Raw genomic sequence first — 56,319 nt, 5'->3', positions numbered from 1 at the left:
CGACGCCCTGGTCTATCTCAAGGATCCCGACCTGTTCCCGCTGCAGATCGTGTTGCGCAACATTCTCATTCTCAACACACCCAGAACCGGCGCCGTGGATCTGGCCCAGCAGATGCATCAGATTCAGCTTGCGAATGTCCTCAGGTATGCGCTCATTGTTGTCTCGAGCCTGCCCGTATTGATTATGTACCCGTTTATCGCGCGGCACTTCACCAAGGGTGCAATGGTGGGCGCGGTCAAGGGGTGAGGAAACCCAAGGAAAAGGAACAAGGCCATGAAGCCGCATTATTCCAGAACCAGAATCGCCGCAGTCGTGGCCACCGCGGCGTTGGTCGCGGCGGGCTGCACCTCCGGCGGCAGCAGCAACAGCAACAGCACGGACAGCGCCCCCAAGGCGAAGATGGAGGGCGACAAGGTCGTCATCTCGGTGATGGCGCCGGCCAATCCCGAGATGAAGCTCGACACGAACACGGTCACGGGTCTGCTCAGTGACAAGTTCAAGATCAAGTTCGAGTTCCAGGCCACCACGATGGACGGCGGGCCGGCCAAGGAGAAGCGCCAGATCGCGATCTCGAGCGGCGACTACCCGGACATGTTCCTGCTGATCCCCTACGTCGACGCGTTCACCAAGACCGACCTCCAGAAGCTTGGCAAGCAGGGCGTCGCGGTGCCGCTGGAGGGCCTGATCAAGGAGCACGCGCCGAACATCCAGAAGGCGCTGGACTCCAACAGCGTGCTCAAGGCGATGTCGACCGCGCCGGACGGTCACATCTACGCGCTGCCGCAGTGGTCCGACTGCTACCACTGCACCTACCCCAACAAGCTGTGGATCAACTCCGAGTGGTTGAAGAAGCTCAACCTGGAGATGCCGAAGACGACCGAGGAACTGCGCACGGTCCTGCGGGCGTTCAAGACCCAGGATCCGAACGGCAACGGCAAGGCCGACGAGATCCCGATGACCACCGACACGCAGGACGGCACGCTGATCGGCTACCTGATGGGAGCGTTCGCCTACGCGCCGTACGGCGCCAGCAACGGCATCCCGTCACTGCTCAAGCTCGACGGCGGCAAGGTGACCACGCCCGTCGACAAGCCCGAGTGGCGTGAGGGCCTGAAGTACATCAAGTCGCTCTATGAGGAAGGCCTGATCGACCAGGCCTCCTTCACCCAGAACGCCGAGGCGCTGCAGGCCGTCGGCAACGACCCGGCCGCGGTCCGGCTCGGCTCCGTGCCCGTGCTGTGGCCCGGCATCTTCGTCCAGCTCTCCTCCAAGGACGGCCGGGACAAGCAGTACGACGCCGCGCCGCCGCTGACCGGCCCCACGGGCAAGAGCTACACCGGGTACAACAACCCGACCTCGATCGGCTACACCTTCATGCTGACCAACAAGTCGAGCATGGAGGCGCGTATCGCGGCGATCAAGATGCTCGACTCCATCTACACCGATGAGGGACAGCTCGTCGCCAACTCCGGGCCCGAAGGGGTCGGCTGGGTCAAGCCCGGCCCCGACGACATCGCCCTCGACACGACGGTGAGCCCCACCTGGAAGCCGAAGCCCGCCAGCGAGGTCCCGCAGAACCTCTCCTGGTCGTCCATGGGGCAGTACTACGTCACGCTCGCGCTGCGCAACGCTCAGGCGGTGCCGAAGGACATCTACTCCGAGGCCGGCCTGGAGCGGCGGTTGTTCGAGGCGACGAAGCTGTACGAGCCGCACGTGGACAAGGCTCAGGTCTTCCCGGAGGCGCAGGTCTGGGCCGACCCGAGCGTGGTCTCCGAGCTGGCCACCTTGAAGACCAACCTCGACAGCTACGTCAGCCAGGGCCAGCTGGCCTTCATCACCGGGTCGAAGGACATCGACACCGAGTGGGACGCCTGGGTCCAGGGCCTGGACGGGCTCGGCATGAAGCGCTACCTCGAGCTCTACCAGCAGGCGTACGACAAGACTCGGCCCGGCAACTGACGTGAGGAGTCCCAGCCGGTCGGTAAAACGACCGGCTGGGACTCTTTCGGTCAGTCCTCGATCACCGACGGGTTCAGGCCCGGGTCGTAGTGGTTGCCGGCGATCACGATGCCGGAGCCGCCGTGGAAGACGAACAGCGGCGAGGCGTACGGCGGCCGGTCCTGCCCGTCCAGGCGGCGCACGACGTTGCCGGTGAAGCGGAATCCGCTGACGCTCCTGACGTCGGCCACGGTCACGTCGCCGACCTCGAACGTGTTGTCCTTGACCGAGATGTCGTGATGCACCGGGCGGGACGAATCGGCGACCTCGTTGGTCGGCTCCACGAAGATGACCGGACCGGCGGGCCTGGTGAACGTGTTCCCGCTGATGGTCACGTCGGTGACCGCGCCGGACTCGTACCACGAGGAGGCGTCGGCGGAGATGGAGATGTCGGCCATCGACATGCCGTCGAACCGGTTGCCGGTGATCAGTACGGGCTTCGGCGTGGTCACCAGCACGCCGCGGGTCGGTACGTTGCGGAAGACGTTGCCGGAGATGAGCACCTCCGGCGCCCACGTGAGGTTCTCCGTGACCGTGCCGCCGACTGCGACGCCGTCGGGCACCGGACGGTCGAACGTCACCGTCATCGTGGTCAGCGGCCGGCTGTGGTCCGTGCCGTTCGGCCCGTCCACCGCGGTGACGGCCGCGGGCGGGCCGGCGAGCGGAGTCATCGTGCGCTTGTCGATGAACCGCACCTGGTCACCGGGATGGAACTGCGGGAATCCGGCCGTCTCACGGTGCATGTAGGCGAGGCTGAGGGTGGCCGGCTCCGGCTTGCCGATCACCTCGAGGTAGGTCCCGTGGACGTTGATCGGATCGTCGTGCGGTCCGTCGAAGGCGCAGCCGGTGATCGTGACTCTGCCCCTGACGCCCGACAAGTTGACATGGTCCGCGAATGACGACGACGTCCGGCCGGACGCGGGGTCCGGTGCGAAGTTCACCCGGTCGATCGTGATGTTCTCGCTGAACTGCCCCACGACGCCGAACTCCTGAAGGTAGTGGACGTTCATCGAGCGCATCGTGACATTCCGGGACTCCCAGATGAACGCGCCCGGGTGCACGCGCTCGATGAGCCGCATCTGGTAGACGAGGCCCGCGTCGGCGGGTGGCGTCGCGCTCGTGTAGTCGATGCGGATCCTGCCCGCACCCAGGTCGACGACCGCGGCGACGTCGGTGAACAGCGGGTTGTCCCCACGCCATGTCCGCTGCGCCGCGGGGTCGTGGATCTGCGTGTACTCCAGGCCGTCCACGCCCGACCAGTAGGGCTGCCCGCTCGCCGGGCTGGTCTCGCCGAGCCAGGTGATGTGGGCGCCGTCGACGCGGTAGCGGGTGCCGGCGGGGAGGGACAGGCGGCGCCATGCCCGGCCGCCGGTGACGCCGGCCGCGGCGACCGTCGCGTCGATCACCTTCGGGGCGGCGTAGTCGATGGAGAGATTCGTGAACGTCACGTTCGCGGAACGGATCACCGCGAACGCCGTCTGCGGTCCGTGACAGACCAGCCTGGCGCCGCGGCCGTCGACCGTGACGTCGCGCATGTCCTCGACGAGCAGCCCGATCCGCTTGTCCCGGTAGCGCTGATCGGCGCCGACGGTGTTGGACACGTACAGCTCACGGAGCTCGGCACGCTCGGGATAGAGCCGATACGTGCCACTGGAGAAAACGATCTCGACGGGACGGTGGAGGGTTCTGGCGTACCGCAGCGCCGCGGCGACCGCAGGGGCCGAGTCGGCCCGGCCGGTCGGGTCGGCGCCGAACGCGGTCACGTCCACCACCACCGGTTCAGGTCGTGAAGTGGCGCTCCTCAAGGATGAGTCCTTCCGCCGGATGGCAGGCGACCTCGATGGTGGCCTCGCGATAGCGGACGCGGGTGCGCGCCGCCCTGTCGCACTGGATCCGTGCCTGGCGCAGTCGCCCGTCCCGCCAGGCCAGGTCGACCGTGAAGCCGCCGCGGGCGCGCAGCCCGCGGACCGAGCCGTCGCGCCAGGCGGACGGCAGCGCCGGCAGCAGCTCGACCTCCTCACCGTCGGACTGCAGCAGCATCTCGGCGATCGCGGCGGTGCCGCCGGCGTTGCCGTCGAAGGAGTAGATGTTCTGCTCGGCGCCGGCGACACCGCCGACGGAGTAGCTGAGCAGGTTCGCCTCGCTGGCGTCGGTGATCAACCTGGTGAGGTGGGCCAGCGCCTTCTCGCCGTCGAGCAGACGGGCGTAGTAGGCGGCGAAGCTCGCCTCCACCCACTCGGTCTGCTCCCAGCCCGGCGCCGCCTGCCGGCGTTCCAGGACGACCTCGGCGGCACGGGCGAGCTCAGGCGTGCGCCGCGGCGTGATCTGCCGCTCGGGAAACACCGCGCACAGGTGTGAGGTGTGCCGGTGTTCGGGAACCGCCTCCTCGGCGTCGTCCAGCCACTCCCGCAGCTGACCGTGCCGGCCGATCCGGAACGGCGACAGCCTTTCCCGGGCGGCGGCGACGCGCTCGCGAAGGTCAGGGTCGAGGTCCAGGACGGTGGCGGCCTGGTGGCAGATCCGCAGGATCGCCTCGGCGAAGACGCGGTCGACGGTGTTGCCCATCGCGATCGAGCACGGTGTGCCGTCCGGCGCCAGGTACCAGTTCTCCGGTGAGTCGGAGGGGCCGGCCACGAGCCAGCCGTGGGCCGGATGAGGCACCAGGTAGGAGAGCAGGAACAGCGCGGCGTCGCGGAGAACGGGGTAGGCCTCCTCGCGGAGGAACTCGTCGTCGGGCTGGTACTCGTAGTGCTCCCACAGTTGCAGGGCGAGCCAGAAGCCGCCGGTGACGTTCATGCCCCAGCCCATGCCGCCACCCGGTGCGGTGTAGCCCCAGGCGTTGGTGACCGTGTGCGCGACCCAGCCGTCCGCGCCGTACATCCGCTCGGCGGTGTCCCGGCCGTGCTCGGCGAGCCGCTGGAGGAACCGGACCAGCGGGGTGTGGCATTCGGCGAGGTTGGCCGGTTCGGCGGCCCAGTAGTTCTGCTGGGTGTTGATGTCGAGGTGGAAGTCGTCGCTCCAGCCCGAGGTGCTGGCGAGCCCGTCGTTCCACACTCCCTGCAAGGCGAGCGGCAGGGGTGAGTCCTCCCGGGAGCCGGCGATGGTGAGGTAGCGGCCGTACTGGAAGTACAGGGCGATCAGGTCGTCGTCGCGCTCGCCGCGGGCGAGGCGTTCCCGGCGCAGGTCGGTGGGCAGGTCGACCGGCTCGCCGAGGTCGATCGACACCCGGCCCATCAGGCGGCGGTGGTCCTCGACGTGCGCGGCGCGCACCACGTCGTAGCCGGCCCCGGCGGCCGAGGCGATCAGCCTCTCCGCCCGGTCGGCCGGGTCGTCGCCGGCCCAGTCCGTGCCGACCGCGACCAGCACGACGGCCGCGTCCGCGCCGGTGACGGCGACCGTGCCGGTGCCGGTGCCGGTGCCGGTGCCGGTGTCGCGGCGCAGCGTTCCGCCCTCGGCCTCGATCCGGACGCGGACCTCGACGGCGGCGCCCCGGTTTCCGTCGCTGTGCAGCGATTCGACCGCGTGGCCGCTGAACGCGACGCCGGACGCGGTGGTCGTCACCTCGCCGGGCAGCACGCTGTCGTCCAGGCCGGCCGTGAAGCTGACCGCGCCGGGACGGTCAGCCGTGAGGCGCAGCGCGATGACCCCGTGGGGATGGGAGGCGAGGACCTCCCGCAGGTGATGGATGCCGTCCTGTTCGAACTCGACCCGGACGACACCGTCGCCGAGGTCCAGCCGGCGACGGTAGTCGCGGCACACGCCGCCGCCGAAATCCAGCCGCAGCCGAGGGAGCGGCAGGTTGGTGCCGAACGATGTCGGCCGGCCGAGCAGGTGCTCCTCGGCCAGCCGCTGGGCCTCGGCTTGCCGGCCTTCGAACAGCAGCCGCCGCACGGCCGGCAACATGCTGAGCGCCGTGGGGCTCACGTCGGTGGCCGAGGGCGCCCCCGACCACGCGGTCGACTCGGACAGCCGGACGCTCTCGGTGCCCACGCCCCCGTAGACCATGCCGCCGAGCCGGCCGTTGCCGATCGGCAACGCTTCGAACCAGCGCTCGGCGGGCCGGTCGTAGCAGAGAACGGTGGAAGGCATCGGACTCCTCAGGCCAGCTGATCGCGAAGCCACGGCAGCTGGACCGGCGTCTGGAACGACCCGCCGCCCTCGTGCCGGTTGTACGGCCAGACCTGCATCCGCTTCGGCCCCGCGTAGTGGTTGTAGGCGGCGAAGACCGTGGACGGCGGGCACACGTCGTCCATGAGACCGACGGAGTACAACGCCGGCGCGGTGGCCCGGGCGGCGAAGTGCCCGCCGTCGAAGTACCCCAGAGTGTGGAAGACCTGCTCGACGCGGTCGCGGTTGGCCGCGCAGAAGTTCGACAGCTCCTGGTACGGGTACGAGTCGGTGATCTCGGTGGCCCGCCGGAAGCAGGTCAGGAACGGCACGTCGATCAGCGCGGCCCGGACCTGGCGGTGCAGGCCGGCCACCGCCTGCGCGATGCCGCCGCCCTGGCTCGCGCCGGCCACCACGATGCGGCCGGGGTCCACAGCGGGGAGGGTGGACGCCAGGTCCACCGCCCGTACCGCGTCGGTGAACAGCCGGCGGTAGTAGTACGTCTCGGGGTCGAGCACGCCGCGCGTCATCAGGCCGTTATGGTGTGGCGTGTTGTCGCCGGGCAGGTCGGGGGTGTCGCCGTCGCCCTGGCCGCGCGAGTCCACCACGAGCACGGCATAGCCCGCGGCCGGCCACAGCAGCCATTCGTGCGGCCGCCCGCGCCCGCCGCCGTACCCGATGAACTGCACGACGCACGGCAGCGGCCGGTCGCCGATGGCGGGCTCGACGAGCCAGGCGGCCACCCGCTGCCCGTCGTACCCGCTGAACCGCACGTCGGAGACGCGCACCCCGGGCAGCAGCGCGTCGTAGGGCGTCACCTCGGCCGCCAGGTCGTGCTTGCGGGCGGCGGTGAGCGTGCGCGACCAGAAGGCGTCGAAGTCGTCCGGCTGGTCGAGGGCCGGGCGGTAGTCGCGCAGCTGGGCGAGGGGAAGGTCGAAGAAGGCCATGGGTCAGTCCTCGATGCGGATGAGCTGGACGAGGGCGCTGGCATGGTCGCCCTCGGGCAGGTGGAGGGGAAGGCCGGACTGCAGCAGGACGGCTCCGGAGTAGGTGGCGCCGGTGTCCGGATCCCGGTAGGTGGCGCCGGGGTCGAGCGCGGTCAGCCGCAGCGGGGCGGGTTGACGGCCGTACGGGCGCGACGGGCACCAGGCGAGCACCACGAACTGGTTCTCGTGCGCGAATCCCACCGCCGTCAGGGCGCCCTCCCCGGTAAGCCGGTACGCCGTGCCGTGCTGGACCGCCGGCCGGATGCGCTTGTAGGTGGCGATCAGCCCGGCGGCCTCCTTGAGCTCGTCCTCGGTCCACGTGGTGAGGTCGCCGCCGACACCCAGCGCCCCGGCCATGGCGACATGGAACCGGAAACGCAACGGGGTCTTCCTGCCGGTGGCCACGTTTGGGCTGTCGGTCACCCACGCGCCCATGACCTGGGCCGGGAAGAGCTGGCTGAAGCCGTGCTGGATGGCGATCCGGTCGACGGGGTCGGTGTTGTCCGAGGTCCAGATCTGGTCGGTGCGGGCGAGGATGCCCAGATCGGCACGCCCGCCGCCGCCGGCGCACGCCTCGATCCGCAGACCGGGGTGATCGGCGCGCAGCCGATCCATGATCCGGTAGACCGACCGCGTGTGCTCGATCCACAATCGGTCGGGGTCGGCGTCGCCAGGCCAGCCGGCCTCGGTGAACGGCCGGTTGGCGTCCCATTTGAGAAAGTCGATGTCGTGTTCCGCCACCAGCCGGTCGAGCCAGGCGTGGGCCCAGGCGGCGGTGTCCGGCCGGGCGAGGTTGAGCACGAGCTGGTGCCGCATCTCGGTACGTTCGCGGTTGGCCATGTGCAGCACCCAGTCCGGATGCGCCCGGTAGAGGTCGCTGTCGGGGTTGACCATCTCCGGCTCGACCCACAGCCCGAATCGCATACCGAGCCGGTGCACCTCGGCGGAGAGCGGCCGCAGGCCGCGGGGGAAGCGGTCCGGGTTGGGCGTCCAGTCGCCGAGGCCGGCGTGGTCGCTGACGCGGCCGCCGAACCAGCCGTCATCCACCACGAACAGCTCGACGCCGATCCGCGCGGCCAGCGCGGCCAGCGCCCGCTGGCCCGCCTCGTCGACGTCGAAACCCGTCGCCTCCCACGAGTTGTAGAGCACCGGCCGCAGCTCCTCGGGGTGCGGGAGCACGTGCCTGGCGACGTACGCGTGCCAGGCCCGGCTGGCCGCGCCGAACCCGCCGGCGGTGAACAGGCCGGCGAAGACCGGCGTGCTGAGGGTCTCGCCGGGCGCGAGCGACCAGGTGAGCCCCTCGTGACCGTGGCCGCCGGTCCACGTCGTACGGCCGGCCGGGTCGCGGTGCAGGGTGATCCGCCAGCTGCCGCTCCAGGCCAGCGCGGTGCTCCACACCTCACCGTGCTCCTCGCCGGCCGTGCCGTCGTCGAAGGCCAGCCAGGGGTTGGCCTGGTGGCTGGTCATGCCGCGCCGGCTGGTGAAAACCGTCTCGGCGGTGGCGACCTCGGCCCGGCGCAGCCGGAACTCGCTGTTCCAGCCGCCGACCAGGTGGCTCACCCGGTAGCCGCCCCGGCACGGCAGGGTCCACGCCGCGCTGTCGCAGCGCTGCACGGTGATCGGGAGCCGCTCGTCGCGGTTCTCGACGGTGGTCCACCGCTCGATCATGTCGCTGTCCTCGTGCACCCGGTAATGCAGGGTGACACGCAGCGGGTAGTGCCGGTCGTCCAGGTGGATGCTCAGCCGGCCGTCCGCGGCGTCGTGGCCGGCGTAGCGCCACTCGACGGCGCGAGTGCCGTCGGCGAAGCGCACCTGAAGGCCGGGCGGCCCGAAGCGCGCGCCGCCCTCCACGGCCAGCTCCTCCGCCCCGCCCACGGCGTCGAAGCTGCTGCCCGCCGCCGGGGTGCGCTCGGCCAGCTCCCGAGCCTGCGCCAGGGTCAGGGCCCCGCCCCAGTGCACGTGCCGCACGGTGTCGTCCTCGTCGATCCGTACGGCGTACGACGTGGACGGGGTACGCAGCAGCCACAGGCGCCGGCGGGGATCGAACAGCAGGGGGGACATCTGGTTCCTCGGTCGTGATCGTGAGAGCGTGGGCGGTGAGTGCAGCGAGCGTAGGTCCGCGCTCGCGGCCAAATCAATACTTGACGAAGGAAATTATTGAGCTTAGATTTCGGTCATGTTTCCCGAGGCTGACGCCGTAGCGCCCGCAGTCACGGCGGTGTTCACCACCGTGTTGACCGAGGGCCCGATCAGCCGCGTCGCCCTCGCCCGTCGGCTCGGCCTGTCCTCCGCCGCCGTCACCAAAGCGGCGCGTCCGCTCATCGAGATGGGCTACCTGGAGGAGCTGGCCGCGACCGAGCGGACCGGGCCGGGCGCCGGGCGGCCGGCCAGCCCGCTGGCCATCCGGGCCGACCGCGAGTTCTTCGTGGGCGTGAAGATCACCGGTGACGAGCTGATCGGCGTGGTCTGCGACCTTCGCGCCGGGGTCCGCACCGCGGCCCACCGGCGACTCTCGGCGCCCGACGTCGACCACGTCCTCACCCAGCTGGGCGAGCTCGTCGACGAATTACTTGACAGTCCCAGCGATTACCGGGCCCGCACCCGCCGGCTTGGGCTGGCCGTCTCCGGCGACGTCGACCGCTCCACCGGTCTGGTGCGGTACTCGCCGTTCCTGCGCTGGCACGACCTGCCCCTGCGGGAACGGGCGGAGAAGATCACCGGCCTCGCCGTCACCGTGGAGAACGACGTGAAGGCACTGACCACCGCCGAGCACTGGTTCGGCGAGGGCGTCGGCGCTGAGTCGTTCGCCCTCGTGACCGTCGGCGCGGGCATCGGCTGCGGCCTGGTCGTCGGCGGCAGCCTCGTCTCCGGCTCACACGGCGTGGCCGGCGAGATCGGCCATATCGGCATCGACGTGAACGGCCCGGCCTGCCACTGCGGGAGCCGCGGCTGCGTCGAGGCGATCGCCGGCGCCGACGCCATCGTCCGGCAGGCCCGGGCGGCCGCCGGACGGCCGGAGCTTACTTTCGAGGACGCGGTGACGCTGGCCCGAGCTGGCGACGCCCCGGTCGGCGCCGTCTTCGCTCGGGCTGGCGACGCGATCGGCTCCGGCATCGCCGCGGTCGCGAACCTGGTCGGCCCGGCCCGGATAGTGGTCTCCGGCGAGGGCTTGGCGGCCTACGACCTGTTCGAGCCGCACATCCGGGCCGGCTTCCAGCGGCAGGCGTTCGGCGCCGCCGCCGACTGCCCGCTCTCCATCCGCCCCCTGCCCTTCGAGGAGTGGGCGCGCGGGGCGGCCACCGTCAGCATCCAGGCTCTCGTAGCCTCCTGACAGAGACGACGTTCATGAGCACGCCCCGCCGGGGTCTCACCGGGGCTGCCGGCTGACTTCCGGTCCTCAAGAAGGATCACTTCGCTGAGCGTGCCTTCGAGGCGGCGTCGTCGCGGGTGGAGTGGCTCAGGTGCGGATCAGCTTCTCGACGCAAGGCCAAGGAGAACCGAGAAACCCCAGGTCAGGCCGAGTGTGGCGGAGTAGGGCGGGTGGGACTTGAACCCACGACCCACGGATTATGAGTCCGATGCTCTGACCGGCTGAGCTACCGCCCCGCAAAACAGGCTATTGGCCTGCCATTACTTAAAACCTGTGCGACCGTACCACAAGCGCACACCTAGGCGACAGCGTAGGATTATGGCCGTGGCAAAGCGCAACCAGAGTAGATCACCACGCGTGGCCGCGCTGCTGGATTCGTACGTTCTTGACCTGGATTCAGCGAACAGATCGGCCGGCACCATCGACTCCTACCTCCTCACGCTCCGCAAGTTCTGCTTGTTCCTCACCGAGCATGGCATGCCGGACACGATCAACGAAGTGAGCGGCGAAGAGTTTCGCGCCTTCCTTCTCGCCGCCCGCCTCGGATGCGATATCAACGGCTGCGACTGCGGCCTTCAGTCCTCCAGCGCCGGCAACGTCCACAAGCACTACCGCAACCTGCGCGCCTACTTCGGCTGGCTGATCCGCGAGGAAGTTCGTACCCCTCCCCACCCGATGGCCAACGTCGCCGAGCCCACCGTGCCCGACGAGGCCGAGGAGACCTTCAGTGCCGACGAGCTCGCCCGCCTGCTCAAGGATGCCTCGGGGAGGACCTTTACCGACCTGCGGGACACGGCGATAATGCGGATCTTCATGGACACGGGAATGCGCGCCTCGTCCCTGTCTGGGCTCTGCTACAGCACCGACCCCGAGAGATCCGACATCCAGCTCGGCAAGAAACTACTGCGAATACGACAGAAGGGCGGTGACACGCTCTTGGTGCCGATCGGCAAGAAGGCCGCCCGAGACCTGGATCGCTATCTGCGTGCGCGGGCAGAGCACCCCGAATCCGACTCCGACTGGCTGTGGCTCGGCCCCAAGGGCCGACTCACCCAGTCGGGCGTGCGCCAGATGCTGGAGCGGCGCGGCAAGCGGGCCGGCGTGCTGAATGTGCACGCCCACCGGTTCCGGCACACATTCGCCGACGACTGGCTCGACGCCGGAGGTTCGGCTCACGACCTGATGCGGATCGCAGGCTGGTCCTCCCTGCAGATGGTGGGGAGATACGGCAGGTCGGCCGCCGACCGCCGAGCCTGGCAAGCCCATGCGCGCCTCTCCCCCGGCGATCGAATATAGATCTTGATCCGCTGGTGTCCGCACGTGGATGGCATCTATGGCGACTCACCACGCCACACGCGAACGTTACGTGTGCAACGTCTCCTTGTTCCTGAGCAAGAAGTCGAGGACCAGGGAAAGGAACTCGACCGGACGCTCGAACGCCAGGGCGTGGCTGGATCCGGGGCCGTCCAGGATTTCGAGCTCGGCGCCGGGAATCGCGTCGGCCACGGCCTTCGCCTGCCAAGGCGGCGTCAGCAAATCCTGTTCACCGGCGATGACCAGCGTCGGGGCGGTGATGGAGCCAAGGCGATCATGGGTGTCATGGCGCAGATCCGCGTCCCACTGCTCGATCGTGGTGGCCATCTGCAGTTCGGTCGCAGGCATGGCGGGAAGCACCTGCTCAATGAGCGAAGACAGCGCGGGAGAGTTGATCAGCTCCGGCGAGAAGACGACGGCCATGGCGGTCATGATCTCGTTCATGTCACGCGTCGCCCAGGTATGGCGCAAAGACGTGAACACCGCTCGCTGGAAAGCGTCGGCGCGCGCCCACGTCCCGTACAGGACGAGCGAGCCGACACGATCGGGACGAGCGAGGGCCAGTTCCTGGGCGACCGCGGAGCCGAGGGACCAGCCGACGACATGAGCGCGTTGGACGCCCAGCGCGTCCAGGAGGGAAGCGGCGTCCCGGGCCAGGCCTGTCGTGGAGATCTCCGCCCGGCCTCGCGGCGACTCGCCGATCCCTCGGTGGTCGTAGCAGATCATGCGGTAGCCGGCGTCGCGGAGAGCAGGCGTCAGCGCGGTCCAGACGAGTTGGTTCTGCGCGGTGGGGTTGATGAGCAGCAGCGGCCAACCGGCCTCGTCCCCGTGAACGTGGACGTCAAGCACGGTGTCGGCACTGACATTGATCATGTACATATGATCGCCAATCGGGATGAAGGTTACGTTCTGCGGCGCAAGACGGCGGCTTTCACCGCTGCCAGAAGGCCGTGCCGAACCAGGAGATCGAGATCCGGCACGGGTGCGGAGTTCGCCGGCCTGATCAGGCGAGTCTGGCCGTCAGGGTGATCGTCGTGCCGGCCAGCGCCTGGCTGACCGGGCAGTTCTTCTTGGCGTCCTCGGCGGCGGCGGCGAACGTGTCGTTGTCGATGCCGGGGACGATGCCCTCGACGGTCAGATGGATGCCCGTGATGCCCTCACCAGGCTGGAAGGTCACCTCAGCCCCGCTGATGAGCTGGGCGGGAGGGGTGCCCGCGCCGGACAGGCCGTGCGTCAGTGCCATGGAAAAGCAGCTGGAGTGCGCGGCGGCGATCAGTTCCTCCGGGCTGGTCTTGCCGTTCGCCTCCTCGGCGCGCGACGGCCACGACACCGGCTGCTCATGGATGCCGGAGGAGTCGAACGCGACGACGCCGCTGCCCTCGACCAGATTGCCGGCCCAGATGGTGTGCGCGGTACGGACTGTGGACATGCTGTGCTCCTTCGATACTTGGCGTGATTAGGCGGGAACCCGTGTTCGCGACCGCCGCGTGTCCCGATCGATCCCTGCGACCGCCTGGTCGGGGTGCGGCGGGGTCTGCTGACGCTGCGCGAAACAGAGCCGCCAACAGTGGCCAGGCAGGCATGAGGAGGGAATTCCATCGGGCTCGCCTGATGGCGGTCGCGGCCCCTCTACGCGCGGTTCCGATGTCCGCTGGGGCACCCCACGCCCCCGCGGAACGCCGCCCAACGTACACCGATCTGTTTCCTGTGTCTAACGGCGCTCGCCCTACACCGATCTGTTTCCGGCTGTTCACCCTCGCCGGTACATTGATGGTCATGAAGACCGACGTGAGGGTGGACGCGGTGCGCGAGCGGGTGCTCGAGGCCGCGTGCAAGCTGTTCGCCGGCCGGGGGATCAACGCCACCGGCGTGGACCTGGTGTCGGAGACGGCCGGGGTGTCCAAGCGCAGCCTCTATCAGCGCTTCCCCAGTAAGGACCACCTCATCGCGGCCTATCTGCCGCGGGCCACCGACCGGTTCCTGGCAGACCTGATCCCGTCGGAGGACCAGGGTCTGTCACCGGTCGAGAGCATCCTGGAGGTCTTCTCCGCCACGTGCCGCAAGTCGGCCGAACCCGACTTCCGCGGCTGCCCGGTGCTCAACGCCGCCGCCGAGATCACCGACACCGGCCACCCCATGCGTGAGATCGCCACCTCGTACAAGGAGCGCATGGAGGGCTACTTCACCCGGCAGGCCGAAGCCGCCGGGGCAGCCGATCCGGCGCTGCTCGCCGTTCAGCTGACCATGCTCTTCGACGGCGCGATGAGCTACGCCGCCGTCCGGAACGAGCCTCTCCCGGACACCGTCGACGTCACCGTCCGCACCCTTCTGGCAGCCCAGGCCGTCGCCGTTCCCGCGCAGGTGAACGAGCACTGACGAACGCCGGTATTCGCCGCTGAACAAAGGCATCGAAGTTGCCTGCCGGCCAGGCCGAAAAGATCGGCTTGGCATAGGAAACAGATCGGTGTACGGTAGTCCTGCCTCGGGGGTCGGGAGTGCCGTCTAAATGACTGTGATGTCATCTCAGATGTCGGCCGGGCAATCCGCTTTCGCTGTTCCCGCTTACTCATCTGTGTTCTCCCGCTCTCGCCATTGAGGTGTTTCCACCATTCCTTCAGACCGGAGGGCTTGACGTGAGCGCGTACCTGATCAATCACCTGCGTATACCCGGTGATGTCCCGAACGACCAGTTGCGGTCCTATCTGCAGCAGGTGGAGGGCATCGTCACGAGTTACGGGGGCAAGTGGCTCGCCAACGGCGAGGGCACCGCCGTGGAAGGGGTCTGGCCAGGGCGGGTCGTCCTGCTGGAGTTCCCCGACCTCGCCGCCATCGACCGGTGGGCCGCCTCTCCCGAGTACCAGCGCGTCGTGTCGCTGCGCCTGGAGAACGCAATCTCCGACGTGGTGGTCGTCGACGGCCTGCCGGCGGCTTAGGGCACCGGCACCTTTTCCTCTTATTCAACTGCATCGCGCAGGACAAGGAAACGTTTCCATGAGTCTCCCCCCTCAGATTTCCGGCCAGGACGACCCGCAGTATGTCCAGCGTGGCGCGATCCATGTGCCCGCTGGCGAGGGCATCACCAAATGGATGTCCGGAGACGTCTACACAATGAAATTGACCGCGACCCAAGGCTCCGGCGCGCTCGGTTTCATCGAGGCTTCGATCCCGGTGGGCGCCGGACCGGTGCCGCATATGCACAACAACTCCGACGAGGCGTTCTATCTGCTCGCCGGAGAGCTGGAATTCCTCGACGGCGACCGCACGTTCATCGGCCGGACAGGGGATTTCATCTACATTCCGCGTGGGCACCGGCACCGTTTCAGGAACGTCGGCGTGCACCCCGCCCGGATGATCTTCATGTTCACCCCGGGCGGCCCGGAGCAGACCTTCATCGAGGGTGGGGACGAGCCGCTCCCCGGTGAGCAGCCGGCCCCGTGGGGCCCCGAGCGGTTCGGGACGCTGATCGAACTGGCCACCCGATACGACTCCGTCCTGCTCGTCGAGACCGACTCTTAGGATCACCGGCCGCCCGCGGCCGTCGCATTCCCGGCGGGCCGTCTCGGGTGGCTCCCAACCGTTTGGAGAGACGACCATGACGACGCGTCCCGAGCCCATGGCCGACGTTCGTGACATGTATATGGCCCACACCATGTTCCGGCGGGAGTTCGGCCTGGTCCCGGGACTCGTCCGCAGAGTGGCCGAAGGCGACGGGGAACGCTCGGAGATCGTGGGCGCCCACCTCGACCTGCTGTGCCGGATACTCCACGCCCACCACGAGGGCGAGGACATCATCGTGTGGCCCAAGCTCCATGAGCGAGGCGGCCATGCGGCTGCCGAGATCGTCCTCACGATGGAGTGGCAGCACCACGCCGTCGAAAAGACACTCGAGCGCCTGGGCGTGGTGTTGCCCGGCTGGCGGGCGACGGCACGGGGCGGAGCGCAGGTCGCCGAAACGTGCGACGACCTGAATATCCTCCTCGCCGAACACATGGCGCTGGAAGAGAAGGAGATCCTTCCGCTCGCCGCGAGGTTCATCACCGCCGCCGAATGGAAGGGTCTCGGCGAACACGGCATGAACTCCTTCTCGAAGAAGGAACTCGCCCTGGCGTTCGGTCTCGTGATGTACGAGGCCGATCCCGACGTCATCAAGGGAGTGCTGGCGCACGCGCCCTTCCCGGCCCGCCTCCTGATACCGCGTATCGCGCCGCGTATCTTCGCCGCGCACGCCGAACGGGTGCACGGCACCGCGACCCCGCCGCGGTGGAACCGATAGGTCCCGCTCGCACGGCGCGCGGTCTTCGACCGAGGCACCGGACGCCTCCGTTCAAAGCGTCCGTATGCCCGGACCCCCCATCACAACATCCAGACAGGAAGAAACATGCTCACTATCTTGGTCGCGGCTGTGATCACCGGTGTCATCGTCGGCGGACTCGGCCGGCTTCTGCTGCCCGGGCGCCAGGACATCGGCTTGCCCGCCACCATCCTCGCGGGCGTGGTAGCCGCCCTCCTCGGCTCCGGGATCGCCTACCTGCTGGACCTGTCCAGCAACACCTTTCTGGCACTCGTCCTCCAGCTCGCTCTCGCCGTCGGCTGCGTGGCGGTCGTCAGCCGGATGAAGGCCAGGAAGAGCCAGCACTGAGGCACGGCGAGCCAGGAGCCGGAAAGCGGACGCCGCCGCCCTCGGGGGAGGGCGGCGGCGTGGTGATGGCCGGTTGTCAGGGGCGAGTGGAGCCGACCGAGTAGGCGCCGGAGCCGCTGTACGCGTGGACGCGGAGGCGGTAGTAACCCGCGGTGCCGTTGTAGGTGACGGTCTCGTCGGGGCCTGAGCTGGTGCCGCTGGCGACGTTCGCCCAGGCGCTGCCGTTCCAGCGCTGGAGGTAGAGGTCGAAGTCGGTGCCGTTCGGGCCGTCGAGGCAGGCGCGGTGGGTGCCGGAGACGGTGGACTGGTAGTAGGAGTTGTTGGGGAGGTAGACGTTGGCGCCGCTGGTCAGGGAGCCGGTGTAGGTGTTGGCGTAGCCGGAGCAGGTGGTGCCGCCGCCTCCGCCGCCCTGGGTGACGAGGGTCAGTCCGTACGTGGAGAGGATCTCGTTGACGGGCTGGAAGTAGGTGGTTCCGCCGGTGGTGCAGTTGCCGGAGCCGCCGGAGGTGACGCCCTGGGCCTGGTCGCCGGAGATCCAGGAGCCGCCGGAGTCGCCGGGTTCGGCGCAGGCGTTGGTGCGGGTCAGGCCGGTGACGGTGCCCTGCGGGTAGGTGACGGTGGCGTTGAGCTGCTGGACGACGCCGCAGCGCCAGCCGGTGGTGGAGCCGGAGCGGCAGATGGAGCCGCCGACGACCTGGGCGCTGGAGCCGGCCACGTTCACGGTGCTGCCGCCGGAGCCGATGACGACGGGGCGCGGGGTCCAGTTGGCGTTGACGGCTACCCAGGCGTAGTCGTTGCCGGGGAACGAGGAACCCTGGAAGGTGCCCTGGGCGACCCGGTTGAAGCCCTGGGTGGAGGCTCCGGCGGTGCCGCAGTGGCCGGCGGTGACGAAGCCGTTGGTGCTGCCGCGGGTGATGGAGAACCCGATGGAGCAGCGGCCGCTGTTGTTGATGTAGTACGCCTCGCCGCCGCGCAGGTCGTAGTACGGCTGCGGCTGCTCCTGCGACGCCTCGACGCGTACGGCTCCCGCGTCGACGCCGGCGGACGCGACGAAGGCGTCGGCGGCGGCCTGGTCGCGGGCGAGCACGACGACCGCGTTGGCGCGGACGTCGACGTAGTACCCGGGCACGGTGGCGGGCGCGGCGACCGCGTCGAGGCGGGCCTTCACGGCGTCGAGGTCGGCCAGCGTACGGGTGACGACCTGCGCTTTGGCGCCGGACGCGGTGACGTCGGAGGCCGCGGCGGCGTCGGTCACGGCGACCGTGAGGGTGGCGGCGTCGCCGCTGAGCCAGGAGCCGGCGAACCGGTCCCCGAGGGTGTTGCGGATCTTGCCTTCCACTTTGCCGAGCCGCTTCTCGTTCAGCAGCCGGGTCTCCGCCTGTTCCGCGGTCAGGTTCAGGTCCCGCTGGAGGGCCTGGAGCATGGTGGGCGCGGGTTTCTCCGAGGTGGCGGAGGCGGGGGCGGAGGTGAGGATGAGGGCGAGGCCGAGGGTGAGGGCTGTCGCCGCGCTCAGGATGTGCCTGCTGCGCATCGGGTCTCCTTGGGGGGTTGGAGTGCCGTCAACGTAACGGCGTGCGCCCCCCGCGAGGACCTACCAGTTGTCCCCCACCACGGTGTTATGGCACCGTGCCATAACCCTGGTTCCGGTCCAGCCAATGGGAGTAGGCCGGGCTCTGGCGGGCCGCGTCCAGGTGGGCGGCCTTGGCGTGGCCGACGATCTGCGCGGCGTTCTCACCGGCGGGTGTCTCGGGGTGCCAGCCGAGCAGTTGCCGCCAGCGCAGGGGTGTGCCGGCGATCGGCAGGGCGACCAGTCCTTCGCTGAGCCGGAACGTGCCCTGGCAGAGTGCCACGGCGCGGCCCACTCTGACCAGATGCACGCAGGTCGCCACATCCGTCTCGTAGATGGTGGCGGGCGTGAATCCGGCCTTGGCGGCGGCGACCGCGAAGCATTCGCCGAAGCAGCCGTCCCCGGGCGTGACCGCCCACTGCTCCTCGGCCAGTTCCCCCAGCTCGACCTCGCGTTCCCCGGCCAGCGGGTGCTCGGCGGAGACCAGCACGAAGACGGGGTCCATGGCTACCAGCGTCCACGCCACGGCCTCGTCGCCGGGGGCGCGGGTGTCGCCGCAGACGCCGATGAGGGCGTAGTCGAGGCGTCCGAGCATCACCTTGGTGGCCAGTTCGCCGGTGGACCACGAGGTGGAGGTGGTGATCACCGCGTCCGGCTCGGCCTGCGCCAGCCGGTCCACCAGGCCGCCCAGGATCGGCCCGTTGGCCGCCCCGATCCGGTAGCGCCGCCCGGGCTCGCCGCCGCCGTTGGCCAGCCGCGCCGCCTCTTCCTGCAGTTGCCGTACGGCCGGCAGCAGCACCTGCGCGCGGGCCAGCACGAGTTCGCCCAGGGGGGTGGGCCGCGACCCGGTGTGGTCGCGCTGGAACAGGGCGCCCCCGAGGGTCCTTTCGATGCGTTTGAGCTGCGCGGTCAGCGCGGGCTGCGCGAGCCCGAGCACGGTGGCCGCTTTGCTGACGCTGCCGGTCTCGGCGATCGCGCGCACAATGCGGAGGTGGCGGAGCTCCAAGTCCATACCGGAGACCGTATGACTACGGCATAACTCCAGCAATGATGATTTGTCACACATTCTGACTAGTCAAGTCGGAAACTGGCGGTCAAGACTCGGCCGCAGGGGGTACAACCTGGGAATTCTCCGGGTATGGGCGGGGCACGGGCGTGCTGCCGTTCGAGGGGATCGATGTGAAACTATGGCGGAGGGTGACAGTCGCCTTTCTGATCGCGACCGTCACCGGCTGCGCCACCGAACCTCGTGACTCCGCCGGCGGATACGACGTGATCCGGAAGAGCACGCCGCCGCCCGTCGTCGAGGACGGCTTCAAGATCGGCCTCCTGCTCCCCGAGTCCGGCACCGCCCGGTACGAGAAGTTCGACCGCCCCTACGTCAGCAAGTACGTCAAGGAGCTCTGCCCCGCCTGCACGCTCCTCTACGCCAACGCCCAGCAGGACCCCGCCCGCCAGCGGCAGCAGATCGACGCCATGCTCGCGCAGGGCGTCCAGGTGCTCATCCTCGACGCCGTGGACGCCAAGGCCGTCGCGCCCTCGGTCGAGAAGGCCGCGGGCAAGGGCGTGAAGATCGTCGCGTACGACCGGCTGGCCGAGGGCCCGATCCACGCCTACAGCTCCATCGACAACATCGAGGTCGGCAAGATGCAGGGCCAAGCCCTGATCGACGCCCTGAAGATGGGCGGGAACCCGGCGCGCGGCCCCATCGTCATGGTCAACGGCCCGCCGGCCGACCCCAACGCGGGCGAGTTCAAGAAGGGCGCCCACCAGGTCCTGGACAGCCGGGTGGTGATCGGCAAGGAGTTCGACATCCCCGACTGGAGCGCCGAGCAGGCCCGGATCCAGGCGCTCGCCGCGTTCACCGCCCTCGGCGCGGGCAACGTCATCGGGGTGTACTCCGCCAACGACGGCATGGCGGGAGGCATCGCGAAGGCCATGCGGAGCGCGGGCATCCCGAAGGGCACCCCCCTGACCGGCCAGGACGCCGACCTGGCCGCGATCCAGCGCATCCTGCTCGGCACCCAGACCATGACCATCTACAAGCCCATCGAACCGGAGGCCGAGAGCGCCGTCCGCATGGCCATCGACCTCGCGAGCGGCAGGACGCCCACCGCGCCGAGCACCGTGCGCAACACCACGGTCCACGCCATCCCGGCGATGATCACCGCACCCATGGTGGTGACCAGGGACAACATCAAGGACACGGTGGTCCGGGACGGCTTCTGGACGGTCCGCGAGATCTGCGCCCCGAAGGAGGTACGCCCGGCCTGCAAGTCCACCGGACTGACCTGAGTGAAGCCCGCGAGATCCAGGCTCGAGGAACGCCGACCTGAACCCGGACAGACCGTGCTGATCTTGCTATCCTCGGCGTGTAGTCGAATCCTCGTCGATGGCCCGGGCGTGCCGCTGAAACGCCTTCCACATGAGTCTTCTCGCGGGAGCGTGCCGCGGCCGCGTATGAGCGCCGTCCGCGTCCGTACGCCGAAAGACCTGCGCCGCCAGCGCCGCACCCGGCCGCCGCAGTGTCTCGATCATCTGTACGTGGCTCCGCTGTGGCCACTGCACGGGGTCAATCTGGGCACCTTGCTCCGCACCTGCGACGCGGTCGGGGCCTGCCTGGCCGTGCCCCGCTACCCGTGGATTCCCGAGGCGCTCGCTCGGGGGAACACGCTGCGGCGGCCGGCCTGCGTGCACTGGGTGCGCGATCCGGCGCACTGGCTGGCCGGACGGCGGGAGGCGGGCGCCGCGGTGCTCGGCGTGGAACTGGCCGAGAACGCGATCCGGCTGGCCGACCTGCCGATGGCCCGGCGGCCGACCGTGGCGGTGCTGGGTCATGAGCGCGAGGGCATCCCGCCGGAGTGCCTCGACTTGCTCGACGCCGTCGTGGAGATCCCCATGATCGGTGTCGGGGCCAGTCTCAACGTCGCCGTCGCCGGGTCGCTGGTGCTCTACAAGCTGGCGGGGTTCGTGTAGGTCAGCCGTTCCTGAGGTAGGCGAGGGCCGCGAGCACGCGACGGTTGTCCGCGGGCGTCTTCGGCAGGTCCAGCTTGCGGAAGACGCTCTGCACGTGGGTGACGACCGTGTGCACCGAGATGACCAGCCGTTCGGCGATTCCCCGGTCGGTGAGTCCCTCGGTGACGAGGGCCAGGATCTCCAGTTCCCGCTCCGACAGGGGCGACAGCACGGCGCGCCGGGCCGCGGCCCGGGTGACCATGGCGGCCAGTTCCGTGTCGATCACGGTGCCGCCCGCCGCGACCCGGTCGAGCGCGCCCATGAACTGGGCGACGCCGGCCACGCGCTCCTTGAGCAGGTAGCCCCGGCCGCGGGGGTCGGCGCCCAGCAGGCTGATCGCGTACTCGGGCACGGCGTACTGGGAGAGCACGAGGACGGGCACCTCGTGGGAGCGGAGCAGGGCGGCCAGGCGGAGTCCCTCGTCGGAGTGGGTGGGCGGCAGCTTGATGTCGACGACGGCGACGTCGGGCCGCCGCTCGCCGAGGAGCTTCTCCGCCTGGTACGGCTCCCCCGCGGTCACCACCTCGTGCCCGTGCCCGGTCAGGGCGGTGACGAGCCCGAGGAGGAAGAAGGCGTGGTCTTCGACGACGAGCACGCGCATGGCAGCTCCACTCGGAGGTCGGTGCCCTGGCGGGGCGGGCTGGCGAGGGTGAACGTCCCGTCGATGGCGGCGACCCGGTCGGCCAGGCCGCGCAGCCCGGAGCCCCGGCCGGGGTCGGCTCCCCCGACGCCGTCGTCGCGTACCCGCAGGAGGAGGGAGCCGCCGGCGCAGGACAGTTCGACGCGTACGGTGCCGGCGCGGGCGTGTTTGATGGCGTTGGTGAGGGCTTCGCTGGCGGCGAAGTAGGCGGCCGACTCGATCGGCGGGGGCGGCCGGTGGGTGAGGTCGTCGGCGACCAGGACGCGTACCTGGGCGCGGTCGCCGAGCAGCCGGATGGCCGCGCCGAGGCCGTGGTCGGTGAGCACGACCGGGTGGATGCCGCCGGCCAGCCGCCGGAGCTCGTCGATGGCGGCCTGGAGCTCCGCGTGGATCTCGTCGAGCAGCCGGTGCTCCCCCGCGGGCAGCCGTTCGGCGAGCAGCCGCAGCGCCAGGCCGAGGCCGACGAGGCGCTGCTGGGCGCCGTCGTGCAGGTCGCGTTCGAGCTTGCGCCGCGCGGTGTCCCCGGCTTCGACCAGGCGCGCCCTGGACGCCTTGACCTGGGCGAGCTGTTCGACGACCTGGGCCTGGAGCCGGAGGTTGTCCCGGGCCAGCGCGGCGGCCGTCTGGGCGAGGTCGAGACGCTCCCTGAGCAGGCCGACCGCGTACGAGATCGGGAGCGCGACCGCGAGGGTCACGTGCAGGAGGGGGAACATCGGGGAGAAGGCGAAGACCGCGGTGGTCAGCGGAGTGAGCACCGACTGCAGCAGGACGGCGGAGCCGAACACGCCCGCGAGGACGGACAGGCCGATGGGCAGGGCGTGCAGGCGGCGCTCGCGCGGGCCCGCGCGCAGGAGGCGGCGCACGAGGAGGACGGCGCCGGCCGCAAGCAGCAGGGTCCAGCCGTAGCCGCCGAAGGTCCGTACGGCCTCCCGGACCGCGGGGTCGTCGACCAGGTAGACGATCATCCGCGTGCAGCGGTCGCAGTCGCGCGGCCTGACCGTGGACACGATGCCGGCCGCGTAGAGGGAGCCGAGCAGCCAGCCGGCGCGGATGAGCCATCGGGCCGGGCGATCCGCGATCCGGCCGGTGGGGTAGGTCAGGCCCAGGTGGAACACGAACGGGACCTGGAGGTTGGTGATCAGGCCGGCGAGCGTGTGCAGGGCCTCGAAGGCGAAGCCGGTGCCGTACCAGATGTTGCCCGCCGTGCCGAGCATGTCGGCCAGGGCGAAGATCATCATCAGGTAGCCGAACCTGACCCGGCGCGCCAGCCAGCCCGACACCAGCCAGAGCACGCTCCACGCGATCGAGTACACGAGCCACGTGCTGAACGGCGGGCCCCACGCGAAGGTGCCCAGCGTCAGCAGCACCGCCTCTGCCAGGCCGAGGCCGAGCAGGACGGGCGCCCAATCCCGATCACGCCTGAGCGCGCCGACGTCCACAAGCCCGATGGTCCATCAGTTCCGGCGGGCACGACAGAAGTCGCCCGCGAATTCATGACTTTCCATGAGGCGGCCGCCGCCTTGATGAATACGTGACCCTGCGACCATCATGGGCCTGGTGAACGTGCTCCGGGCGTCGCTTCTGGCGGTGCTCCTGCTCGCGACCGGATCCGGCGCGGTGGTGGCCGCCCGTGAGGTGGTGAGCGCGCGCGACGGCGTGGAGTCGGTGCGGCTGGCCGCGCAGAGCGAGAGCGTCGCCACGATCGATCCCGCGATGTCCCGGCTGCTGGCCGTGGCCGCCTGGCGCGCCGCGCCGACCCCGGAGGCCCGGCGCGGCCTGATCGCGACCCTCACCCGGCCGCTCACGGCCGTGCTGCGCGGCCATCGCAACGGCGTGAACGCGGTGGCGTACGACCGGGAGGGGACCAGGCTGGCCACCGGCGGCGTGGACGGCACGCTGCGGATCTGGGACGCGCGCTCGTACCGGCCGATCGGGCTGCCGATCAAGGGGCATCGGGGGGCGATCACGCAGGTGACGTTCGCCAAGAACGGCTGGGTGATCACCGCGGGCCAGGACCGGACGATCCGGGTCTGGGAGATCGCCGACGAGGAGGAGACCGGTAAGCAGGTCGGCCGGCCGATCCCGGGGACGGTGTTCGCGGCGGACCCGCCCGGCCGGTTCCTCGCGCTGGGCGACCAGAACGGGGTGCCGCGCCTGGTCAACCTGCTCACCCGCCGCCCGTCCGGCCAGCCGTTCCCGCGCCATCCGGCCGGCCTGCGCCACCTGAGCTTCGACGGCACGACCCTGACCACGTACGACGGCGCGGGCGTGCTGCGCCGGTGGGACGCGCGCACCCGCCGCCCCGCCGGCCGGATCGCGGGCGGGCCGGGCCCGGTCACGCTGAACCGGGAGCGGGTGGCGCTGACGCTGCGGGGGACGCTGCGCCGGCTGGATCTGGCCACCCGGCGGCAGAGCAACCGGCCCGTCACGGGCGACTTCGTCGCGCTGACGTACGCGGCGGAGGGTGACCTGCTGGCGACCGCCCAGCGCAACGGCGCGGTTCACGTGCTGGAGAACGGCGTGCCGCTGACCGAGCCGTTCCAGGCCGGCGCCGTACGGGCCATGGCCTTCAGCCCGGACGGGAACTGGCTGGCCACCGCGGGCGACGACGAGATCGTCCGCGTGTGGGACATCGCGCTCACCCGGCGGCTGAGCGGCGAGCCAACGTCCGGCACGCCGGGGCCGTGGACGGCGCTCGCGGGCACCCCGCCGTGCCGGGCCGCGACCGTCGACGCGGTCGCGACCAGCCCGGACGGCCGCCAGTTCGCCACCGCGAGCGCGGGCGCCATCTGCCTCTGGGACGCCGCCACCCGCCGCCGGCTGCGCGAACCGCTCACCGGCCACACGGGCAGGGTGAACACCCTCGTCTACAGCCCGGACGGCAGGCGGCTGCTGTCCGGCGGCGACGACCACACGATCCGCTCGTGGGACACCGCCACCGGAGAGCCGGGCGATCTCAACCTGGCCCAGGCGAGCGGCATCTCCGCCCTCGCCTTCGACCCCCGCGACCCGAACCGCCTGGCCACGGGCACCGAGAACGGCACGGTGCGCCTCTGGGACCTCACCGAGCGGCTCCCGGTCGGCCCGCCCTTCCTCGGCCACACGGCCGCGGTGACCTCGATCGCGTTCAGCGGCTCCCTCCTCGCGACCGCCGCCGGAAATATCCGCCTATGGGATCTGGATACGCACCGGCAACTGGGCTCCCCACTCGGCCGCAACCTGAGTACGGTCGAGTTCGCCAACGGCGGCCGCGAACTGGTCGGCGGCGGCCCGGCCGGGACCAGGCGGCTGTGGAACCCCGCGCTGACCCCCGACCCGGCCGCCGAGGCCTGCGCCCTGGCCAGGCGTTTCCCGCCGCCGCCCGATCTGAGGTCCTACCTGCCGGACCGGGACTACCCCGACATCTGCCCCTGATGCCGCTGATACCCCTGAGCGGCCACGAAGTCGTTGCACTGCGGCAGCCCCAGCTCCCGGATGATGTTGTTCAGCTCGAAGAAGTTGAGCTCGCCGATCCGGGGCAGCAGGTCGATGATGGGCGTGCCGTACTTGCGGGCCATGTACCGGTAGTTCTCGGCCGCCTGGTCGTTGTTGCCGTCGAAGCTCTTCGGGTGCGGCACGTGGATGGCGGCGGCGTCCCGGTTGAGCACGAAGCGGGCGCCGTCGCGGTGCAGGCGGTAGCCGAGGTCGAGGTCCTCACCGCCCCAGCGCCGGAAGTTCTCGTCGAACATGCCGACCGCGCGCAGCTGCTCGGTCCGCGCCGAGACGTTGCAGGTCCAGTAGTTGAGCCAGGGCGCGGGCAGGTCGGCGAAGTCGTCGCCGTACAGGCCGTAGAAGATCTCGCGGACGTCCAGGTACTGGCCGGTGCGCTTGAGCTTGGCGATGGTGCCGTCCGGGTCGTCGAAGTCGATGGCCTTCATGATGAGGATCGCGTCCTCGTTGTCGAGGTTGAAGCAGTAGACGTAGCCGCAGACGGCGAGCGGCACGTCCGCGGACGCGTGGGTGGCCAGGTGCTCGGTCAGGAAGCGGGAGTGGGCCAGCACGCCGGCGTCCATCAGCACGGTGATCTCGGCGGACGCCTTGGCGATGCCCAGGTTGCGGGCCTGGGCCGCCCGGTGGCCGAGGTCCTCCTGGAAGAAGTAGCGGAGGTTGAGCCGGTCGCGGAAGCCGTCCACCATGGCCTTGGTGCCGTCGCTGGATCCGTCGTCGCCGATCAGCACCTCGAACTGGTCGGCGGGCAGGGTCTGCCGGGCGAGCGAGTCGAGGGTGTGCCGGAGCAGATCCTCCCGGTTGTAGGTCGGGATCACCACGCTGCATCTCATCGGGAACTCCCCAGGTCGGTACGGAACCAGCTGATCGTTGCGGCGATGCCCTCCGGGATGCCGGTGGCCGGAGACCAGCCGAGCAGCCGTTGGGCCAGACGGGTGTCGGGGCGGCGTCTCTCCGGGTCGTCCTGGCCGAGCGGCGCGTACGTGAACCGGAGCGGGTTGCCGGTCTGGTCGGCGATCAGCCCGGCGATGTCCAGGACGGCCATCTCGTCGGTGCTGCCCAGGTTGACGGGGCCGCGGTGCGGCGAGCGCATGAGCAGCACCAGGGCGTCCACCATGTCGTCGACGTAGCAGAGGGAGCGGGTCTGCTTGCCGGTCCCGTTGATCGAGAACGGCCTGCCGTCGAGGGCCTGCGCGATGAAGTTGGGCACCACCCGGCCGTCGTTGAGCCGCATCCTCGGGCCGAAGGTGTTGAAGATCCGGGCGATCGCGACGTCGGTCCCGTACGCGCGGTGGTAGGCGAAGGTGACGGCCTCCGCGTACCGCTTCGCCTCGTCGTAGACCGAACGCGGGCCGACCGTGTTGACGTTGCCCAGGTACGTCTCCGGCTGGGGGTGTTCCAGCGGGTCGCCGTACACCTCGGAGGTGGAGGCGAGCAGGAAGCGGGCGTTCTTGGCGCGGGCCAGGGCGAGCACGTTGTCGGTGCCGGCCGAGCCGGTGCGCAGCGTCTCCAGCGGCAGGCGCTGGTAGTCCACCGGGGAGGCCGGGGAGGCCAGGTGGAAGATCTGGTCGAGCGGTCCCGGCACGTCGAACGGCTCGACGACGTCCTGGGTGAGCAGCTGGAAGCCGGGCTCGGTCAGCAGGTGCGCGATGTTCGCCTGGCGGCCGGTCGAGAAGTTGTCGGCGCAGACGACGCGGTGGCCGTCCCCGAGCAGGCGCTCGCAGAGGGCCGATCCGATGAAACCGGCGCCGCCGGTGACGAGCACGCGGGTCGAGTCCAAGCGCATATAACGGAGTCCTCTCGTGAAAACCCGTCGGCGCTCGGGTGTGAGATCAGGCGTTACCTGGAGTTCGCGGGCCTGGGCGCCCTGGGTGCCCACGCGGTCCTGGCGACCGCGTCGTTGGCGGCCAGGTAGTCCGCGCAGTCGGGCATGCCGCGCAGCGTGATGATGTCGTTGAGGTTGAAGAAGTGCACGTCCGGGATGGACAGCAGCAGCCGGGTGATGGGCGTGCGGTACTTGTCGGCCATCCGGCGGTAGTTGGCGTCCGCCTCGGAGTTGTTGACCTGCTCGCTCTTCGGGTGCGGGCAGTGGATGGCCACCGCCTCCCGGTTGAGCACGAACCTGGCGCCGTCGCGGTACAGGCGGTAGCCGAGGTCGATGTCCTCGCCGCCCCACGCGACGAAGTCCTCGTCGAACCCGCCGACCGCGCGCAGCTGGTCGGTCCTGGCCGAGACGTTGCAGGTCCAGTAGTTCATCCAGGGCGCGGGGAGGACGTCGTAGTCCTCGCCGTACTTGGTGTAGAAGTCCTCGCGCATGTCGACCCACTGGCGGTTGGCGTCCAGCATGGCGATCGTGGCGTCGGGGTCGGCGACGTCGATCGTCTCGCGCATCAGGTCGGCGTCGCCGCCGTCGAAGTTGTAGCAGAACACGTAGCCGGTCACCGCGACCGGCCGGTCGCCGCCGGCGGCGTGGCTGTCCAGGTGGGCGCGCAGGCAGCCGGAGCCGGGCAGCACGCCGCAGTCGAACAGCACGCACACCTCGGCCTCGGCCTTGAAGATCCCCACGTTGCGGGTCTTGGCGGCCCGGTAGCCCTCGCGCTCCCGGAAGAAGTACCGCAGGTTCAGCCGGTCCTGGAAGGAACGCGCGACCGCGTCGGTGCCGTCGTCGGAGCCGTCGTCCACGACGATGACCTCGAACTCCTCACGCGGCAGCGTCTGCCGGGTGAGGGCGTGGAGGGTGTGGCCCAGGAGTTCGGCCCGGTTGTAGGTCGGGATGACGACACTGCACTTGAGCATGGGTGCCTCACAGGTAGCTCACAGGTAGTACGTGTTCGGGTCGAGCCCGCACAGGACCCGGCCGTAGAGCTCCAGGTTCGTGTTGGGATGCATGAGCGCGTGCAGGTTGATCGCCAGCACGTCCCGCTCGATCTGCTGGATCGGCACGGTGTCGTAGATGGAGGTGCCGCCGCTGGCCGTGTTCAGGATGTCCACGGCCTCCTTCACGAGCTGACAGACCGCCCCCATGTCGGCGCGGGCGCGGGCCCGCTCCTCCGTCGTCCACTCCGCCTTGGCCATGGCCTTGGCGTCCACCTGCGTGGCCAGCCGCTCGGCGTGGAACTCGGCCTCGTCGATCTTCATGGCGGCGGCGGCGACCTGCAGGTGGGTGACCGGGGCCTCACGCTGGCTGGTGTAGCCGGTGTAGGTGATGCCGCGGTTGGGCAGCCGGTGCAGGAACGCGCCCATCGCCCCTCTGGCCAGGCCGAGCAGGGTGCCGACCGACGAGGCGGACGCGGTGGGCAGCAGCGGGGAACGGTAGACGGGATTGTCGGCGTTGAGCACGGACGCGTACTGCTCGTTCAGGACCGCGCCGAGGGAGAGCACGCGGGTGGCCGGGACGTACACGCCGGTGGCGATCGTGGTGACGCTGCCGGAGCCCTTGAGCCCGGTCGTGTACCAGTCGTCCATGACGCCCAGCTCGGCCATCGGGACCAGCGCCAGGATCGGCCCCGCGTTCTCGGTGGCGGCCACGGCCACCTGCCACTGGCTGTGCAGGGCGCCGCTCATGAAGGCCCACTGGCCGGTGATCGAGTAGCCCGAGTCCTTCGGCGTGGCGACCGCCGTGGGGCTGAGCGTGGCGCAGATCCGTACGTCCGGGGTGGCGAACACCTCGTCCTGCACCTCGTCGGGGAACAGGCAGGTCATCCAGGCCGCGATCGACCACACGGCGGTCGTCCAGGCGGCCGAGCCGTCGCCCTGCCCCAGCACCCCGAGCACCTTGGTGAGGGTACGGCTGTCGCACGCGAATCCCCCGTACCGTTCGGGGACCCTGAGCTTGAAGACGCCCGCGTCGGCCATCGCCTCGATGGACAGCGGATGCAGGCGGCGGTGCCCCTCGGACCAGTACGCGTTTCCGCGCAACAACGGCACGATTCTTCCGGCACGCTCCGCCAATTCCGGTTTCTGTAGAGTTTCCATGACCCTCCTCGAATGGAACGGTAGGTCCCGTCCCCGAGGAGTCGCATCTCCTGAATTGCCGGGTCTTTCGAAATCAATCGATATTGCGTAGCCGGTAAATAAACCAAACGCCCGATCAGCCGGTCAGATGCTCATGCCGCCGTCCACCCGTACCGGGCTGCCGGTCATGAACGAGCTGTCGTCGCTGGCCAGGAAGAGCACCACCCGGGCCACCTCGTCCGGGTCCGCGTGCCGGGCCAGCGGGATGTGCGCGTCGAACAGCCGGGCCGCCTCCTCGGGGGGCGCGCCGGTGACCGCGGTCTCGATGGCGCGCTGGAAGTCGTTGGCGACCGGGCCGGGATGCACGGTGTTGACCCGGATGCGGCGCGGCGCGACCTCCTTGGCGAGCGTGCGCATCAGCCCGACCAGCGCGTGCTTGGCCGTCGCGTACGCGCTGACCCCCGCGTCCGAGGTCAGCCCCACCACGCTGGAGGTGATGATCACGCTGCCGCCGTCCGACATGACCGGCAGCGCGTGCTTGCAGACCAGGAACGACCCCCGCACGTGTACGGCCAGCACCCGGTCGAACACCTCGTCCGGATAGTGGACCACCGGGGCGACCACGCCGGGGATGCCGGCGTTGCTGAAGACGACGTCCAGCCCGCCGTACCGGCCGATGACGGCGTCGACGGCGGCGCGGACCTGCGCGGCGTCGGAGACGTCGGCCAGGTGGTGGGCGCAGCCGAGTTCGGCGGCGCCCGCGGCCAGCGCGGGCTCGTCCACCCCCACGAGCATGACCGCGGCGCCCTCGGCGGTGAAGAGCCGGGCCGTGGCCATGCCCAGGCTGCCCTCGCCGCCGGTGATCAGAGCGACCTTGCCGTCCAGACGTCCCATGGGGTCATGGTCGGGGCAGCGGGGAATCCCCGTCTTGCCCGCGAGCGCACAGCGCTTGACCGTGACGGTACTCCCGGGGCGACAGCCCGAAGGCGGCCTTGAAGGCCCGGCTGAAGTGCGAGGCGTCGGGGTAGCCCCATTTGAGGCCGATGGCGCTGACGGGACGGCCGCCCAGCAGCGGGTCGCGCAGGTCCCGCCCGCACCGGTCCAGGCGGCGTTCCCGGATCCAGGCGAGCACGGTGGTGCCCTCGGACTGGAAGAGTTTGTGCAGGTAACGGGTGGAGATGTGGTGGGCCAGCGCGATCTCGGCGGGCCCGAGCCCGGGATCGCCGAGGTGGGCCTCGATGTAGGAGGTGATGCGCGGGAACAGCGCGTTGCGGGCGGGGTCGGCGGGCAGGTCCAGCCGCCCGGCCAGCGTGGTGGCGACCAGGTCGATGACGTTCCCGGCCAGCCTGGCCCCGCCGTGCGCCTCCACCTCGTCCAGCAGCGTGCCGATCCGCAGCAGGAACGGGCCGATCAGCGCGCCCAGCCCGGAGTCGCCGGAGATGGCCGTCGCCGTGAGCCCGGAGATCCGGTCCGGCGGCAGGCCCAGCATGGCTCTCGGGAAGATCAGCACCAGCAGCCGGGAGTGCTCCTCGAAGACCAGCGTGTACGGCCGGTCGGTGTCGTACACGGCGAACTCGCCCGGGTCCAGCACGGCCTGGCGGCCGTCCTGGCAGAGCAGCCCGCGCCCGCTGACGACCAGGCCGAGCTTGTAGCACTCGGCGGGCGCGGCCGTGGTCAGCTTGGCGGTGCGGTGGGCGACGTGCGCGCCGGTGTCCACGTCGTAGACGCCGAGCGCGCCCAGCCTGGCCCCGCGCAGGCGCCCCTCGAACCCGTCCTCCGCGCGCGGGAACGACGCGTCGAGCGGGACGAACGCGTGGGAGACCACATGGCGCCAGTAGTCGCGGCGTTCCGCGCTGGACACGCTCCCGGTGTCGGCCAGGTACGGCATGCAGCCAGACTGCGAGCCCATGCACTGGCAGTCAAGGGATGTTCCCTGTCAGACAAGACCTGGTGAACAGGAACTTTGACAATGGCCAGCACACAGGTGCCGGGGGCCGATCGCCTGTCCCGAGCGGAGGCGCCACATTGTCCACCTACCCGACGTCCACCTACCCGACCCGAAGGACCTTCCTGGGCGCGCTCGGCACGGCCGCCGTCGCGGGCTGCTCGTCCGGTCTGCGCGAGAGCTCCGGCGGCACGGGCCGGAGCCTGAAGATCGGCTATGTCAGCCCGCGGACCGGCCCGCTCGCGGTGTTCGGCGAATCCGACGACTACGTGCTCGGCAGGGTCAGGGCGGCCCTGGCCAAGGGCCTGTCGATCGGCGGGCGCGGCTACCCGGTGGAGATCGTCGTCAAGGACACCCAGTCCAGCGCGGCCCGCGCCGCCGAGGTGGCGGGCGAGCTGATCCAGCGGGACCGGGTGGACATCGTGCTGGCCACCTCGACGCCGGACACCACCAACCCGGTCTCCGACCAGTGCGAGGCGGCCCGGGTGCCGTGCGTGGCGACCGTCTGCCCGTGGGAGATCTGGGCGGCGGGCCGGCCCGCGCCGACCTACTCCTACCTGCACTTCATCGGCACCGAGCAGGAGGTGGGGGTGTTCGCGGGCCTCTGGTCGAAGGCGGACACCAACAAGGTCGTCGGCGGGCTGTGGCCGAACGACACCGACGGCGAGCTGTACCGGCGCTTCGTCACCGCCGAGCCCGGGTGGCGGGTGAGCGATCCCGGCGCGTACGAGGACGGCACCCAGGACTACACCTCGATCCTGGCCGCGTTCGCCCGCGACGACGTGGAGATCCTGCAGGCCGCCCCGATCCCGCCGGACTGGGTCACCTTCTGGCGGCAGGCCGCGCAGCACGGGTTCCGGCCGAAGATCGTGTCGGTGGCCAAGGCCATGCTCTTCCCGACCGTCGCGAAGACCCTCGGCGAGCTGGCCGAAGGGCTGGTCGCGCCGGTCTGGTGGTCGGCCGCGTTCCCGTACCGGTCGTCGCTGGACGGGACCACCGCCAAGGCCTTCGCCGACGGGTACGGCCGGCCCTGGACGCCCCCGATGGGCTTCAACCACGCCCTGTTCGAGATCGCCGTCGCCGCCTTCAGGGCCGCCGCCGACCCCAAGGACCACGCCGCCGTCGCGGCCGCCATCGGCACCCTCAAAGGGGAGGCCATCAGCGGCCGGTACGACTTCACCGCCGGCCCCAGCAAGAACGTGTCGATGGCGCCCGACCTGCTCGGCCAGTGGCGCAGGAACCCCGCCGGCGAGTACGACCTGGTCATCGTGGACAACACGCTCGACCCCGCCATCCCCCTGCAGGGCGAGTTCACCCCGCTCCGATGATCGCGGCCATCGTGCAGGGTGTCCTGGTCGGCGGCACGTACGCGCTGGTGGCCTGCGGGCTCTCGCTCGCGTTCGGGGTGATGCGGCTGGTCAACATCGCGCACGGCGACCTGGCCGTGTGCGGGGCCTACCTGGCATTGATGGCGGCGGCCGGGTTCGGGGCGCCGCCGGTCCTGGCGCTGGTCCTGGTCCTGCCGCTGGCGTTCGGGGTGGGCGCGCTGCTGCAGCTGACCCTGTTCGAGCGGGCGCTGCGCGGCGGGGAACTGGCGCCGGTGCTGGTCACCTTCGGCCTGTCGGTGGTGATCCAGAACCTGCTGGTGACGGGCGCCTCGGCGAATCCGCGGTCGCTGGACGGGGGCGCGTTCGCGCTGGCCGGGTTCGAGGTCGGCGGGCTGACGCTGTCGTGGCTGCGGACGGCGGGGTTCGCCACCGCCGTCGTGGTGCTGGGGTCGCTGCACCTGCTGCTGGCGAGGACGGGGTTCGGGCGGCGGGTGCGGGCCACGGCGGACGATCCGGAGGCGGCGCGGCTGTCCGGCGTCCGGGTGCGGCCGGTGTTCGCGTGCGTGGCGGGGATCTCCGTGGCGACGGCGGCGCTGGCCGGGATGTTCCTCGGGCTGATGTCGACGTTCGATCCGTACTCGGGCGGGCTGATACTGATCTTCGCGTTCGAGGCGGTGGTGATCGGCGGGCTCGGGTCCCTGTGGGGCACGCTCGCCGGGGGGATCGTGCTGGGGGTCACGCAGCAGCTGGTCGCGCTCTGGGATGTGCGGTTCGCGGTGCTCGCGGTGCACGTGCTGTTCTTCGGGGTGCTGGTGGTCCGGCCGGTGCGCGCATGAGGTATTTCGCCGTGTTCGTCCTGGTGCTGCTGGCGAGCGTGCCGTACACGCTGGGGCCCGGGGTGGAGCAGTCGCTGGTGACGCTGTTCTCGCTGGTGGCCATGGCGACCTGGTGGAACCTGCTGGCGGGGTTCGCGGGGCTGACCTCGTTCGGGCAGCAGGCGTACCTGGGGGTGGGGGCGTACGGGCTGTATGTCCTGGCCCTGGCCGGGGTCGATCCGTTCGCCGCGATCCCGCTCGCGGCGGCGCTGGCGGGGGTCGTGGCGCTGCCGGTGTCGGTCGCGGTGCTGCGGCTGTCGGGGGGACAGTTCGCGGTCGCGACCTGGGTGCTGGCCGAGATCTTCCGGCTCGCGGTGACCCTCTCCCCCGGGGGCGACACCGGCGTCTCCCTCCCCGGCATTTCCGGATATATGCCGCTATTGCGGCAGGCACTGGTCTACTGGTGCGCGCTCGGGCTCGCGGCCGGCTCGGTGCTCGCCGTCTGGCTCCTGGCCCGCGGCCGGTACGGCCTGGCCGCCCGCGCGGTGAGCGCGGACCCGGACGCGGCGGCGGCCTCCGGGGTCCGGGTGGCGAGGATCCGGCGCGTGGCGTACTGCCTGGCCGCCGCGGGCGCCGGCGCGGTCGGCGCGCTGCTGTTCACCCACACGCTGTACGTGCAGCCGGGATCGATCTTCAACGTGCAGTACAGCGTGCTGATGATGTTCATGGTCCTGACCGGCGGCCTCGGCACGGTCGAGGGCCCGGTGGCCGGAGCGCTGATCTTCTTCGTCCTGCAGCAGGCACTCTCCGCCCACGGCCCCTGGTATCTGGTCCTGCTCGGCGCCGTCGGCGTCGCCGTCACGCTCTTCGCCCCGCGCGGCCTCTGGGGCCACCTGGGACGCCCCCTCTTCCCCATCGCCCACCTCCGGGAGACCTAGATGCGACGCCGAACGTTACTGAAGGGCCTGGGCCTGTCCGCCCTGGCCGCCACCGGGTGCGGCACCTCGATCCGCGGGTCCGGGCCGACCGGCGAGGACAGGATCGTGATCGGGTTCGTCAGCCCGCGGACCGGGCCGCTGGCCGGTTTCGCCTCCGGCGACTCGTTCATCGTGGACACCGTCCGCCGCACTCAGGCGTTCGCGGGAGGCATCACCTCCGGCGGCCGGAAGTACCCGGTGGAGATCGTGGTGAAGGACACCCAGTCCGATCCGAACCGGGCCTCCCAGGTCGCCCGCGAGCTGATCCTGCAGGACCGCGCCGACCTGATCGTCACCAGCTCCACCCCGGAGACGACCAACCCGGTCGCCACCGTGTGCGAGACGCAGGGGGTGCCGTGCGTGTCGGCGGTGGTGCCCTGGCAGGCCTGGTACTTCGCCCGGCAGGCCGATCCGGCGAAGCCGCAGCCGTTCACGTACACGACGATGTTCTTCTTCGGGGTGGAGCAGTTCGGCGGGTGCTTCGTCCCGATGTGGGAGCGCGTGCCCAGCAGCAAGGCCGTGGCGGGGATGTTCCCCAACGACGCGGACGGCAACGCCTTCCGGAGCGCCTGGCCGGACATCATCGAGGACGCCGGGTACCGCTGGGTGGACGGCGGCTCCTACACCAACGGCACCACCGACTACAGCTCGATGATCTCGGCGTTCAGGGAGGCGGACTGCGAGATCTTCATCAACGCGCCCATCCCGCCGGACTTCAACACCATGTGGAAGCAGGCCGCGCAGCAGGGCTTCCGGCCGAAGCTGGCCACGGTCGCCAAGGTGCTGCTGTTCCCGGCCGACACCGAGGCCCTGGGCGATCTGGTGAACAACATCGCCACGGATTCGTGGTGGGGGCCGTACATGCCGTACACGTCCTCGCTGGACGGGAGTACGGCGAAGGCGCTGGCGGAGGCGTACCAGGCGGCCAGCGGGAAGCAGTGGCTGCAGACGCTGGGCTCGACGTACTCGCTGTTCGAGGTGGCGCACCAGGCGTTCACGGCCGTGGACGCGCCGCACGACCGCAAGGCCGTGGCGGCGCAGCTGCGGCGGCTGAGCTACACGGGCATCTCGGGGCCGCTGGACTGGACGAAGGGCCCGGTGCCCGGGGTGGCGATCCAGCAGCCGGTCGGGGTGCAGTGGAAGAAGGGCAAGGACTTCCCGTACGAGATGGTGGTGGTCGACAACACCCTCAACCCCGCCGTCCCGGTCGGCGCCGACCTCACCCCGACGAACCCGTGAACATGCTCGAACTCGACCGGATCAGCAAACGGTTCGGCCGGGTCACGGTGGCCGAGGAGCTCTCCCTGTCGGTACGGCACGGCGACGCGGTCGGCGTGGTCGGCCCCAACGGCGCCGGCAAGACCAGCCTGTTCGGGATGATCTCCGGGGATCTGGCGCCGGACGCGGGCGAGGTGCGCTTCGACGGGCGTCGGGTCACGGCGCTGGACGCGTCGGTCCGGTGCCGGCTGGGCATCGGCCGTACCTATCAGGTGCCCAGGCCCTTCACCGGGCTGAGCGTCTTCGAGAACGTCCTGGTCGCCGCGCAGCAGGGGGCCGGGACGCGGGGGCGGGCCAGTTACGCGCTGGCCGCCGAGGTGCTGGCCGGGACCGGCCTCGCCGATCTGGCGGGGCGGCCGGCGGGGCGGCTCGGCCTGCTCCAGCGCAAACGGCTGGAACTGGCCCGCGCGCTGGCCACCCGGCCCCGGCTGCTGCTGCTCGACGAGGTCGCGGGCGGGCTCACCGATCCGGAGGTGGCCGAACTGGTCGCCCTGATCACCGCCGCCCGCGCGCGGGACGGGCTGGCCGTCATCTGGATCGAGCACGTCGTCCGCGCGCTGACCGCCACGGTGGACCGGCTGATCTGCCTGGCCGGCGGCCGCGTCGTCGGCGACGGACGGCCGCTGGAGGTGCTCGCCACTCCGGCGGTCAGGGAGGTCTTCCTGGGGACCGAAGCGAGCGCCGACGCGCTCACGGAGGTGGAACGGGATGCTTGAGGTCAGGAGGCTGAGCGCCGATCACGGTCAGCTGCGCGCGGTGCACGAGCTCAGCCTGTCGCTGGAAGCCGGCCGGGCGCACGCCGTCATCGGCGCGAACGGCGCGGGCAAGTCCACCCTGCTGCGGGCCATCGCCGGGCTGCACCCGCCCTCCTCCGGCTCGGTCCTGCTGGACGGCGAGGACATCACCCGGGAGCCGCCGGAGCTGCGGGTGACCCGCGGGATCTGCCTGGTCCCGGAGGGCCGCCGGCTGTTCGCCTCGCTCACGGTGGAGGAGAACCTGCTGGTCGGGCGGCATCGGGCGGCGAAGGGGCCGTGGGAGCCCGGCAGGGTCTACGAGCTGTTCCCGTGGCTGCGGGAGCGCCGCCGCCAGCCGGCCTCCCAGCTGTCCGGCGGGGAGCAGCAGGCGGTCGCCATCGGGCGCGCGCTGGTGGCCAACCCGCGCGTGCTGCTCCTGGACGAACTGTCGCTCGGGCTCGCGCCGAAGATCGTCCGCCAGCTGTACGAGCTGCTGCCGCGCCTGCTCGAAACCGGGATGGCGGTGCTGCTGGTGGAGCAGGACGTCAGCCAGGCGATGCGGGTCGCGTCGCGGGTGCAGTGCCTGCTGGAGGGGCGGACCACGCTGGAGGGACGGCCGCGCGACTTCACCCCGGCCCAGATCGAGGCCGCCTATTTCGGATTACGGACGGAAAAGGAATGAGCTGGGGTATCGGTGAACTGGGTTAACGCGATTGTGCAGGGCATTCTGCTGGGCGGGCTTTACGCGCTGTTCGCGTGCGGGCTTTCCCTGATGTTCGGCGTGATGCGCGTAATAAACCTCGCCCATGGCGATTTAGCGGTCGCCGCCGCATATATCGTCATCGCGATGGGGCCGGCGCCCTGGTCATTCGCCGTCGTCATTCCGCTTTTCGGGGCATTGGGATATCTGCTCCAGCGGTCGCTCATCCAGGCGGGCATCGACCGGGGGCCGCTGACCACGCTGCTGGTCACGTTCGGGCTCTCCGTCGTGATCGCCAACGCGCTGCTCGAGGTGTTCACGGCGGACAGCCACTCCTTCGGCACGGGCGCGTTCGGCTCCGGTTCCGTCGAGATCGTGCCCGGGCTCTCCGTCGGGTACCTGTCGGTCGCGGTGTTCGCGGCCGCGGTGGCCGTGCTGGCCGGGTTGCAGGGGTTCCTGCGGCGGACGGGGACCGGACGGCTGATCAGAGCGGTCGCCGACGATCCGGAGGCGGCCCGCCTGTCGGGGGTGCGGCACCGGCACGTGTTCGGGATCGCGGCGGCGATCGCCTTCGCGTCGGTCGCGCTGGCGGGGCTGGCGTTCGGGATGTATTCCTCGTTCGCGCCGTCGTCGGGGACTTCGCGGTTGTTGTTCGCGTTCGAGGCCGTGGTAATCGGCGGGCTCGGATCGCTCTGGGGGACGCTGCTCGGCGGGGTGGTGCTCGGGCTTTCTCAGGCGATCGGGGCGCAGATCAATCTGAGTTATGCGGTTATCGCCGGACATTTGGCCTTTCTGGTGGTTCTGGCGCTGCGGCCGCAGGGCCTCACCGGCGCCGGCGTGCCTCGCGCGCGGTTTTCCCCTCTGCGGCGGGCGCGCCGGTTTCTCGACGTATGGCGGGCGAGGCCGGCTCCGCCCGCTCCCCGGGGACGCCTCCTGGAGAGTACGGCCCGGCCGCCCGTCACGGGCCTGGCGGTCGCCGCCGCAGTCGTGGCGGGGCTGGCCTGCCTGCCGTACGTCGTGTATTCGGGGACCACGGACACGCTGGTGAACCTGTTCATCCTGCTGACCATGGCCAGCGCGTGGAATCTGCTGGCCGGGTACGGCGGGCTGGTGTCCGTGGGGCAGCAGGCGTTCGTCGGGCTGGGGGCGTACGGCACGCTGATGCTGGCGCAGCGGGGGGCCGATCCGTTCGCCGCCCTGCCGCTGGTGGTGCTCGGGTGCGGGGCGGCGGCCCTGCTGATCTCGCTGCTGGTGTTCCGGCTGCGCGGGGGGTATTTCGCCATCGCCACCTGGGTGGTGGCGGATGTCTGCCAGCTGGTCGTCAGCCGGTTCCCCGAGCTGGGCGGCGGGACGGGGGCGAGCGTGCCCGGTCTCGGCGGGATCGGTCCGGCGCTGCTCGGGGCGATGACGTACTGGGCGGCGCTGGCCGTCGCGGTGGTCACGGTCGGCGGGATCTGGCTGGCGCTGCGGACCCGGCTGGGCCTGGCGCTGACCGCCATCAGGGACGACGAGATCGGGGCCCGGAGCCTGGGCGTGCGGGTCGCGCGGACGCGGCGGATCGTGTACGTGCTGGCCGCCTTCGGCTGCGGGGCGGCGGGGGCGCTGCTGGCGGTGAGTCAGCTCCACGTGGAGCCGGCCTCGGCCTTCGCGGTGCAGTGGACGGCACAAATGATCTTCGTGACGGTGATCGGCGGGCTCGGGTCGGTGGAGGGGCCGATCATCGGGACGGCGCTCTACTTCGTGCTCCAGCAGGCGCTGGCCGGGTACGGCGCCTGGTATCTGATCATTCTGGGCGTCCTCGCGACGGCGGTGGCCATCTGGGCGCCGCGGGGACTGCGGGGCCTGGTCCTCGACCGCTGGGCGGGCTTGCCCGGCTGACACGCCTTCGTCACCTCCGTGACCGCTTCGGTAAATCGATGGACATCGCGTGCTAGCGTAAATTCATCAGCTGTTGATTTACTCTTGGCCTGGTCATAACCTGGCCGCAAGGAGGCGGTCGTATGTCGTACATCCTGAAATTTCAGGACATCGGGTTAGAGGATCTCGGGCTCGCCGGCGGGAAGGCGCTCAACCTGGGGATTCTCACCGCCGCGGGGCTGCCGGTGCCGCCGGGCGTGGTGGTGACCACCGAGGCGTACGACCGGGTGGCGGGCTCGCTCGACCTGGCCGCCGCCGCGTCCGACCCGGCCCGGGCCAGGGCGATGGTGATGAGCGCCCCGATCCCGGACGACATCGCCAAGGCCGTACGGCAGTTCGGGGACGTGCCGGTGGCGGTGCGTTCCTCGGCCACGGCGGAGGACCTGCCGTACGCGAGCTTCGCCGGGCAGCAGGACACCTACCTCAATGTCGTCGGCGGCGACGCCGTGCTCGACGCCGTGCACCGCTGCTGGGCGTCGCTGTGGACGGACCGGGCGGTCGCGTACCGGACGGCCAACGGGATCGACCACCGGGCGGTCAGCCTGGCGGTCGTCATCCAGGAGATGGTGCAGTCCGAGGTCGCGGGGGTCATGTTCACGGCCAACCCGGTGACCGGGCGCCGCCGCGAGGCGGTCATCGACGCCAGCCCGGGCCTCGGCGAGGCCGTCGTGTCCGGCGCGGTCAACCCCGACCACTTCACCGTGCGGGACGGGCGGATCCTGGAGCGGCGACTGGGCGACAAACGCCTGGCCGTACGGTCCCTGGCCGGAGGCGGGGTCGAGCATGTCACGACCGCGCAGGACGCGGCGTGCCTCACGGACGCGCAGGTCCTGGCGCTGGCCGCGCTCGGGAACCGGGTGGAGGACCACTACGGCGCGCCGCAGGACACCGAGTGGGCGATCGACGCCGGCGGGGAGCTGTGGCTGACCCAGGCGCGGCCGATCACCACGCTCCACCCGGTGCCGGACGGGCCGCCCGGACTGCGGGCCTACTTCTGCTTCAGCCTGGCGCAGGGCCTGACCCGCCCGATCACGCCGATGGGCCTGTCGGCGTTCCGCGTGCTGTCGGCGTCGATCTCCGCGACCGTGTTCGGCGCGCCGGTCGCCGACCCGCGCGCCGGCGGCACCGCGTTCCACGAGGCGGGCGGCCGGGTGTTCATCGACCTGACGCCGGTCCTGCGCAGCAGCCTCGGGCGGGCGATCGTGCCACGCGTCTTCGACGTGATGGAGGCGCGTTCGGCGACCGTCATGCGCGGCCTGTTCGGCGAGCCGGAGTTCAGCCTCACCCAGCGCTCCAAGTGGCCCGCGATCAGGCGTGGGCTGCGGCTGGCGCGGAGGTACCGCATCCCGGTGCTCGCCGTGCAGGCCGTCGCCAACCCGGAGAAGGCCCGCAAGCGGGTCGACCAGGTCGGCGCGAGCCTGCGGGCCCGGCTCCCGCTGCCCGCCGGCGTCAGCCCGCTCGACCATGTCGAACGGCTGCTGGCCACGCAGATGATCCCGGTCCTCCCGTTGATCCTGCCCGCCGCCGCGCCCGGCTTCATCCTGCTCGGCCTGGCCACCAAGCTGCTCGGCGGGAAGGCCGGGCCCGGTGAGGTGCAGACCGTGCTCCGCGGCCTCCCGCACAACGTCACCACCGAGATGGACCTGGAGCTCTGGCACCTCGCCGAGCGCATCAGGAAGGATCCGGCCGCGGCCCGGGCCCTGCGCGACGACCGCTCCGGTGCCCGCCCGCCCGGCCTCGACGACTTCCTCGCCCGGTACGGCGACCGCGCCGTCGCCGAGATCGACCTCGGCCTGCCGCGCTGGCGTGAGGATCCGTCGCATGTGGTGGGCGTGCTCGCCAACTACCTGCGGCTGGAGGACGCGTCCATGGCTCCGGACGCCCTGTTCGCGAAGGGCGCGGCCGAGGCCGAGGCGATGATCGCCGAGCTGGGCCGCCGGGCGGGGGGTCTGCGCGGGCGCTTCGTACGGTTCGCCCTCGGGCGTGCGCGGGCACTGGCCGGGCTGCGCGAACTTCCCAAGTACTACCTGGTGGTGGCCTTGGCGACCATCCGCGAGCTGCTGTGGCAGGTCGGCGCGGAACTGGCGGAGCGCGGTTCGATCGAGAAGGCCGAGGACGTCTTCTTCATCACACTGCCCGAGGCGCGCGACGCCGGCGACCTGCGCGCGACCGTCGCCCGCCGCCGCGACGAGTACGACCGCGAGATGCGCCGCCGCCACATCCCGCGCGTCCTGCTCTCCGACGGCACGGAACCCGAGGCCGTCGCCACCGCTGCTCCCGCCGCCGACGGCGCGCTGACCGGCACGCCCGCCTCCTCCGGCGTGGTCACCGGCGTCGCCCGCGTCGTCCTGGACCCGGTCGGCGCGCATCTGGAGCCGGGCGAGATCCTCGTCTGCCCCTCCACCGACCCCGGCTGGACGCCGCTCTTCCTGACCGCCGCCGGGCTGGTCATGGAGATGGGCGGCGCCAACTCCCACGGCGCCGTCGTCGCCCGCGAGTACGGCATCCCGGCCGTCGTGGGCGTCCCCCGGGCCACCGAGTCCATCGAGACCGGTCAGCGGATCACGGTGGACGGAACGTCGGGAGCGGTGACCTTCGCCGAGTGAACCTTCCGGGGCCCGGCGGTGAATACGAGCCATGAGACGTGCATGCGCCGTATTCGCCGCCGGGTTCCGGTCCTCGCCCCGCGAACCGTCGACCTGCTCGTCCGCGAAGACCGGGAGATTCCGCTCACCGTGAGGGCGTCCGGCGACCGGGCGCGCTCGTTCTGGTGATCGATTGATTACCGTAGGTTCGATATCTACGATCACGCTCATGGGAATTCCGACTGAACCAATCGGTAGTATCCCCCGACCCCCCGAACTGCTCGCCGCACTCTCCGATCATGCGGCGGGCCGGATCAGCGCAGGTGAGCTGGCCGAACGGCAGGACGTGGCCGTCGCCGACACGATCGGGCGGCTGGCCGAGCTGGGCTGTCCCGTGCTGGTCGACGGGGAGCAGTCCAAGCCGAGCTTCGCCACCTACCCGATCAGCGGCTTCGCCGGGCTCAGCCCGGACGGCGCGGTCATCCCGTTCGCGGACGGCCACACCCGGCAGCTGCCCCATCTGACCAGCGGTCCCTTCAGTTACCAGACGCACGCGGACACCTATCTCAAGGCCGCCCAGCGCCACACGAGCCTGCCGGTCAAGCAGGCCGTGATCGCGCCCTCCGCGCTGAGCCTGCTGTATCCGGCGGACGGCATTCCCGGCTACCCGCGTGAACGTTTCATCGCGGACCTGGTGGACGCGGCGGAGGCCGACATCCGCGGCTGCCTGGACGCGGGCGCGCACGTGGTGCAGCTCGACTTCACCGAGGGCCGCCTGTCACTCAAGCTCGACCCCAGCGGGGGCGTGCTCGACGCCTTCATCGGCCTGAACAACCAGGTCCTCGAACGTTTCACCGCCGAGGAGCGGGCCAGGATCGGGGTGCACACCTGTCCGGGTGGCGACCAGGACTCCACCCACAGCCTGGACATCGACTACGCGGGCTTGCTCCCGAAGCTGTTCCAGCTGAAGGCGGGCAACTTCTACGTGCAGCTGGCCAGCGAACCCGACCCGGACCGCGTCCTGGCCATCGTCGCCACCCACCTCCCGCCGGACGCCCGCGTCTTCGTCGGCGTGACCGACCCGATCGACCCCGTCCTCGAAACCCCCGAACAGGTACGCGACCGAGTCCTGGCCGCCGCCCGCCACATCCCCCCGGCCCAGCTGGGCACCTGCGACGACTGCGGCTTCTCCCCCTTCGCCGACGACACCTCCACCTCCCGCGACCTGGCCTTCGCCAAAATCAGCGCCCGCCTGGAAGGAACCGCCCTGGCCTCCGCCGCTCTCGGCACCTGAACACTCGTCGCCGGCCCCGCCGCGGGTCATTCTGTCAGGCGCTCCAGTTTCAGCGGCTGACCAGCCGGAGCAGCTCCTTGTGCCCGTCGGGCATCCCGGCGGGCAACTCATCCGGGGCGAACAGGCGCGCCTCCAGGACCTCACGCGGGTCGAGCCGCAGCCCTTCGAGCCCGCCCACCAGGGTGGCTTCGTAGTACACCTCGATGCGCAGTTTGAAGCCGCTGTTCACCTTGAGCAGCCGTCCGACTTCGACGGTCAGCCCGGTCTCCTCCCGGACCTCCCGCGCGATCGTGTCCTCGTGGCGTTCGCCTTTGTGCGCGTACCCGGTCGGGAACCCCCACGGCCGCTCGGTGGGCCACAGCCGGTGCCGCAGCAGCAGCACCTGCCCGTCCTCGGTCCGTACGACTCCGGTGATGCCGCACATGAACTTCGCGTTCACCGTCCACAGAAACCGCCACTGAAGCGGCTTGGCCAGCCGCCACACCCTCGCCAGCAACGCGTTCACGCCCACCTCCGCACCCGGCCGCCTGGCCCAACTCTGCCAGACGGCCGGGGTGACGGAGATCAGTTATCGCGATCGGCGCCCAGGGCTTCGATCAGCCAGGTGAAGGGCGGGATGACGGAAGGGCCGGGCGGGTGGTCGTTCAGGGTCGCCAGGAGGTGCCAGTAGCGCTCGACCTGGGCGTCGGCCAGGATGGCCAGCCGGGTCGCGAGCCGGGCGCGTTCGGCGGCGCGACCGTGACCCGCCGGGTCAGGATCCGCTGGATGTCCTCCAGTCCGATGCCGAGCTCGCGCAGGGTCTTTACCAGCTCGAAGCGGGCGACGGCCGCCGCGTCGAACAGGCGGTAGCCGCCCGCTGACCGGCGCGCCTCCGCCACCACGCCGCTGTCGGCCCAGAACCGGATGGTGTGGACCGGCAGTCCGGTGCGCCGGGCCAGCCGGCCGACCGTGAAAAGCTCCGCGTCGTCACTCACGACCCCAACGCTGCACCTTCGAGCTACCCGAGAGTCAAACCCGGGAGGTCAGGCGTACTTGTCGCGGAGGTGGTTCTTGAGGAGTTTGCCGCTGGCGTTGCGCGGGAGTGCGTCGGTGAAGGAGACCGTACGGGGGCATTTGTAGTGGGCGAGGTGGGTTCGGGCGAAGGCGATGATCTGGTCGGGGGTGGTGGGGCCGGAGTCCGGGCGGAGGACGACGACGGCGTGGGGGGATTCGCCCCATTCGGGGGACGGGCGGCCGATGACGGCGACCTCGGCGATGGCGGGGTGGGCGGTGAGGACGGATTCGACCTCGGCCGGGTACACGTTCTCGCCGCCGGTGACGATCATGTCTTTGAGGCGGTCGTGGAGGTAGAGGTAGCCGTCCTCGTCGAAGGAGCCGCCGTCGCCGGTGCGCAGCCAGCCGCCGGGCAGCAGGGTGGCGGCGGTCTCGTCCGGCCGCTGCCAGTAGCCGAGCATGACGTGCCCGCCGCCGATGAGGACTTCGCCACGCTGGCCGGCCGGGAGTTCCTGGAGGGTCTCGGGATCGACGACGCGTACGGGCACGCCGGGCATGGGACGGCCGGCGGAGGTGAGGCGGCGTTCCTGGCCGGGGGCCGGGAGGTGGTCTTCGGGGCGGAGCATGGTGACGCCGCCCGTGGACTCGGTGAGGCCGTACGACTGGAGGAAGCGGCAGCCGATCGTCTCGGTGGCCCGCAGGATGACGGGGAGCGGGATGGGCGACGCGCCGTACACGACGTATTTGAGGGACGACCAGTCGTTGCCGGAGATGTCGTCCAGGGAGACCAGGCGCTGGATGAGGGTGGGGACCAGGACGGCGTGCGAGACGCGGCGGCTGATCAGGAGGTCGCGGAGGGTCTCCGGGGAGGTCGCCGTCTCCAGGAGCAGGGCCGCGCCGTTGACGGCGGCGATCAGGGCGAGGCCGAGGCCGGAGATGTGGAAGTACGGGATCGGGGCCATCGCGACCGAGGTCCCGTCGAGTTCGATCTCGTAGTGCATGGTGGCGAGCGCCTGGCCGAGGTTGCGGCCGTTGAGCATGATGCCCTTGGGCAGGCCGGTGGTGCCGGAGGTGTAGAAGATCAGCGCGGCGTCCTCGGGGTCGGGGACGACGCCGGGGTCCTCGCCCGGGTGCGCGTCGCGCCAAGCTTGGTAGGAGTCGGCGGTGACCACGCGGGTCAGGGACGGCACGGCTCCCGGTTCCGGGGCCAGTCCGGCGTCGCCCGCGCCGAGGACGAGGGCGGCGGGCCGCGCGTCGGTGAGGATGCGCAGGACTTCTCCGGCGGTCAGCCGGTTGTTGACGGCCGTCGCGATCGCGCCGATCTTCGCGGCGCCGTAGAGGACCTCCAGGAAGGCCGGGGAGTTGACGCCGATGTAGGCGACCCGGTCCCCCGCTTGTACGCCGTCGGCCAGCAGGGCTTGGGCGACCTGGCTGGAACGGCGGTCCAGGTCGGCGAAGGTCGTCACGGTCGAGGCCGGTTCGATGACGGCGGGCAGGCCGGGAGTGGCCGCGGCGCGGCGGCGCAGGATGTCGGCCAGCCGGTCCACCCGACTGCCGTCGGCGTGCCGCGCGTAGTCCCGATCCGAGCCCTCCGCGTGCGCGGTTCGCTGCGTCTCGTCGCCGCCGTCCAAGGAATCCGCGCCGTCCAAGGAATCCGCGCCGTCCAACGAATCCCCGCGGTCCAGGGAATCCGCGCCGTCCAACGAATCCGCGCCGTCCAGGGAATCCGCGCCGTCCAGGGAAAAGGTGCCGGTGGGGCCGGTGTCCGGGTCTGCTCCCCCGCTGCCGTTCGCCTGCCGGATGCGGTTGCTCGTCATGCCGTCCTCCGGGGGAAGGGGTAGGGGGCGAAGACCGGGGGTTCGAAGAGGCCGGGCGGGGCGGCGACGACCTCGGGGATGGCCCGGATCGCGGGGCCGGCCGTGACGTACTGGCCGGCGGTGGTGCGGCTGGCGGGGTCGTCGGGCTCGATCAGGTTGAGGGTCATGGTCAGGCCGGGTTTGCCGGTGACGGTGACGGTCCAGTGGTCGCGACCGGCGTACCGGGGCATGGCGGGGTCCATGGTCCAGATGATCGAGAGGGTGAGCACCGGGCGGCCGGCGGACATCGCGTGCCAGCGCCATTCGGTGGCGGCGACCGTGCCCTTGGCGATCGTCCCGGCCGCGACCTGGAGTTCGCGGTCGGCCAGTTCGACGTGGTGGTCCGGCTCGTACGCGTCGACCGTCAGACCCAGACGTTCCGCCATGAAGGCGAGGGTCTCCTTGTACAGGTGGCCGTACAGGACGGGCAGGTCGCCGTTAACGAGGTCGATCGCGGCGGGGTCGGAGCCCATGCCCATCACGGTGAAGGCGAAGTCCGGGTCGGGCACCCGGCTGGCGTCCAGGACCTCGTCGATGACGATGCGCTCCAGGTCGAGGCAGACGCCCGTGAGCGCGAGCACGATCCGCTCGCCGACGACGCCGGGGCTGACCCCGACTCCGTAGAGCGTGGCCCCGCCCTCCAGGCACGCGTCCAGGAACATCCGCTCCCGCTCAGGGCCGTGCGCCCGCGGAAAGTGGTTCCCCGCCGTGGTGATCACGTTCTTCCCCGACCGCAGCAACGCGCAGATGTCCGCGTCATGCGTCTGGTACGGCACCTGCAACCGCGGCGTGTGCACCACCACGTCGGCGGGAGTCCGCAGAATCTCCTCCCGATCCCGGGTGGCGATCACCCCGGTCAGCGGACGCCGGGCGATGTCCCCGGCGTCCCGCCCCACCTTCCGGTCCCCGTAGACGAACAGCCCGGCGAGCTCCAGCTCAGGCGAGTCGAGCACCGCGCGCAGACAGGTCTTCCCGACGGCCCCGGTCGCCCACTGAATGACCCGGATCGTCATGACCCCTCCGGAACAAGCCGAATCCGCAACCCCGCCAACTCGACCGTCTCCTCACGGGACCCCGTCGCCCGTAAATCCACACCCACCAGCCCCCGCCTCCCCTGGACGGGCACGAACCGCACAACCCTCGACTCCACCCGCACCACCCCTCCGGGAAGCACCTCGGCATCGAACAGGTACGCCCACAGTTCGGCCATGGCGGCTGGATCGGCCACGGCAACGTCCGCCGCGAGAATGTCCCCGGCCTGCGGCGAGGTGTCAACGCCGGCGGCCGGCCAGGTGTCGTAGTGCCACGCGCGGCCGGGTGGGATCTCGTCGGCTTCGACGAGGACGCCGAGGTCGGCCGGGTGGAGCTGGGTGATGGTGGCGCCGTGGAAGTCCTGCTGGTGGATGACGCGCACCCCACGCTCGGCGCACCTCCGGGTGAGGGTGGCCGTGGCGGGGACGCGCAGGGCGAGCAGGTAGCCGCCTTCGCCGTCGGTGAGGAAACGGTTGAGGCGGGAGGAGGGGCCGGTGGGGGCGACGAGTTCGATGTAGGTCTCGCCGAGGGTGAGGATTTCGTTGGTGATGCCCCAGGAGGCGAGTTCGGGGTCGGGGAAGCCGGGGGCGAGCGAGAGACGTTCGCGGATGCCGGCGGTGGTCAGGTCGTGGACGGCGACGGTCGCCTGGATGAGGGTGCTCATCGGCCGGTCCGGAGATTCTCGACGGTGAGGAGCTTGGCGAGCTGGCGTTCGTACCGGGCGGGGTCGCGGGCCAGGCGGGCGCGGGCGTCGACGGCCATCCAGTCGGTGTCGGCGACGGGTTCGCCGCGTTCGACCGCGCGCAGCCCGGCGCGGGCGATGTCGCGCGGGTCCTCCTTGCGGCCGTCCACGTGCGCGGCCATCCGGGTGTCCACCGACCCGACGATCAGCGAGGTGACCTGGGTGTTCTGCGCGGCCAGCTCGGCGCGGGCGATGGTGCCGAGCCAGAGCGCGGCGGCCTTGGAGGTGGAGTAGCCGCCCATGAACGGGCTGGGCACCATCCCGGCGACCGACAGCACGTTGGCGATGGCGCCGCCGCCGTTGGCCCCGAGCACCGGCGCGAAGGCCCGGATCATGGTGAGTGTGCCGAAGTAGTTGACCTCCATCTCCTCCCGGGCCGCCGTGAGGTCGTCGGTCATGATCAGCCGCTCGTTGGCGAAGTAACCCGCGTTGTTGATCAGCAGGGTCACGTCCGCGCAGGTCCTGGCGGCTTCGGCGGCCTGTTCGGGGTCGGTGATGTCGAGCCGTACCGGGATTCCGGTGGTGACGTCGGCGGGGTTGCGGGCGGCCGCGTAGACCTTGGCGGCGCCCTGGGCGAGGAGTTCCTCGACGAACGCCTGGCCGATGCCGCGGTTGCCGCCGGTCACCAGCGCCGTACAGCCCTTGATCACTGCGCACCCCCCGTGTACACGATGTCGTCCGGAAATTTCCGGCCACGGGCGAGCGTGTCGGGATCGGGGACGAGCATTCCGAAGATCCACGTCTCGGCCGCCGGCGCGTCGTGGCTCCACTCCCAGACCAGCGCCCGGTGCGCGATCCCCCACCTGCCGTCCCGCCGCTCCAGCCGGTCCACGATCCGCGCCCCCACGAACGAGGCCCCGGGACCGCCGGGTGTCTTGACCCGCGAGTACGTCGTCACGTACGACTCGGCCACCGCCGAATCCCCGTCCAGCTCGATGAGCACGTTCGTCATGGCGTGCATGGTCCTGCTCCGGGGATGGGTGAGCACCCGCGCGATGCCGGCCACGTAGTCGGTCGCGCTCCCGGCGAAGACGCCGCCGTGGTCCTCGGTCGCCCCCGGCAGGTAGCACGCGGCGACCCCGTCCAGATCTCCCCGGTCCACCGCGCGCAGGTACCGCGCCAGCACCTCGTAGATCTCCTGTTTGTCGAGCAGCGCCTGAAGCCGATCGTCCATGGCAAACCTCCGTCCTGCCCGCACGCTACAACTAAGAGAGTGACTAAGACCAGGGTCAGGGTTGGTTGCAGTGATGTTTCGGTCGGATTGCGAACCGTTGACTGCCTTACTCTCTTTGTTGTAGTAAGGCTGTGACCAGCAACACACTGCTAACTGAAGTATGAAGCTCGCATTGGAGCACGTCAGATGCAGATGGTTCGCACGACCGGAACCGACCGGCCCGCCCTCACCGTGACCGACGTGACCCTGCGCTTCGGCGGCGTCGCGGCGCTCGACGGCGTCGGCTTCACCGTCGCCCCCGGCGAGATCTGCGGCCTGATCGGCCCCAACGGAGCCGGCAAGACCACCCTGTTCAACTGCGTGACCCGGATCTACCGCCCCGACTCCGGCGGCGTCAGCTTCGGGGACACCGACCTGGCCCGGGTCCGCCCGCACGACGTGGTCCGGCTCGGCATCGCCCGTACCTTCCAGAACCTGGCCCTGTTCCCGTCGCTGACCGTGCTGCAGAACACCGTGGCCGGGGCGCACGCGCGGCACCAGGCCGGCTTCGCCGCCGCGCTGCTCGGCTGGCCTGGCACCCGGTCCCGGCAGCGCAGGATCGAGGGCGAGGCCATGGACATCCTGGCCGAGCTGGACCTGACCGACGTCGCCCACCGGCCCGCGCACGGCCTGCCGTACGGGACGCTGAAACGGGTGGAACTGGCCCGCGCGCTGGCCGCGCGGCCGAGGCTGCTGCTGCTCGACGAGCCCGCCGGCGGGCTCACCCACGCGGAGGTGCGCGACCTCGGCGACCTGATCCTGCGGCTGCGCCGCGACCACGACCTCGGCGCGCTGCTGGTCGAGCACCACATGGGCCTGGTGATGAGCATCTCCGATCACGTCGTGGCCATGGAGTTCGGCCGCAAGATCGCCGACGGCACCCCCGACGAGGTGCGCGCAGAACGCCGCGTCATCGAGGCCTACCTCGGGAAGGCGTCATGACCCTGCTCTCCGTCCAGAACCTCACCGCCGGGTACGGCCAGGCCCGCGTCCTGCACGGCGTGGACCTGACCATCGAGGAAGGCGAGGCCGTCGTCGTGCTCGGCGCCAACGGCGCGGGCAAGACCACCACGATGCGCGCCCTGGCCGGCCTGATCGGCTTCGGCGGCCGGGTGGAGTTCGAGGGCTCGCCGCTGGCCGGCCTGCGCCCGGACGCCGTGGTGGCCCGCGGCGTCAGCCTGGTCCCGCAGGGCCGCGGCACCTTCCCGCACCTCACGGTCCTGGAGAACCTGCACGTCGGCGCCGCGTTACGCCGCGACAAGCGCGGCATCAAGGAGGACATCGAGCGCTGGTGCGGCGTCTTCCCCGTGCTGGCGGAGCGGACCGGCCAGGCCGCGGGCACCCTGTCCGGCGGCGAGCAGCAGATGCTGGCCGTGGCCCGCGCCCTGATGAGCCGCCCCCGCCTGCTGCTCTGCGACGAGCCCAGCCTGGGCCTGGCCCCCAAGATCGTGGCCGAGCTGTTCGGCATCCTGGCGACGATCAACCGGGAGCAGGGCGTCTCGCTGCTGCTGGTGGAGCAGAACGCGGAGCTGGCGCTGGCCCTGGCCGGCCGGGTCTACCTGCTGGAGGTCGGCCGCGTGATCGCGTCGGGCACGGCCGCCGAGTTCCGCGAGGACGAGACCGTCCGGCGCGCCTACCTGGGCTACTGAGGACCACCCATGGACATCTTCCTTGAACGGCTCTTCGACGGCGTCACCAACGGCGCCGTGTACGCGATCATGGCGCTGGCCCTGGTGGTGGTCTTCCGGAGCACCGGGACGATCAACTTCGCCCAGGGCGAGATGGCGCTGTTCACCACCTACCTGGCCTGGTGGCTGACCACGGTCGGCCTGCCCATCTGGGCCGGCGCGCTCGCGGCCGGGGCCACCGGGTTCCTGCTCGGGGCGGTGGTGGAGCGCACCCTGATCCGGCCGATCCGAAGACGCAACGACATGGCCTCGCTGATCGTCGCGCTCGGCCTGTTCACCGCGTTCAACGCGCTGGCCGGGCTGCTGTGGAACTCCGAGACCAAGCCCATGCCCAGCCTGTTCCCGGCCGGTCTGGAGGACTTCTTCCCGGTCGCGGGCGCCCGCCTCTACTGGGACGCGCTCGGCGTCTGGCTGGTCGTGCTCGCCCTCATCGCGGGCGTGTTCTTCCTGTTCAACCGGACCAGGCTGGGCCTGCAGATGCGGGCGGTGGCGGACAACGCCGAGTCGGCCGCGCTGAGCGGGGTGCCCACCGGGCGCATCCTGATGCTCGGCTGGGGCCTGGCCGGGATCGTCGGCTCGCTGGCCGGGGTGCTGGTCACGCCGCTCTCGGCGACGCAGCTGAGCCTGACCACCATGTTCCCGATCCTCATCTACGCCTCCGCGGCCGCGCTCTTCGGCGGCCTGGACAGCCCTGTCGGCGCGGTCGTCGGCGGCCTGGCCATCGGCGTGCTGGAGGCCCTCATCACCGGCTACGTCGAGTTCATCGGCGGCACCCTGCCGCAGACGGCGGCGCTGGTGGTCATCGTCCTGATCCTCCTGTTCAGGCCGACCGGCCTGTTCGGCACCCGGCAGCTGGAGCGCCTGTGACCCCCATCCACGTGCGCACCGGATCGGCCGCCCACCGCGGGCTGCAGATCGCCGGCCTGGCCGCCGCCGCCGGCGCGCTGCTGCTCGGCGCGACCATGGAGGCGTTCCGGGTCGGCCAGCTCACCAATGTGATGATCTTCGCCATCGCGATCAGCGGCCTCAACCTGGCCACCGGGTACACGGGGCTGCTGTCCATCGGGCATTCGGCGTTCTTCGGGCTCGGCGCTTACACGACCGGGGTCATGGTCGTCACGTACGGCGCCGCCCCCATGACCACCATCCCGCTCGCGGTGCTGCTGTGCGCCGTGCTCGGCTTCGTGGTCGGCCTGCCCGCGCTCCGCATCCGCGGCCTCTACCTGGCCCTGGTCACGCTGGCCGTCGGGGTGGCCTTCCCCGAGGTGGTACGCAGGTTCGAGGACCTCACCGGCGGCGCGGCCGGGCTGGTGATCCGGTCGCGGCAGCTGGCCCCGCCGGAGTGGACCGGGCTGACCGTGCCGCAGCGCGGCATCTGGCTCTACTGGGTGAGCGCGGCGGCCCTGCTGATCACGCTGGTGCTGGTCCGCAACCTCACCCGCAGCCGCCTCGGCATCGCCATGATCGCCACCCGGGACAACGAGATCGCCGCGGCGGCCTCCGGGGTCCGGCTGGCGACCGTGAAGACCACCGTCTTCGGGCTCTCCGGCGCCGTCACCGGCCTGGCCGGAAGCCTGTTCGCCATGTACGTCGGCGCCCTCTCCCCCGACGGCTCGTTCACGCTGCTCAAGTCGATCGAGCTCATCACCGGCCTGTTCCTGGGCGGCGCGGCCACCCTGTTCGGCCCGGTCGTCGGCGCGTTCGCCGTCGTCTACCTGCCCTACTTCACCGCCGACCTGGCCTCCGGCCACGTGTCCGGGGTGATCTTCGGGGCGGTCCTCATCGCCATCGTCTTCCTGATGCCCGAAGGGATCGCCGGGGTCGCCGGCCGCTTCCTCGGGCGCTTCATCCGCATCGCCCCCCACGAAAACCAGGGAGAACGCCCGTGAGAAACCGATACCTGGCCGCCGTCGGCCTGTCCGCCGTCCTGCTCGCCGCGGGCTGCGGCGGGGGCGAGACGGCCGCCCCCGCCTCCCCCGCCGATCCCGCCGCCACGGCCGCCGCCCCCGCCTCCTCGGCCGCGAGCGTGACCCCGACCGACGGCTGCGCCGACCCGGCCGCCGCCGCCCAGCCGATCACCGGCACCCTGAAGGTCGGCTGGAGCGCCGCCCTGTCCGGGCCGCTGGCCCAGGCGGTGGGCGCGGTCATCGACGGCATGAAGTCCCGCTTCGCGGTCGCCAACGCGGCCGGCGGCATCGGCGGGGTGAAGCTGGAGGTGGTGGCCAGGGACGACGCGTTCAACCCGGAGAAGGCCAAGGCCAACGTGGGCGAGCTGATCCAGGCCGACGGCGTGCACGTGCTCAGCACGTTCGGCTCCGGCCAGCTCAACGCCATCGCCGACGACCAGAACGAGGCGTGCGTGCCGCTGCTGTTCGGCCAGGCGTCGGTGCCCGCCTACCGGGACGCCGTGAACTTCCCGTGGACCACCGAGTACCTGCCCTCCGCCGAGGTGGAGATGGCCGTCGTGGTCGCCCAGCTGAAGCAGAAGTACCCGGACGGCGTCGACGTCGCCCTCGCCGCCAACCAGACCGAGTCCGGCCAGGGGTACGCGAACGGCTTCAAGAAGGCCATCGAGGGCAGCAACATCAAGATCGTCAAGGAGGCGCCGCTGACCGACCCGAACGCGGCCGCCACCACCCTCAAGGCCAGCGGCGCGAAGGTGCTGGTGGACGCCGGGGTGACCACCGACTGCCTGGCGCTCAGCATGGCGGTCGGCCGGGCCGGCTGGAAGCCGGAGACGTTCATCCAGCCCGCCAACTGCGTGGACGGCAAGACCCTGTACGAGCCCGCCGGGGACGCCGCCGACGGTCAGCAGATCATGGTCTGGCTGAAGGACCCGGGCAACCCGATCTACGCCGACGACCCCGGCGTCAAGCAGTACCTGGCCGACCTGGAGGCGCAGGGCAACAAGCTGCCGCTGAACAACTACACGGTCAACGGCTGGGTCGTCGGCGACCTGATGGTGGACGCCTTCACCAAGGCCGCCGCCTCCCCGGACGGCCTGAGCAGGCTCGGCATCATGAACGCGGCCAGGACCCAGAGCTACCACCCGCCGATGTTCATCGACGGCATCGACTGGAAGGTGACGCCCACCCAGGCCCTGGGCATCATGGCGTTCCGCCCGTTCGCCTGGTCGGCCGAGAAGAAGACCTTCGAGGCGCAGGGCGACGTCATCGACATCTCGCAGAACTACCAGTGAGCCGGGCGATGACACGAGGTTTGCACCCCGCCGGCCGGGTGGCGGAGTACACCGCCCTCGGCTGGTGGTCCGACGAGACGATGGACGAGCTGTTCCGGGCCAGGGTCGCCGCGGAACCGGACCGGCTCGCCCTGGTCGATCCGGCCAACAAGGCCGCGCTGGCCGGCATGGAGCCGCGCCGGCTCACCTGGCGGGAGCTGGACGACGAGGTGAGCAGGCTGGCGGCCGTGCTGCTGCGGCGCGGCCTGCGCGCCGGCGACGTGCTGGCCGTGCAGCTGCCCAACACGGTCGAGCTGGTGACCGTCTACCTGGCCTGCTGGCGGCTGCGCGTGGTCGTGTCGCCGCTGCCCGTGCAGTACCGGGAGCACGAGGTGCGCGAACTCGGCGCTCTGGCCGGGTTCGCCGCCTTCCTCACCGTTGCCGCGATGGGCGACCGGCGGCTCGCCGACGAGGCGCGGCAGGCGTCCGGCGTGCCCGTCTTCGCGTACGGCGAGGGCCTGGCCCGGGAACTCGCCGCGCTCGACCTGACAGCGGCCCGCGACGAGGTCGAGAAGTACGCCGCCGCCAACCCGGCCGACCCCAACGACTGCGTCACCATCTGCTGGACCTCCGGCACCGAGAGCACCCCGAAGGGCGTGCCGCGCACCCACTACGACTGGCTGGCGATGAGCTGGGCGACCGTGGACGCACCCCGGCTGACCGGCGACGACGTGCTGCTGAACCCGTTCCCGATGGTCAACATGGCCGGGATCAACGGCATGTTCCTGCCGTGGCTGCGGGTCGGCGGCGTGCTGGTCCAGCACCACCCGTTCGACCTGCCGACGTTCCTGGGGCAGATCAGCGCGGAGCGGGTGACGTACACGGTCGCTCCGCCCGCGCTGCTCACGCTGCTGCTGGCGAGGGCCGAACTGCTCGCCCGGGCGGACATCTCGTCGCTGCGGCTGATCGGGTCGGGCTCGGTGCCGCTGGCCCCGTCGATGGTGCGCGGCTGGCAGGAGGACCACGGCATCGGCATCGTCAACTTCTTCGGCTCCAACGAGGGCATCGCCCTGCTCACCGACCCCCACGACGTGCCCGACCCGGCCCAGCGGGCCCGCTTCTTCCCCCGGTACGGCGTGCCCGGCGTCACCTGGTCCAGCAGGATCTCCCGCCAGGTCTCGGTCCGGCTCGTCGACCCGGAGACCGGTACGGAGGTCACCGAACCCGGCGTGCCCGGCGAACTCCGCATCAAGGGCCCGACCGTCTTCGCCGGGTACCTGAACGGCGCCCGGCTCCCCGACCCGTTCGACGAGCAGGGCTACCTGCGCACCGGCGACGTCTTCGTGATCGACGGCGAGCGCGGCGAGTTCCTCCGCTACGTCGACCGCGCCAAGGACCTGATCATCAGAGGCGGCATGAACATCGCCCCCGCCGAGCTGGAGGGCCTGCTCGCCGGGCATCCGGCGGTCGCCGAGGTGGCCGTGGTGGGCTACCCCGACGAGGTGCTGGGCGAGAAGGTCTGCGCCGTCGTGGTTCCCGCGCCGGGCGCCGAGGTCTCCCTCGACGACCTGGTCGCGTTTCTCCGTGAGGCGAAGATCGCCTCGTACAAGCTGCCGGAACGGCTGGAGGTGCGGGGCGCGCTGCCCCGCAACCCGGTCGGCAAGATTCTCAAGCGCGAGCTCCGCCAGGAGATCGCGGAGGGGGACGCGTGAACGACGAGGAGCGGCTGGCCGTGGCCAGGGACATGGTCGAGGCGTGGAACACGCTCGACTGGGAGCGGGTGGTCGGCCTGTTCGCGCCCGACGGGGTCCTGCACAGCGTGATGCAGGAGCCGCTGACCGGGCGGGAGGCGATCAGGAACCGGCTGACGGTGCTGACCGACGGCCTGGAACGGCTCAGCCTGCAGATCCGCGCGATGGGCGTGATCGGCGGCCGGGTCTTCATGGAGCGCCTGGATGTCTTCGACGTGCGCGGCAGCCACGGCGAAGTGCCGGTGGTGGGCGTGCTGACCATCCGGGACGGGCTGGTCACCGAGTGGCTCGAATACTACGACCGGGCCACGCTGCTGCGCGGCATGGGCCTGGCCCAGGACTTCGCGGCGTGACCGCACGCTCCCCGGACACCTGGGGCGGGCTGCTGGCCAACGCGGTCCGGCGCTTCGGCGACCGGACCGCGATCGCCGTCCGCGGCGAGCGCCGCAGCTACACCGAACTGGGCCGATCGGCTGCCCGGTTCGCGAACGCGCTGCACGCCCATGGCGTACGGCCCGGCGATCGGGTGGCCCTCATGGCCGAGGACCGGGTGGAGACGCTGGAGGCGTACCTGGCCTGCGCTTTCGGCGGCTTCACGGCGGTGCACGTGAACGACCGGCTGACGGCTCCCGAGGTGGCCGAGATCCTGGCCGACGCCGATGTGCGCGCTTTCGTCGTCACGTCGGGCCGGGCCGGGGTGGTCTCGGAGCTCCCGGGCCTGTACGACCTCGGGGTCGTGGTCACGATCGGCGACGACCCGATCGTGGGAACCCGCTACACGGATCTGCTCCGCCAGGCGTCCGACCGGCTGCCTGATCCCGCCCCCGGCGGGCATCCCGCCGTCATCGGCTACACCAGCGGCACGACCGGAACGCCCAAAGGGGTGGTGTTCTCCGACGCCACCCTCACGCGGATCATCCGGCACATTCCGTTCCACTACCGGCTCTCCGCCGGGAGTCGGTGCGCGTTCACCGGGACGTTCTCGTTCGTGGCCGGGCTCTGGGGGGTGATCCTGCCTCACCTCTACCTGGGCGGCACACTCTCGTTCATGGCCGGGCGCGATCCCGATGCCTGGGTGGACGCCATGATCCGCGAGGGTTCGAATTTCACTTATGCGCCCAGCCCGCTCGTGCCTGCCTTCATCGAGGAGGTCCGCCGGCGTCCGGAGGTCCTGGACACTCTGGGCACCATCCTGCACTCGGCCTCGGCGCTGCCG

53 protein-coding genes and 1 tRNA gene (1 of these 54 only partly in view) are annotated in these 56,319 nt (G+C 70.8%); 30 read left to right on the top strand and 24 right to left on the bottom strand.

Translation table 11 applies throughout. From position 1 onward, the window contains the following. Positions 1-247, top strand: the 3' portion of a protein-coding gene (locus Aph01nite_RS13360; RefSeq protein WP_204041167.1) for a carbohydrate ABC transporter permease. Its footprint begins 686 nt before the window's first position; 247 of the gene's 933 nt are visible here — the last part of the coding sequence; the start codon falls outside the window, past its left edge; it ends in the stop codon at positions 245-247. A gap of 27 nt (positions 248-274) precedes the next feature. Beyond that, entirely contained in the window at positions 275-1,960 is a 1,686-nt protein-coding gene (locus Aph01nite_RS13355; RefSeq protein WP_204041166.1) for a type 2 periplasmic-binding domain-containing protein, read from the top strand. 50 nt (positions 1,961-2,010) lie between these two features. Here Aph01nite_RS13355 and Aph01nite_RS13350 read toward each other — a convergent pair whose 3' ends face one another. From Aph01nite_RS13350 to Aph01nite_RS13335, 4 genes are read right to left on the bottom strand one after another with little or no spacing between them, the layout of a single operon-like run. Next, entirely contained in the window at positions 2,011-3,804 is a 1,794-nt protein-coding gene (locus Aph01nite_RS13350) for an alpha-1,3-galactosidase-related protein (protein WP_204041165.1), read from the bottom strand. Then, positions 3,779-6,088, bottom strand: coding sequence for a glycoside hydrolase family 95 protein (locus tag Aph01nite_RS13345; protein ID WP_204041164.1), 2,310 nt, complete (start codon positions 6,086-6,088; stop codon positions 3,779-3,781). The genes Aph01nite_RS13350 and Aph01nite_RS13345 overlap by 26 nt, the downstream gene beginning before the upstream one ends. Before the next feature lie 8 nt (positions 6,089-6,096). Next, positions 6,097-7,053, bottom strand: coding sequence for an acetylxylan esterase (locus Aph01nite_RS13340; RefSeq protein ID WP_204041163.1), 957 nt, complete (start codon positions 7,051-7,053; stop codon positions 6,097-6,099). A 3-nt stretch (positions 7,054-7,056) separates the two neighbouring features. Next, complete coding sequence (locus Aph01nite_RS13335; RefSeq protein ID WP_204041162.1) at positions 7,057-9,153, bottom strand: alpha-galactosidase; 2,097 nt, start codon at positions 9,151-9,153, stop codon at positions 7,057-7,059. A gap of 115 nt (positions 9,154-9,268) precedes the next feature. Here Aph01nite_RS13335 and Aph01nite_RS13330 point away from each other — a divergent pair, with 115 nt between their 5' ends. Further along, positions 9,269-10,423 (top strand): ROK family transcriptional regulator, encoded by a 1,155-nt coding sequence (locus Aph01nite_RS13330; protein ID WP_204041161.1) that lies wholly within the window; start codon positions 9,269-9,271, stop codon positions 10,421-10,423. A gap of 201 nt (positions 10,424-10,624) precedes the next feature. Here the strand turns inward: Aph01nite_RS13330 and Aph01nite_RS13325 are convergent. Further along, positions 10,625-10,698: transfer RNA gene (locus Aph01nite_RS13325), tRNA-Ile, on the bottom strand. An 88-nt stretch (positions 10,699-10,786) separates the two neighbouring features. Between Aph01nite_RS13325 and Aph01nite_RS13320 the strand changes: the two genes are divergently transcribed. Further along, a complete protein-coding gene (locus Aph01nite_RS13320) occupies positions 10,787-11,758 on the top strand; it encodes a tyrosine-type recombinase/integrase (protein WP_204041160.1) in 972 nt (323 codons plus the stop codon). Positions 11,759-11,824: 66 nt separating this feature from the next. Here Aph01nite_RS13320 and Aph01nite_RS13315 read toward each other — a convergent pair whose 3' ends face one another. Beyond that, a complete protein-coding gene (locus tag Aph01nite_RS13315) occupies positions 11,825-12,649 on the bottom strand; it encodes an alpha/beta fold hydrolase (protein WP_204041159.1) in 825 nt (274 codons plus the stop codon). Positions 12,650-12,779: 130 nt separating this feature from the next. Then, positions 12,780-13,205, bottom strand: coding sequence for an OsmC family protein (locus tag Aph01nite_RS13310; RefSeq protein ID WP_204041158.1), 426 nt, complete (start codon positions 13,203-13,205; stop codon positions 12,780-12,782). A 347-nt stretch (positions 13,206-13,552) separates the two neighbouring features. Between Aph01nite_RS13310 and Aph01nite_RS13305 the strand changes: the two genes are divergently transcribed. The 5 genes from Aph01nite_RS13305 to Aph01nite_RS13285 all read left to right on the top strand — a co-directional run bounded on the left by Aph01nite_RS13305 (position 13,553) and on the right by Aph01nite_RS13285 (position 16,415). Beyond that, the gene (locus Aph01nite_RS13305; RefSeq protein WP_204041157.1) at positions 13,553-14,152 is read left to right on the top strand and encodes a TetR/AcrR family transcriptional regulator; all 600 of its coding nucleotides are present in this window, start codon (positions 13,553-13,555) and stop codon (positions 14,150-14,152) included. Positions 14,153-14,373: 221 nt separating this feature from the next. After that, positions 14,374-14,709, top strand: coding sequence for a DUF1330 domain-containing protein (locus tag Aph01nite_RS13300; RefSeq protein ID WP_307836775.1), 336 nt, complete (start codon positions 14,374-14,376; stop codon positions 14,707-14,709). A 58-nt stretch (positions 14,710-14,767) separates the two neighbouring features. Continuing rightward, a complete protein-coding gene (locus tag Aph01nite_RS13295) occupies positions 14,768-15,292 on the top strand; it encodes a cupin domain-containing protein (RefSeq protein WP_204041155.1) in 525 nt (174 codons plus the stop codon). A 76-nt stretch (positions 15,293-15,368) separates the two neighbouring features. Beyond that, positions 15,369-16,049, top strand: a complete 681-nt coding sequence (locus Aph01nite_RS13290) for a hemerythrin domain-containing protein (RefSeq protein ID WP_204041154.1) — start codon at positions 15,369-15,371, stop codon at positions 16,047-16,049. Positions 16,050-16,154: 105 nt separating this feature from the next. Next, on the top strand, positions 16,155-16,415 hold the full coding sequence (locus Aph01nite_RS13285; protein WP_204041153.1) for a GlsB/YeaQ/YmgE family stress response membrane protein: 261 nt from the start codon (positions 16,155-16,157) through the stop codon (positions 16,413-16,415). A 76-nt stretch (positions 16,416-16,491) separates the two neighbouring features. Here the strand turns inward: Aph01nite_RS13285 and Aph01nite_RS13280 are convergent, their stop codons facing one another. After that, positions 16,492-17,946 (bottom strand): S1 family peptidase, encoded by a 1,455-nt coding sequence (locus Aph01nite_RS13280; RefSeq protein WP_204041152.1) that lies wholly within the window; start codon positions 17,944-17,946, stop codon positions 16,492-16,494. Positions 17,947-18,031: 85 nt separating this feature from the next. Continuing rightward, positions 18,032-18,994 carry a LysR family transcriptional regulator gene (locus Aph01nite_RS13275; RefSeq protein ID WP_204041151.1) on the bottom strand — a complete coding sequence of 321 codons (963 nt, stop codon included), beginning with the start codon at positions 18,992-18,994 and terminating at the stop codon, positions 18,032-18,034. 185 nt (positions 18,995-19,179) lie between these two features. Here Aph01nite_RS13275 and Aph01nite_RS13270 point away from each other — a divergent pair, with 185 nt between their 5' ends. Together Aph01nite_RS13270 and Aph01nite_RS13265 are read left to right on the top strand one after the other, a co-directional pair. Beyond that, a complete protein-coding gene (locus Aph01nite_RS13270) occupies positions 19,180-20,277 on the top strand; it encodes a sugar ABC transporter substrate-binding protein (RefSeq protein WP_239161644.1) in 1,098 nt (365 codons plus the stop codon). Between the two features lie 165 nt (positions 20,278-20,442). Further along, on the top strand, positions 20,443-20,958 hold the full coding sequence (locus tag Aph01nite_RS13265) for a TrmH family RNA methyltransferase (RefSeq protein WP_204041150.1): 516 nt from the start codon (positions 20,443-20,445) through the stop codon (positions 20,956-20,958). Between the two features lies 1 nt (position 20,959). Here the strand turns inward: Aph01nite_RS13265 and Aph01nite_RS13260 are convergent, their stop codons facing one another. Both Aph01nite_RS13260 and Aph01nite_RS13255 read right to left on the bottom strand, forming a co-directional pair. Next, positions 20,960-21,598 (bottom strand): response regulator transcription factor, encoded by a 639-nt coding sequence (locus tag Aph01nite_RS13260; protein WP_204041149.1) that lies wholly within the window; start codon positions 21,596-21,598, stop codon positions 20,960-20,962. Beyond that, positions 21,538-23,076, bottom strand: coding sequence for a sensor histidine kinase (locus Aph01nite_RS13255; protein ID WP_204041148.1), 1,539 nt, complete (start codon positions 23,074-23,076; stop codon positions 21,538-21,540). Before Aph01nite_RS13255 ends, Aph01nite_RS13260 begins: the two co-directional genes overlap by 61 nt. A gap of 118 nt (positions 23,077-23,194) precedes the next feature. On the opposite strand from Aph01nite_RS13255, the gene Aph01nite_RS13250 reads away from it, so the two are divergent. Continuing rightward, on the top strand, positions 23,195-25,051 hold the full coding sequence (locus Aph01nite_RS13250; protein ID WP_204041147.1) for a WD40 repeat domain-containing protein: 1,857 nt from the start codon (positions 23,195-23,197) through the stop codon (positions 25,049-25,051). On the opposite strand, the gene Aph01nite_RS13245 is transcribed toward Aph01nite_RS13250, so the two are convergent. The 6 genes from Aph01nite_RS13245 to Aph01nite_RS13220 all read right to left on the bottom strand — a co-directional run bounded on the left by Aph01nite_RS13245 (position 25,030) and on the right by Aph01nite_RS13220 (position 30,986). After that, positions 25,030-25,956, bottom strand: coding sequence for a glycosyltransferase (locus tag Aph01nite_RS13245; protein WP_204041146.1), 927 nt, complete (start codon positions 25,954-25,956; stop codon positions 25,030-25,032). The genes Aph01nite_RS13250 and Aph01nite_RS13245 overlap by 22 nt on opposite strands. Beyond that, on the bottom strand, positions 25,953-26,909 hold the full coding sequence (locus Aph01nite_RS13240; protein ID WP_204041145.1) for a UDP-glucuronic acid decarboxylase family protein: 957 nt from the start codon (positions 26,907-26,909) through the stop codon (positions 25,953-25,955). The genes Aph01nite_RS13245 and Aph01nite_RS13240 overlap by 4 nt, the downstream gene beginning before the upstream one ends. Before the next feature lie 53 nt (positions 26,910-26,962). Continuing rightward, entirely contained in the window at positions 26,963-27,919 is a 957-nt protein-coding gene (locus tag Aph01nite_RS13235; RefSeq protein WP_204041144.1) for a glycosyltransferase, read from the bottom strand. A gap of 18 nt (positions 27,920-27,937) precedes the next feature. After that, positions 27,938-29,098 carry an acyl-CoA dehydrogenase family protein gene (locus tag Aph01nite_RS13230; RefSeq protein ID WP_204041143.1) on the bottom strand — a complete coding sequence of 387 codons (1,161 nt, stop codon included), beginning with the start codon at positions 29,096-29,098 and terminating at the stop codon, positions 27,938-27,940. 123 nt (positions 29,099-29,221) lie between these two features. Beyond that, complete coding sequence (locus Aph01nite_RS13225; protein ID WP_204041142.1) at positions 29,222-29,971, bottom strand: SDR family NAD(P)-dependent oxidoreductase; 750 nt, start codon at positions 29,969-29,971, stop codon at positions 29,222-29,224. 4 nt (positions 29,972-29,975) lie between these two features. Beyond that, positions 29,976-30,986 carry an AraC-like ligand-binding domain-containing protein gene (locus tag Aph01nite_RS13220; RefSeq protein WP_204041141.1) on the bottom strand — a complete coding sequence of 337 codons (1,011 nt, stop codon included), beginning with the start codon at positions 30,984-30,986 and terminating at the stop codon, positions 29,976-29,978. A 116-nt stretch (positions 30,987-31,102) separates the two neighbouring features. Between Aph01nite_RS13220 and Aph01nite_RS13215 the strand changes: the two genes are divergently transcribed. The 10 genes from Aph01nite_RS13215 to Aph01nite_RS13175 all read left to right on the top strand — a co-directional run bounded on the left by Aph01nite_RS13215 (position 31,103) and on the right by Aph01nite_RS13175 (position 42,650). Further along, positions 31,103-32,350 (top strand): ABC transporter substrate-binding protein, encoded by a 1,248-nt coding sequence (locus tag Aph01nite_RS13215; protein ID WP_204041140.1) that lies wholly within the window; start codon positions 31,103-31,105, stop codon positions 32,348-32,350. Next, positions 32,347-33,186 carry a branched-chain amino acid ABC transporter permease gene (locus Aph01nite_RS13210; protein WP_204041139.1) on the top strand — a complete coding sequence of 280 codons (840 nt, stop codon included), beginning with the start codon at positions 32,347-32,349 and terminating at the stop codon, positions 33,184-33,186. Before Aph01nite_RS13215 ends, Aph01nite_RS13210 begins: the two co-directional genes overlap by 4 nt. After that, complete coding sequence (locus Aph01nite_RS13205; protein ID WP_204041138.1) at positions 33,183-34,103, top strand: branched-chain amino acid ABC transporter permease; 921 nt, start codon at positions 33,183-33,185, stop codon at positions 34,101-34,103. The genes Aph01nite_RS13210 and Aph01nite_RS13205 overlap by 4 nt, the downstream gene beginning before the upstream one ends. After that, complete coding sequence (locus Aph01nite_RS13200) at positions 34,104-35,381, top strand: ABC transporter substrate-binding protein (RefSeq protein ID WP_204041137.1); 1,278 nt, start codon at positions 34,104-34,106, stop codon at positions 35,379-35,381. 2 nt (positions 35,382-35,383) lie between these two features. Continuing rightward, positions 35,384-36,136 carry an ABC transporter ATP-binding protein gene (locus Aph01nite_RS13195; protein ID WP_204041136.1) on the top strand — a complete coding sequence of 251 codons (753 nt, stop codon included), beginning with the start codon at positions 35,384-35,386 and terminating at the stop codon, positions 36,134-36,136. Then, positions 36,129-36,836 (top strand): ABC transporter ATP-binding protein, encoded by a 708-nt coding sequence (locus Aph01nite_RS13190; RefSeq protein WP_204041135.1) that lies wholly within the window; start codon positions 36,129-36,131, stop codon positions 36,834-36,836. Before Aph01nite_RS13195 ends, Aph01nite_RS13190 begins: the two co-directional genes overlap by 8 nt. A gap of 12 nt (positions 36,837-36,848) precedes the next feature. Then, positions 36,849-38,732, top strand: a complete 1,884-nt coding sequence (locus tag Aph01nite_RS13185) for an ABC transporter permease (RefSeq protein ID WP_204041134.1) — start codon at positions 36,849-36,851, stop codon at positions 38,730-38,732. 122 nt (positions 38,733-38,854) lie between these two features. Further along, positions 38,855-41,377 carry a PEP/pyruvate-binding domain-containing protein gene (locus Aph01nite_RS13180; RefSeq protein ID WP_204041133.1) on the top strand — a complete coding sequence of 841 codons (2,523 nt, stop codon included), beginning with the start codon at positions 38,855-38,857 and terminating at the stop codon, positions 41,375-41,377. 42 nt (positions 41,378-41,419) lie between these two features. Then, the gene (locus Aph01nite_RS42130; protein ID WP_275419224.1) at positions 41,420-41,545 is read left to right on the top strand and encodes a hypothetical protein; all 126 of its coding nucleotides are present in this window, start codon (positions 41,420-41,422) and stop codon (positions 41,543-41,545) included. A gap of 40 nt (positions 41,546-41,585) precedes the next feature. Further along, complete coding sequence (locus Aph01nite_RS13175) at positions 41,586-42,650, top strand: cobalamin-independent methionine synthase II family protein (RefSeq protein ID WP_204041132.1); 1,065 nt, start codon at positions 41,586-41,588, stop codon at positions 42,648-42,650. Positions 42,651-42,699: 49 nt separating this feature from the next. Here Aph01nite_RS13175 and Aph01nite_RS13170 read toward each other — a convergent pair whose 3' ends face one another. From Aph01nite_RS13170 to Aph01nite_RS13140, 7 genes are all read right to left on the bottom strand, one after another. Beyond that, positions 42,700-43,155 (bottom strand): NUDIX domain-containing protein, encoded by a 456-nt coding sequence (locus tag Aph01nite_RS13170; RefSeq protein WP_204041131.1) that lies wholly within the window; start codon positions 43,153-43,155, stop codon positions 42,700-42,702. Between the two features lie 139 nt (positions 43,156-43,294). After that, positions 43,295-43,624 (bottom strand): helix-turn-helix domain-containing protein, encoded by a 330-nt coding sequence (locus tag Aph01nite_RS13165; protein ID WP_204041130.1) that lies wholly within the window; start codon positions 43,622-43,624, stop codon positions 43,295-43,297. A 48-nt stretch (positions 43,625-43,672) separates the two neighbouring features. After that, positions 43,673-45,460 carry an AMP-binding protein gene (locus tag Aph01nite_RS13160; protein ID WP_204041129.1) on the bottom strand — a complete coding sequence of 596 codons (1,788 nt, stop codon included), beginning with the start codon at positions 45,458-45,460 and terminating at the stop codon, positions 43,673-43,675. Continuing rightward, the gene (locus tag Aph01nite_RS13155) at positions 45,457-46,512 is read right to left on the bottom strand and encodes an NAD(P)H-dependent amine dehydrogenase family protein (protein WP_204041128.1); all 1,056 of its coding nucleotides are present in this window, start codon (positions 46,510-46,512) and stop codon (positions 45,457-45,459) included. Before Aph01nite_RS13155 ends, Aph01nite_RS13160 begins: the two co-directional genes overlap by 4 nt. Beyond that, on the bottom strand, positions 46,509-47,195 hold the full coding sequence (locus Aph01nite_RS13150; RefSeq protein WP_204041127.1) for a VOC family protein: 687 nt from the start codon (positions 47,193-47,195) through the stop codon (positions 46,509-46,511). Before Aph01nite_RS13150 ends, Aph01nite_RS13155 begins: the two co-directional genes overlap by 4 nt. Further along, complete coding sequence (locus Aph01nite_RS13145; protein ID WP_204041126.1) at positions 47,192-47,923, bottom strand: SDR family oxidoreductase; 732 nt, start codon at positions 47,921-47,923, stop codon at positions 47,192-47,194. Before Aph01nite_RS13145 ends, Aph01nite_RS13150 begins: the two co-directional genes overlap by 4 nt. Then, positions 47,920-48,447 carry a nuclear transport factor 2 family protein gene (locus Aph01nite_RS13140; RefSeq protein WP_204041125.1) on the bottom strand — a complete coding sequence of 176 codons (528 nt, stop codon included), beginning with the start codon at positions 48,445-48,447 and terminating at the stop codon, positions 47,920-47,922. The genes Aph01nite_RS13145 and Aph01nite_RS13140 overlap by 4 nt, the downstream gene beginning before the upstream one ends. Positions 48,448-48,633: 186 nt before the next feature. On the opposite strand from Aph01nite_RS13140, the gene Aph01nite_RS13135 reads away from it, so the two are divergent. The 8 genes from Aph01nite_RS13135 to Aph01nite_RS13100 form a co-directional block, all read left to right on the top strand. Continuing rightward, a complete protein-coding gene (locus tag Aph01nite_RS13135) occupies positions 48,634-49,428 on the top strand; it encodes an ABC transporter ATP-binding protein (protein WP_239161643.1) in 795 nt (264 codons plus the stop codon). Next, positions 49,425-50,135, top strand: a complete 711-nt coding sequence (locus tag Aph01nite_RS13130; RefSeq protein ID WP_204041124.1) for an ABC transporter ATP-binding protein — start codon at positions 49,425-49,427, stop codon at positions 50,133-50,135. The genes Aph01nite_RS13135 and Aph01nite_RS13130 overlap by 4 nt, the downstream gene beginning before the upstream one ends. A gap of 9 nt (positions 50,136-50,144) precedes the next feature. Then, positions 50,145-51,041, top strand: coding sequence for a branched-chain amino acid ABC transporter permease (locus Aph01nite_RS13125; protein WP_204041123.1), 897 nt, complete (start codon positions 50,145-50,147; stop codon positions 51,039-51,041). Then, positions 51,038-52,063 carry a branched-chain amino acid ABC transporter permease gene (locus Aph01nite_RS13120; RefSeq protein ID WP_204041122.1) on the top strand — a complete coding sequence of 342 codons (1,026 nt, stop codon included), beginning with the start codon at positions 51,038-51,040 and terminating at the stop codon, positions 52,061-52,063. Before Aph01nite_RS13125 ends, Aph01nite_RS13120 begins: the two co-directional genes overlap by 4 nt. Continuing rightward, positions 52,060-53,373: an ABC transporter substrate-binding protein gene (locus tag Aph01nite_RS13115; protein WP_204041121.1), complete on the top strand. Its 1,314-nt coding sequence runs from the start codon at positions 52,060-52,062 to the stop codon at positions 53,371-53,373. Before Aph01nite_RS13120 ends, Aph01nite_RS13115 begins: the two co-directional genes overlap by 4 nt. Positions 53,374-53,381: 8 nt before the next feature. Further along, the gene (locus Aph01nite_RS13110) at positions 53,382-55,064 is read left to right on the top strand and encodes a class I adenylate-forming enzyme family protein (protein ID WP_239161642.1); all 1,683 of its coding nucleotides are present in this window, start codon (positions 53,382-53,384) and stop codon (positions 55,062-55,064) included. Further along, a complete protein-coding gene (locus Aph01nite_RS13105) occupies positions 55,061-55,456 on the top strand; it encodes an SgcJ/EcaC family oxidoreductase (protein ID WP_204041120.1) in 396 nt (131 codons plus the stop codon). Before Aph01nite_RS13110 ends, Aph01nite_RS13105 begins: the two co-directional genes overlap by 4 nt. Then, positions 55,453-56,319: class I adenylate-forming enzyme family protein (locus Aph01nite_RS13100; RefSeq protein WP_204041119.1), on the top strand; the 867-nt coding region annotated here is incomplete at its 3' end. The genes Aph01nite_RS13105 and Aph01nite_RS13100, both read left to right, overlap by 4 nt.

It is taken from the genome of Acrocarpospora phusangensis (assembly GCF_016862995.1).
Taxonomy (GTDB): Bacteria; Actinomycetota; Actinomycetes; order Streptosporangiales; family Streptosporangiaceae; genus Acrocarpospora; species Acrocarpospora phusangensis.
The sequence above is the reverse complement of the archived record's forward strand: the minus strand, read 5'-3'. Positions and strand labels throughout refer to the sequence as shown.

Coding starts and splice junctions, on each gene's coding strand:
- Aph01nite_RS13355 (WP_204041166.1), top strand. CDS start 275: ATGAAGCCGCATTATTCCAGAACCAGAATCGCCGCAGTCGTGGCCACC.
- Aph01nite_RS13345 (WP_204041164.1), bottom strand. CDS start 6,088: ATGCCTTCCACCGTTCTCTGCTACGACCGGCCCGCCGAGCGCTGGTTC.
- Aph01nite_RS13340 (WP_204041163.1), bottom strand. CDS start 7,053: ATGGCCTTCTTCGACCTTCCCCTCGCCCAGCTGCGCGACTACCGCCCG.
- Aph01nite_RS13335 (WP_204041162.1), bottom strand. CDS start 9,153: ATGTCCCCCCTGCTGTTCGATCCCCGCCGGCGCCTGTGGCTGCTGCGT.
- Aph01nite_RS13330 (WP_204041161.1), top strand. CDS start 9,269: ATGTTTCCCGAGGCTGACGCCGTAGCGCCCGCAGTCACGGCGGTGTTC.
- Aph01nite_RS13315 (WP_204041159.1), bottom strand. CDS start 12,649: ATGATCAATGTCAGTGCCGACACCGTGCTTGACGTCCACGTTCACGGG.
- Aph01nite_RS13310 (WP_204041158.1), bottom strand. CDS start 13,205: ATGTCCACAGTCCGTACCGCGCACACCATCTGGGCCGGCAATCTGGTC.
- Aph01nite_RS13305 (WP_204041157.1), top strand. CDS start 13,553: ATGAAGACCGACGTGAGGGTGGACGCGGTGCGCGAGCGGGTGCTCGAG.
- Aph01nite_RS13295 (WP_204041155.1), top strand. CDS start 14,768: ATGAGTCTCCCCCCTCAGATTTCCGGCCAGGACGACCCGCAGTATGTC.
- Aph01nite_RS13290 (WP_204041154.1), top strand. CDS start 15,369: ATGACGACGCGTCCCGAGCCCATGGCCGACGTTCGTGACATGTATATG.
- Aph01nite_RS13285 (WP_204041153.1), top strand. CDS start 16,155: ATGCTCACTATCTTGGTCGCGGCTGTGATCACCGGTGTCATCGTCGGC.
- Aph01nite_RS13280 (WP_204041152.1), bottom strand. CDS start 17,946: ATGCGCAGCAGGCACATCCTGAGCGCGGCGACAGCCCTCACCCTCGGC.
- Aph01nite_RS13275 (WP_204041151.1), bottom strand. CDS start 18,994: ATGGACTTGGAGCTCCGCCACCTCCGCATTGTGCGCGCGATCGCCGAG.
- Aph01nite_RS13265 (WP_204041150.1), top strand. CDS start 20,443: ATGAGCGCCGTCCGCGTCCGTACGCCGAAAGACCTGCGCCGCCAGCGC.
- Aph01nite_RS13260 (WP_204041149.1), bottom strand. CDS start 21,598: ATGCGCGTGCTCGTCGTCGAAGACCACGCCTTCTTCCTCCTCGGGCTC.
- Aph01nite_RS13245 (WP_204041146.1), bottom strand. CDS start 25,956: ATGAGATGCAGCGTGGTGATCCCGACCTACAACCGGGAGGATCTGCTC.
- Aph01nite_RS13240 (WP_204041145.1), bottom strand. CDS start 26,909: ATGCGCTTGGACTCGACCCGCGTGCTCGTCACCGGCGGCGCCGGTTTC.
- Aph01nite_RS13235 (WP_204041144.1), bottom strand. CDS start 27,919: ATGCTCAAGTGCAGTGTCGTCATCCCGACCTACAACCGGGCCGAACTC.
- Aph01nite_RS13230 (WP_204041143.1), bottom strand. CDS start 29,098: ATGGAAACTCTACAGAAACCGGAATTGGCGGAGCGTGCCGGAAGAATC.
- Aph01nite_RS13225 (WP_204041142.1), bottom strand. CDS start 29,971: ATGGGACGTCTGGACGGCAAGGTCGCTCTGATCACCGGCGGCGAGGGC.
- Aph01nite_RS13220 (WP_204041141.1), bottom strand. CDS start 30,986: ATGGGCTCGCAGTCTGGCTGCATGCCGTACCTGGCCGACACCGGGAGC.
- Aph01nite_RS13210 (WP_204041139.1), top strand. CDS start 32,347: ATGATCGCGGCCATCGTGCAGGGTGTCCTGGTCGGCGGCACGTACGCG.
- Aph01nite_RS13205 (WP_204041138.1), top strand. CDS start 33,183: ATGAGGTATTTCGCCGTGTTCGTCCTGGTGCTGCTGGCGAGCGTGCCG.
- Aph01nite_RS13200 (WP_204041137.1), top strand. CDS start 34,104: ATGCGACGCCGAACGTTACTGAAGGGCCTGGGCCTGTCCGCCCTGGCC.
- Aph01nite_RS13195 (WP_204041136.1), top strand. CDS start 35,384: ATGCTCGAACTCGACCGGATCAGCAAACGGTTCGGCCGGGTCACGGTG.
- Aph01nite_RS13190 (WP_204041135.1), top strand. CDS start 36,129: ATGCTTGAGGTCAGGAGGCTGAGCGCCGATCACGGTCAGCTGCGCGCG.
- Aph01nite_RS13180 (WP_204041133.1), top strand. CDS start 38,855: ATGTCGTACATCCTGAAATTTCAGGACATCGGGTTAGAGGATCTCGGG.
- Aph01nite_RS42130 (WP_275419224.1), top strand. CDS start 41,420: ATGCGCCGTATTCGCCGCCGGGTTCCGGTCCTCGCCCCGCGAACCGTC.
- Aph01nite_RS13175 (WP_204041132.1), top strand. CDS start 41,586: ATGGGAATTCCGACTGAACCAATCGGTAGTATCCCCCGACCCCCCGAA.
- Aph01nite_RS13160 (WP_204041129.1), bottom strand. CDS start 45,460: ATGACGAGCAACCGCATCCGGCAGGCGAACGGCAGCGGGGGAGCAGAC.
- Aph01nite_RS13155 (WP_204041128.1), bottom strand. CDS start 46,512: ATGACGATCCGGGTCATTCAGTGGGCGACCGGGGCCGTCGGGAAGACC.
- Aph01nite_RS13150 (WP_204041127.1), bottom strand. CDS start 47,195: ATGAGCACCCTCATCCAGGCGACCGTCGCCGTCCACGACCTGACCACC.
- Aph01nite_RS13140 (WP_204041125.1), bottom strand. CDS start 48,447: ATGGACGATCGGCTTCAGGCGCTGCTCGACAAACAGGAGATCTACGAG.
- Aph01nite_RS13135 (WP_239161643.1), top strand. CDS start 48,634: ATGCAGATGGTTCGCACGACCGGAACCGACCGGCCCGCCCTCACCGTG.
- Aph01nite_RS13130 (WP_204041124.1), top strand. CDS start 49,425: ATGACCCTGCTCTCCGTCCAGAACCTCACCGCCGGGTACGGCCAGGCC.
- Aph01nite_RS13125 (WP_204041123.1), top strand. CDS start 50,145: ATGGACATCTTCCTTGAACGGCTCTTCGACGGCGTCACCAACGGCGCC.
- Aph01nite_RS13110 (WP_239161642.1), top strand. CDS start 53,382: ATGACACGAGGTTTGCACCCCGCCGGCCGGGTGGCGGAGTACACCGCC.